General features: G+C 73.3%; 56 protein-coding genes, 1 tRNA gene and 1 pseudogene (1 of these 58 running past the window's edge). 29 read left to right on the top strand and 29 right to left on the bottom strand.

Going from position 1 to position 53,795, the window contains the following annotated elements; translation table 11 throughout:
- The 6 genes from ACIQVZ_RS09720 to ACIQVZ_RS09695 form a co-directional block, all read left to right on the top strand.
- Positions 1-63 carry the end of a UbiX family flavin prenyltransferase gene (locus tag ACIQVZ_RS09720; RefSeq protein ID WP_402448508.1) on the top strand. 612 nt of this gene lie to the left of the window's left edge, so only the last 63 of its 675 coding nucleotides appear in the window; the start codon falls outside the window, past its left edge; its stop codon occupies positions 61-63.
- Positions 64-182: 119 nt separating this feature from the next.
- Positions 183-641 carry an Lrp/AsnC family transcriptional regulator gene (locus ACIQVZ_RS09715; protein ID WP_063348891.1) on the top strand — a complete coding sequence of 153 codons (459 nt, stop codon included), beginning with the start codon at positions 183-185 and terminating at the stop codon, positions 639-641.
- A 3-nt stretch (positions 642-644) separates the two neighbouring features.
- Positions 645-1,652 (top strand): threonine/serine dehydratase, encoded by a 1,008-nt coding sequence (locus ACIQVZ_RS09710; RefSeq protein ID WP_402448504.1) that lies wholly within the window; start codon positions 645-647, stop codon positions 1,650-1,652.
- A 121-nt stretch (positions 1,653-1,773) separates the two neighbouring features.
- Positions 1,774-2,937 carry an aminofutalosine synthase MqnE gene (gene mqnE / locus ACIQVZ_RS09705; RefSeq protein WP_402448503.1) on the top strand — a complete coding sequence of 388 codons (1,164 nt, stop codon included), beginning with the start codon at positions 1,774-1,776 and terminating at the stop codon, positions 2,935-2,937.
- A gap of 111 nt (positions 2,938-3,048) precedes the next feature.
- Positions 3,049-4,278 carry a L,D-transpeptidase family protein gene (locus tag ACIQVZ_RS09700; protein WP_402448501.1) on the top strand — a complete coding sequence of 410 codons (1,230 nt, stop codon included), beginning with the start codon at positions 3,049-3,051 and terminating at the stop codon, positions 4,276-4,278.
- Positions 4,279-4,563: 285 nt separating this feature from the next.
- Complete coding sequence (locus ACIQVZ_RS09695) at positions 4,564-5,508, top strand: beta-ketoacyl-ACP synthase III (RefSeq protein WP_350878485.1); 945 nt, start codon at positions 4,564-4,566, stop codon at positions 5,506-5,508.
- A gap of 214 nt (positions 5,509-5,722) precedes the next feature.
- On the opposite strand, the gene ACIQVZ_RS09690 is transcribed toward ACIQVZ_RS09695, so the two are convergent.
- Positions 5,723-6,370 carry a TetR family transcriptional regulator gene (locus tag ACIQVZ_RS09690; RefSeq protein ID WP_030055725.1) on the bottom strand — a complete coding sequence of 216 codons (648 nt, stop codon included), beginning with the start codon at positions 6,368-6,370 and terminating at the stop codon, positions 5,723-5,725.
- Positions 6,371-6,806: 436 nt separating this feature from the next.
- On the opposite strand from ACIQVZ_RS09690, the gene ACIQVZ_RS09685 reads away from it, so the two are divergent.
- A complete protein-coding gene (locus tag ACIQVZ_RS09685) occupies positions 6,807-9,218 on the top strand; it encodes a PQQ-binding-like beta-propeller repeat protein (protein ID WP_402448498.1) in 2,412 nt (803 codons plus the stop codon).
- Between the two features lie 49 nt (positions 9,219-9,267).
- Here the strand turns inward: ACIQVZ_RS09685 and galE are convergent, their stop codons facing one another.
- A complete protein-coding gene (gene galE, locus ACIQVZ_RS09680; RefSeq protein ID WP_350876964.1) occupies positions 9,268-10,254 on the bottom strand; it encodes a UDP-glucose 4-epimerase GalE in 987 nt (328 codons plus the stop codon).
- A gap of 225 nt (positions 10,255-10,479) precedes the next feature.
- Between galE and ACIQVZ_RS09675 the strand changes: the two genes are divergently transcribed.
- Positions 10,480-11,550, top strand: a complete 1,071-nt coding sequence (locus tag ACIQVZ_RS09675; RefSeq protein WP_402448743.1) for a S1C family serine protease — start codon at positions 10,480-10,482, stop codon at positions 11,548-11,550.
- A 123-nt stretch (positions 11,551-11,673) separates the two neighbouring features.
- Here the strand turns inward: ACIQVZ_RS09675 and ACIQVZ_RS09670 are convergent, their stop codons facing one another.
- Entirely contained in the window at positions 11,674-12,843 is a 1,170-nt protein-coding gene (locus ACIQVZ_RS09670; protein WP_350877387.1) for a sensor domain-containing protein, read from the bottom strand.
- A 429-nt stretch (positions 12,844-13,272) separates the two neighbouring features.
- Here ACIQVZ_RS09670 and ACIQVZ_RS09665 point away from each other — a divergent pair, with 429 nt between their 5' ends.
- From ACIQVZ_RS09665 to htpX, 11 genes are all read left to right on the top strand, one after another.
- Complete coding sequence (locus ACIQVZ_RS09665; protein WP_402448742.1) at positions 13,273-13,614, top strand: NADH-quinone oxidoreductase subunit A; 342 nt, start codon at positions 13,273-13,275, stop codon at positions 13,612-13,614.
- On the top strand, positions 13,605-14,240 hold the full coding sequence (locus tag ACIQVZ_RS09660) for an NADH-quinone oxidoreductase subunit B family protein (protein WP_350876968.1): 636 nt from the start codon (positions 13,605-13,607) through the stop codon (positions 14,238-14,240). The genes ACIQVZ_RS09665 and ACIQVZ_RS09660 overlap by 10 nt, the downstream gene beginning before the upstream one ends.
- The gene (locus tag ACIQVZ_RS09655; protein WP_402448496.1) at positions 14,237-15,457 is read left to right on the top strand and encodes an NADH-quinone oxidoreductase subunit C; all 1,221 of its coding nucleotides are present in this window, start codon (positions 14,237-14,239) and stop codon (positions 15,455-15,457) included. The genes ACIQVZ_RS09660 and ACIQVZ_RS09655 overlap by 4 nt, the downstream gene beginning before the upstream one ends.
- On the top strand, positions 15,454-16,413 hold the full coding sequence (gene nuoH, locus ACIQVZ_RS09650; protein ID WP_371518357.1) for an NADH-quinone oxidoreductase subunit NuoH: 960 nt from the start codon (positions 15,454-15,456) through the stop codon (positions 16,411-16,413). Before ACIQVZ_RS09655 ends, nuoH begins: the two co-directional genes overlap by 4 nt.
- The gene (locus ACIQVZ_RS09645) at positions 16,410-16,979 is read left to right on the top strand and encodes an NADH-quinone oxidoreductase subunit I (RefSeq protein ID WP_350876972.1); all 570 of its coding nucleotides are present in this window, start codon (positions 16,410-16,412) and stop codon (positions 16,977-16,979) included. Before nuoH ends, ACIQVZ_RS09645 begins: the two co-directional genes overlap by 4 nt.
- On the top strand, positions 16,976-17,704 hold the full coding sequence (locus ACIQVZ_RS09640; RefSeq protein ID WP_402448493.1) for an NADH-quinone oxidoreductase subunit J: 729 nt from the start codon (positions 16,976-16,978) through the stop codon (positions 17,702-17,704). The genes ACIQVZ_RS09645 and ACIQVZ_RS09640 overlap by 4 nt, the downstream gene beginning before the upstream one ends.
- Complete coding sequence (gene nuoK / locus ACIQVZ_RS09635; protein ID WP_350876976.1) at positions 17,704-18,075, top strand: NADH-quinone oxidoreductase subunit NuoK; 372 nt, start codon at positions 17,704-17,706, stop codon at positions 18,073-18,075. The genes ACIQVZ_RS09640 and nuoK overlap by 1 nt, the downstream gene beginning before the upstream one ends.
- Complete coding sequence (locus ACIQVZ_RS09630; protein WP_402448490.1) at positions 18,072-20,168, top strand: NADH-quinone oxidoreductase subunit L; 2,097 nt, start codon at positions 18,072-18,074, stop codon at positions 20,166-20,168. Before nuoK ends, ACIQVZ_RS09630 begins: the two co-directional genes overlap by 4 nt.
- Positions 20,169-20,230: 62 nt before the next feature.
- Positions 20,231-21,787 (top strand): NuoM family protein, encoded by a 1,557-nt coding sequence (locus ACIQVZ_RS09625; RefSeq protein WP_402448488.1) that lies wholly within the window; start codon positions 20,231-20,233, stop codon positions 21,785-21,787.
- 56 nt (positions 21,788-21,843) lie between these two features.
- A complete protein-coding gene (locus tag ACIQVZ_RS09620) occupies positions 21,844-23,415 on the top strand; it encodes an NADH-quinone oxidoreductase subunit N (RefSeq protein WP_402448486.1) in 1,572 nt (523 codons plus the stop codon).
- Between the two features lie 160 nt (positions 23,416-23,575).
- A complete protein-coding gene (htpX, locus tag ACIQVZ_RS09615; RefSeq protein ID WP_350876984.1) occupies positions 23,576-24,439 on the top strand; it encodes a zinc metalloprotease HtpX in 864 nt (287 codons plus the stop codon).
- A gap of 85 nt (positions 24,440-24,524) precedes the next feature.
- Here htpX and ACIQVZ_RS09610 read toward each other — a convergent pair whose 3' ends face one another.
- Complete coding sequence (locus ACIQVZ_RS09610; RefSeq protein ID WP_350876986.1) at positions 24,525-25,979, bottom strand: PLP-dependent aminotransferase family protein; 1,455 nt, start codon at positions 25,977-25,979, stop codon at positions 24,525-24,527.
- Between ACIQVZ_RS09610 and ACIQVZ_RS09605 the strand changes: the two genes are divergently transcribed.
- Positions 25,978-26,883 carry a DMT family transporter gene (locus ACIQVZ_RS09605; RefSeq protein ID WP_402448483.1) on the top strand — a complete coding sequence of 302 codons (906 nt, stop codon included), beginning with the start codon at positions 25,978-25,980 and terminating at the stop codon, positions 26,881-26,883. The genes ACIQVZ_RS09610 and ACIQVZ_RS09605 overlap by 2 nt on opposite strands.
- Positions 26,884-26,914: 31 nt before the next feature.
- Here ACIQVZ_RS09605 and ACIQVZ_RS09600 read toward each other — a convergent pair whose 3' ends face one another.
- A complete protein-coding gene (locus tag ACIQVZ_RS09600; protein WP_402448480.1) occupies positions 26,915-27,487 on the bottom strand; it encodes a hypothetical protein in 573 nt (190 codons plus the stop codon).
- 216 nt (positions 27,488-27,703) lie between these two features.
- Here ACIQVZ_RS09600 and ACIQVZ_RS09595 point away from each other — a divergent pair, with 216 nt between their 5' ends.
- Both ACIQVZ_RS09595 and ACIQVZ_RS09590 read left to right on the top strand, forming a co-directional pair.
- Entirely contained in the window at positions 27,704-28,129 is a 426-nt protein-coding gene (locus tag ACIQVZ_RS09595; RefSeq protein WP_350876992.1) for a BlaI/MecI/CopY family transcriptional regulator, read from the top strand.
- Between the two features lie 3 nt (positions 28,130-28,132).
- On the top strand, positions 28,133-29,089 hold the full coding sequence (locus ACIQVZ_RS09590) for a M48 family metalloprotease (RefSeq protein ID WP_350876994.1): 957 nt from the start codon (positions 28,133-28,135) through the stop codon (positions 29,087-29,089).
- Positions 29,090-29,117: 28 nt separating this feature from the next.
- On the opposite strand, the gene ACIQVZ_RS09585 is transcribed toward ACIQVZ_RS09590, so the two are convergent.
- Positions 29,118-29,804, bottom strand: a complete 687-nt coding sequence (locus ACIQVZ_RS09585) for an NAD(P)H-dependent oxidoreductase (protein WP_350876996.1) — start codon at positions 29,802-29,804, stop codon at positions 29,118-29,120.
- A gap of 73 nt (positions 29,805-29,877) precedes the next feature.
- Between ACIQVZ_RS09585 and ACIQVZ_RS09580 the strand changes: the two genes are divergently transcribed.
- Positions 29,878-30,777, top strand: coding sequence for a sigma-70 family RNA polymerase sigma factor (locus ACIQVZ_RS09580; protein ID WP_402448477.1), 900 nt, complete (start codon positions 29,878-29,880; stop codon positions 30,775-30,777).
- Between the two features lie 74 nt (positions 30,778-30,851).
- On the opposite strand, the gene ACIQVZ_RS09575 is transcribed toward ACIQVZ_RS09580, so the two are convergent.
- Complete coding sequence (locus ACIQVZ_RS09575; RefSeq protein ID WP_402448475.1) at positions 30,852-31,856, bottom strand: NADP-dependent oxidoreductase; 1,005 nt, start codon at positions 31,854-31,856, stop codon at positions 30,852-30,854.
- A gap of 135 nt (positions 31,857-31,991) precedes the next feature.
- Between ACIQVZ_RS09575 and ACIQVZ_RS09570 the strand changes: the two genes are divergently transcribed.
- A complete protein-coding gene (locus tag ACIQVZ_RS09570) occupies positions 31,992-32,888 on the top strand; it encodes a LysR family transcriptional regulator (protein ID WP_402448473.1) in 897 nt (298 codons plus the stop codon).
- A 126-nt stretch (positions 32,889-33,014) separates the two neighbouring features.
- Here the strand turns inward: ACIQVZ_RS09570 and mug are convergent, their stop codons facing one another.
- The 5 genes and pseudogenes from mug to ACIQVZ_RS09545 all read right to left on the bottom strand — a co-directional run bounded on the left by mug (position 33,015) and on the right by ACIQVZ_RS09545 (position 38,073).
- Positions 33,015-33,581 (bottom strand): G/U mismatch-specific DNA glycosylase, encoded by a 567-nt coding sequence (gene mug, locus ACIQVZ_RS09565; RefSeq protein ID WP_402448470.1) that lies wholly within the window; start codon positions 33,579-33,581, stop codon positions 33,015-33,017.
- On the bottom strand, positions 33,554-34,576 hold the full coding sequence (locus tag ACIQVZ_RS09560) for a phosphatase PAP2 family protein (protein ID WP_402448467.1): 1,023 nt from the start codon (positions 34,574-34,576) through the stop codon (positions 33,554-33,556). Before ACIQVZ_RS09560 ends, mug begins: the two co-directional genes overlap by 28 nt.
- A gap of 118 nt (positions 34,577-34,694) precedes the next feature.
- Complete coding sequence (locus ACIQVZ_RS09555) at positions 34,695-35,813, bottom strand: aminopeptidase P family protein (protein WP_402448465.1); 1,119 nt, start codon at positions 35,811-35,813, stop codon at positions 34,695-34,697.
- A gap of 137 nt (positions 35,814-35,950) precedes the next feature.
- Positions 35,951-36,223: pseudogene (locus tag ACIQVZ_RS09550) on the bottom strand (amino acid permease); the annotation flags it as partial.
- A 398-nt stretch (positions 36,224-36,621) separates the two neighbouring features.
- A complete protein-coding gene (locus tag ACIQVZ_RS09545; RefSeq protein WP_402448464.1) occupies positions 36,622-38,073 on the bottom strand; it encodes an MFS transporter in 1,452 nt (483 codons plus the stop codon).
- Positions 38,074-38,211: 138 nt separating this feature from the next.
- On the opposite strand from ACIQVZ_RS09545, the gene ACIQVZ_RS09540 reads away from it, so the two are divergent.
- Both ACIQVZ_RS09540 and ACIQVZ_RS09535 read left to right on the top strand, forming a co-directional pair.
- Positions 38,212-38,865, top strand: a complete 654-nt coding sequence (locus tag ACIQVZ_RS09540) for a helix-turn-helix domain-containing protein (protein WP_350877016.1) — start codon at positions 38,212-38,214, stop codon at positions 38,863-38,865.
- Positions 38,866-38,907: 42 nt separating this feature from the next.
- Entirely contained in the window at positions 38,908-39,399 is a 492-nt protein-coding gene (locus ACIQVZ_RS09535; protein ID WP_350877018.1) for a hypothetical protein, read from the top strand.
- 78 nt (positions 39,400-39,477) lie between these two features.
- On the opposite strand, the gene ACIQVZ_RS09530 is transcribed toward ACIQVZ_RS09535, so the two are convergent.
- Positions 39,478-39,966: a YajQ family cyclic di-GMP-binding protein gene (locus ACIQVZ_RS09530; RefSeq protein WP_063348915.1), complete on the bottom strand. Its 489-nt coding sequence runs from the start codon at positions 39,964-39,966 to the stop codon at positions 39,478-39,480.
- A gap of 216 nt (positions 39,967-40,182) precedes the next feature.
- On the opposite strand from ACIQVZ_RS09530, the gene ACIQVZ_RS09525 reads away from it, so the two are divergent.
- Positions 40,183-40,263: transfer RNA gene (locus tag ACIQVZ_RS09525), tRNA-Tyr, on the top strand.
- Between the two features lie 165 nt (positions 40,264-40,428).
- On the opposite strand, the gene ACIQVZ_RS09520 is transcribed toward ACIQVZ_RS09525, so the two are convergent.
- From ACIQVZ_RS09520 to ACIQVZ_RS09445, 16 genes are all read right to left on the bottom strand, one after another.
- Positions 40,429-41,829 carry a tyrosine-type recombinase/integrase gene (locus tag ACIQVZ_RS09520; protein ID WP_402448461.1) on the bottom strand — a complete coding sequence of 467 codons (1,401 nt, stop codon included), beginning with the start codon at positions 41,827-41,829 and terminating at the stop codon, positions 40,429-40,431.
- Positions 41,829-42,014, bottom strand: coding sequence for a helix-turn-helix transcriptional regulator (locus ACIQVZ_RS09515; RefSeq protein WP_402448460.1), 186 nt, complete (start codon positions 42,012-42,014; stop codon positions 41,829-41,831). The genes ACIQVZ_RS09520 and ACIQVZ_RS09515 overlap by 1 nt, the downstream gene beginning before the upstream one ends.
- 255 nt (positions 42,015-42,269) lie before the next feature.
- Complete coding sequence (locus tag ACIQVZ_RS09510) at positions 42,270-44,243, bottom strand: DUF3987 domain-containing protein (protein WP_402448458.1); 1,974 nt, start codon at positions 44,241-44,243, stop codon at positions 42,270-42,272.
- A gap of 86 nt (positions 44,244-44,329) precedes the next feature.
- On the bottom strand, positions 44,330-44,656 hold the full coding sequence (locus tag ACIQVZ_RS09505; RefSeq protein ID WP_402448456.1) for a hypothetical protein: 327 nt from the start codon (positions 44,654-44,656) through the stop codon (positions 44,330-44,332).
- Positions 44,653-44,940 carry a hypothetical protein gene (locus ACIQVZ_RS09500; protein ID WP_402448454.1) on the bottom strand — a complete coding sequence of 96 codons (288 nt, stop codon included), beginning with the start codon at positions 44,938-44,940 and terminating at the stop codon, positions 44,653-44,655. The genes ACIQVZ_RS09505 and ACIQVZ_RS09500 overlap by 4 nt, the downstream gene beginning before the upstream one ends.
- A 110-nt stretch (positions 44,941-45,050) precedes the next feature.
- Positions 45,051-45,410, bottom strand: a complete 360-nt coding sequence (locus ACIQVZ_RS09495; protein ID WP_402448453.1) for a hypothetical protein — start codon at positions 45,408-45,410, stop codon at positions 45,051-45,053.
- 113 nt (positions 45,411-45,523) lie between these two features.
- A complete protein-coding gene (locus ACIQVZ_RS09490) occupies positions 45,524-45,838 on the bottom strand; it encodes a hypothetical protein (RefSeq protein WP_402448450.1) in 315 nt (104 codons plus the stop codon).
- A gap of 10 nt (positions 45,839-45,848) precedes the next feature.
- Positions 45,849-46,031, bottom strand: coding sequence for a hypothetical protein (locus ACIQVZ_RS09485; RefSeq protein ID WP_402448448.1), 183 nt, complete (start codon positions 46,029-46,031; stop codon positions 45,849-45,851).
- Between the two features lie 205 nt (positions 46,032-46,236).
- Complete coding sequence (locus ACIQVZ_RS09480; RefSeq protein WP_402448446.1) at positions 46,237-46,605, bottom strand: hypothetical protein; 369 nt, start codon at positions 46,603-46,605, stop codon at positions 46,237-46,239.
- Positions 46,606-46,802: 197 nt separating this feature from the next.
- Positions 46,803-47,495 carry a hypothetical protein gene (locus tag ACIQVZ_RS09475; RefSeq protein ID WP_402448444.1) on the bottom strand — a complete coding sequence of 231 codons (693 nt, stop codon included), beginning with the start codon at positions 47,493-47,495 and terminating at the stop codon, positions 46,803-46,805.
- A complete protein-coding gene (locus tag ACIQVZ_RS09470; protein ID WP_402448442.1) occupies positions 47,495-47,929 on the bottom strand; it encodes a hypothetical protein in 435 nt (144 codons plus the stop codon). The genes ACIQVZ_RS09475 and ACIQVZ_RS09470 overlap by 1 nt, the downstream gene beginning before the upstream one ends.
- Before the next feature lie 16 nt (positions 47,930-47,945).
- Positions 47,946-48,668 (bottom strand): hypothetical protein, encoded by a 723-nt coding sequence (locus ACIQVZ_RS09465; protein ID WP_402448439.1) that lies wholly within the window; start codon positions 48,666-48,668, stop codon positions 47,946-47,948.
- A gap of 152 nt (positions 48,669-48,820) precedes the next feature.
- Positions 48,821-48,994, bottom strand: a complete 174-nt coding sequence (locus tag ACIQVZ_RS09460) for a hypothetical protein (protein WP_402448436.1) — start codon at positions 48,992-48,994, stop codon at positions 48,821-48,823.
- Between the two features lie 11 nt (positions 48,995-49,005).
- A complete protein-coding gene (locus ACIQVZ_RS09455; protein WP_402448434.1) occupies positions 49,006-49,392 on the bottom strand; it encodes an ATPase in 387 nt (128 codons plus the stop codon).
- A gap of 20 nt (positions 49,393-49,412) precedes the next feature.
- The gene (locus ACIQVZ_RS09450) at positions 49,413-51,005 is read right to left on the bottom strand and encodes a DUF2637 domain-containing protein (RefSeq protein WP_402448741.1); all 1,593 of its coding nucleotides are present in this window, start codon (positions 51,003-51,005) and stop codon (positions 49,413-49,415) included.
- Positions 51,006-51,010: 5 nt separating this feature from the next.
- Positions 51,011-51,304 (bottom strand): hypothetical protein, encoded by a 294-nt coding sequence (locus ACIQVZ_RS09445; RefSeq protein ID WP_402448431.1) that lies wholly within the window; start codon positions 51,302-51,304, stop codon positions 51,011-51,013.
- A gap of 496 nt (positions 51,305-51,800) precedes the next feature.
- Between ACIQVZ_RS09445 and ACIQVZ_RS09440 the strand changes: the two genes are divergently transcribed.
- Positions 51,801-52,649 carry a GntR family transcriptional regulator gene (locus ACIQVZ_RS09440; protein ID WP_402448430.1) on the top strand — a complete coding sequence of 283 codons (849 nt, stop codon included), beginning with the start codon at positions 51,801-51,803 and terminating at the stop codon, positions 52,647-52,649.
- Positions 52,646-53,332: an HAD family hydrolase gene (locus tag ACIQVZ_RS09435; RefSeq protein WP_402448427.1), complete on the top strand. Its 687-nt coding sequence runs from the start codon at positions 52,646-52,648 to the stop codon at positions 53,330-53,332. Before ACIQVZ_RS09440 ends, ACIQVZ_RS09435 begins: the two co-directional genes overlap by 4 nt.
- Positions 53,333-53,795: the final 463 nt, after the last annotated feature.

Raw genomic sequence — 53,795 nt, 5'->3', positions numbered from 1 at the left:
GAGTTGGGGGCGGCGGCCCGCCGGGCCGACGAGAACGGCAGCGTGTCGGCTGAGGGGGAGTGAGGAGGCCGTGGGCGGGAGAGTATCTTCTCTGCGATATCCGGGTTGTTCCGCGCATGGCGCCTTGGAATCCGGATAATGATCTGTGGGTCTGGTGAGGTTCGGAAGGACGCGGACGGTATATGGACACGGTGGACAGACAGCTCATCCAGGCGCTCCGGGAGAACGGCCGCGCGTCCTACGCCGAGCTGGGCCGGCTGGTCGGACTCTCCGGGCCGAGCGTCACGGACCGGATCAACCGACTGGAGCAGGCCGGCGTCATCACCGGCTACCGCGCGACGGTCAATCCGGCCTCGCTCGGCTTCGGCGTCACGGCCCTGATCGGCCTTCAGCTGACCGACGCCGCCGATCACGAGGACGTCGCGCACCGGCTCAAGGACCTCAACGAGGTCGAGGACTGCTGGTTCATCGCGGGTGACGACTCCTACATGCTCAAGGTCCGGGTGGCCGACGTGGCGGGCCTGGAGTCGGTGGTCAAGCGGATCTCGGGCACGAAAGGCGTGGCCCGCACCCGCACCACCGTCGTACTCTCCACGAAGTGGGAGAACCGGGTGAGCGAACTCCCTCCCGAAGGAGAGTGACGGATGGCACTGGTCGGTCTGGAGGAGCTGCGCGCCGCTCGGCAGCGGATCGCGGGGGTGGCCGTGCGCACCCCGCTGGTTCCCGCCCCGTGGGCGGACGAGGGGGAGCGCCGGCTCTGGCTGAAGCCCGAGAACCTCCAGCCGACCGGGGCCTTCAAGACCCGCGGCGCGTACAACCGGCTGGCCGCGCTCACCGAGGCCGAGCGGGCCCGCGGCGTGGTCGCCCAGTCGAGCGGCAACCACGCGCAGGCCGTGGCGTACGCGGCGGCGCTGCTCGGCATCAAGGCCGTCATCGTGATGCCGGACACCTCTCCGGCGGTGAAGGTGGAGTCCACCCGGGGGTTCGGCGCCGAGGTGGTCCTGGTGTCGCCGGAGGAGCGGGACACCCTGCCCGCCGAGCTGGCCGAGCGGCACGGCTACGTCTGGGTACCGCCGTACGACGACCCGTTCATCATCGCGGGCCAGGGCACGGTCGGCCTGGAGATCGCCGAGGACGCCCCGGCCGGGCTGGACACCGTCCTGGTGCCGGTCAGCGGCGGCGGCCTGATCTCCGGGACGGCGGCCGCGCTCAAGCTCACCCGCCCGGGCATCCGGGTGATCGGCGTGGAACCGGAGCTGGCCGCCGACGCGCAGGCCAGCTTCCGGGCCGGCCGCCGGCTGGCCTGGCCGGTCGCCGACACCTACCGGACCATCGCGGACGGCCTGCGCACCCCGTCGGTCGGCGAGCTGCCCTTCGAGCACCTGACCGCGTACGTGGACGACATCGTCACCGTCACCGAGGACGAGATCCGCGCCACCGTCGCCCTGCTGGCCCGTCGCGGCCGGCTGGTCGCCGAGCCCTCCGGCGCGGTCGCCCCGGCGGCCTACTTCCACCGCGCCGCCGAGACCGGGGGCCGGACGGTCGCGGCCGTGGTCAGTGGTGGCAACATCGACCCCGCACTGCTCGCTGAGCTGCTGTCGGACCGTCCCGAGCCGAAGGGCGCGCCGGTGCCGAAAGCGACGAGCGACTAGCGACGCAGGAGCGCCGGAGCGAGGAGCGTCGGCACCGGGTCGGAGCGGCCCGGAGGCGAGCGGACGAGTGACGTAGTCTCGGTCCGGCAAGGAATCGAAGTCGGAGGAGGCGGGGCACCGCATGGACGCAGGGCTGAAGCGCGAGCTGGAGGCGAAGGTCTACGCGGGTGAGCGGCTGACCCGCGAGGACGGGATCGCGCTCTACGAGAGCGACGACCTGGCCTGGCTGGGCGGTCTGGCCCACCACGTGCGGACGCGGAAGAACGGCGACGTCGTCCACTTCAACGTCAACCGCCACCTCAACATGACCAACGTGTGCAGCGCGTCCTGCGCGTACTGCTCGTTCCAGCGCAAGCCGGGCGAGAAGGACGCCTACACAATGCGCATCGAGGAGGCCGTCCGGCTCGCCAAGGCGATGGAGGTCGAGTCCCTCACCGAGCTGCACATCGTCAACGGCCTGCACCCGACCCTGCCCTGGCGCTACTACCCGCGCTCGCTGCGGGAGCTGAAGGCGGCCCTGCCGAACGTCTCGCTGAAGGCCTTCACCGCCACCGAGATCCACTGGTTCGAGAAGATCAGCGGCCTGCCCGCCGACGAGATCCTGGACGAGCTGATCGACGCCGGCCTGGAGTCGCTGACCGGCGGCGGCGCGGAGATCTTCGACTGGGAGGTCCGCCAGCACATCGTCGACCACGACACCCACTGGGAGGACTGGTCGCGGATCCACCGCCTCGCCCACAGCAAGGGCCTCAAGACGCCGGCCACCATGCTGTACGGCCACATCGAGGAGCCCCGCCACCGGGTGGACCACGTGCTGCGGCTGCGCGAGCTGCAGGACGAGACCGGCGGCTTCCAGGTCTTCATCCCGCTGCGCTACCAGCACGACTTCCACGACTCCAAGGACGGCGTCGTGCGCAACAAGCTGATGGCCCGCACCGAGATGGCCACCGGCGCCGAGGCGCTGAAGACCTTCGCGGTCTCCCGGCTGCTCTTCGACAACGTCCCGCACGTCAAGGTCTTCTGGGTGATGCACGGCGTCACCACCGCCCAGCTGGCGCTCAGCCACGGCGCGGACGACATGGACGGCTCGGTGGTCGAGTACAAGATCACCCACGACGCGGACAACTTCGGCACCCCGAACAAGCTGGGCCGCGACGACCTGCTCGACCTGATCCGCGACGCCGGCTTCCGCCCGGTCGAGCGCAACACCCGCTACGAGATCATCCGCGAGTACGAGGGCCCGGACCTGGGGCGCCGCGAGGCCCCGCAGGCGATGCGCCTCTGACCGTCGACCTCCCCGCCGCCCGGGCCCCGGCCCGGGCGGCGTCGTTTCTTCACCGCCCCCGCACCTGCCCCGGGTTTACCAACCGGTACACCTTTTGGCAGGATCGGCGGTATGTCCGGTTCTCATCGCGCCACCACGTACCCGTCGTACGAGCCGATAGCGGAGCCGGTGTACGGGGTGCCGCAGCAGCCGTACGGGGCGGGTGAGCCGTACCGGCAGCCCGTCCGGCAGGACCACTACGGCGAGTACGGGCAGCTCCCGCAGGCCCCTGACGGGTACTTCGAGGCGTACGAGCAGCCGTTCCGGCCGTCCCAGCCGTACGCCGCCGGGCCCGACCCGCTCGTCGCCCCCGAGCCGGGGTACGCCCCCGAGCCGGGGTACGCCCCTGAGTCGGTGTACGACGCCGAACCGGTGTACGCGTTCGAGCCGGAGCCCGTCCGGCAGCCCACGCCCCCGCCCGCCGCGGTCCCCGTGGGCGCCAGGACGGCCGCCCGGGGGCACCGCCGGAAGGCGAAGAAGAAGCGCCACGGCAAGGCGGTGATGGCCGGCACCGCGCTGCTGGTCGCGGCCGCCACCGGCTGGTACACCGTCGGCCAGGACGACGCCAAGCCCGTCGCCGCGGCCGCCGACGGCCCCGGCCCGGAGGGCGTCAGCACGCCCGACCAGCCGGCTCCCGCCGCCCGGGCCGCCGCCGACCGGCAGGCCCGGACCCCGGCCGCAGACCGCAGCCAGGCCCGCTCGGACGGCTCGGTCGCCGCGATACCCGGCCTCGGCGCCGACTTCGTCGCGAAGATACCCGCCGAGACCACCCAGGTGGTGCTCGCCTCCGGCCAGGACAAGAACGGCAACAAGAACACCGTCACCCTCTGGACCCGCACCCCCGAGGGCCGCTGGCTGGCCGGTGAGACCTGGCAGGGCCACAACGGCAACAACGGCTGGACCGCCGACCACAACGAGGGCGACCTGCGCAGCCCGATCGGCGTCTTCTCGCTCACCGACGCGGGCGGCCGCAAGGCCGACCCGGGCAGCAAGCTCCCGTACGACAAGGACCCGAGCTTCGTGGTCTCCGGGACGGGCTTCTTCGGCGACCAGCTGGCCGGCTCCTTCGACTACGTGGTCGCGATCGACTACAACCGGGTGCCCGGAAACTCCCCGCTGGACCCGCGCCGCCCGATGGGCGCGAAGAAGGGCGGCGGGATCTGGATCCACGTCGACCACGACGGCCCCACCCACGGCTGCGTCTCGATCCCCGAGGACAAGATGGCCGAGCTGATCCGCACCCTGGATCCGGCGGCCCACCCGGTGATCGTGATGGGAGACGCCACCTCGCTGTCCGCCTGACCCCGGCGTTCCGGCCCCGGCCCCACCCTGGCCCCACCCTGGCCCGCCCCCGGCCCGCCCCCGGCCCGACACGGGCGTTCCGGCGGCGCCCGTACGGCGTTCCGGGCGGTGCCGGGCCCGTCACCGGCGGCGGTGCCCGGCCCCTCGTCCGCCTCGGCGTCGATCCCGGCGCGCCCGGAGGCCAGTCGCCGCAACGCCCCTTGTCGGGCTCCTACAGATCACGGGGGCGGATCCTGTAGCCGGGCGCGCCCCGCTGACCAGTGGGTAACCCGGTTCCATGGCAGTATGAGCGGTTCGCGCATTGTGGCACTCGGCCACTACCAGCCCCCCAAGGTCCTCTCCAACGACGACCTGGAGGCGCTCGTCGACACCAACGACGAGTGGATCCGTAGCCGGGTGGGCGTCAGAACCCGGCACATCGCCGAGGGCGAGACCCTGGTCGACCTCGCCACCGAGGCCGCGCAGAAGGCGCTCGCCAAGAGCGGCCGGACGGCCGACGAGATCGACCTGGTCGTGGTCGCCACCTGCACCGCGGTCGAGCGCAGCCCCAACACCGCCGCCGCCGTGGCCGCCCGGCTCGGCGTCCGGGCGCCCGCCGCGTACGACATCAACACGGTCTGCTCGGGCTTCTCGTACGCCCTGGCCACCGCCGACCACGCGATCCGGGCCGGCGCGGCCCGCCGCGCGCTGGTGATCGGCGCCGAGCGGATGTCCGACACGCTGGACTGGACCGACCGCACCACCTGCGTGATCTTCGGCGACGGCGCCGGCGCCGCGGTGGTCGAGGCCCAGGAGGACGGTGCCGAGCCCGGCATCGGCCCGGTGGTCTGGGGCTCCGAGCCGGAGAAGGGCGACGCCGTGGTGATCACCGGCTGGGACCCGGTGATCAGCCAGCAGGGCCAGTCGGTGTTCCGCTGGGCCACCACCCAGCTCGCCCCGCTGGCCCGCCGGGCCTGCGAGCAGGCCGGGATCGACCCGTCGGAGCTGAAGGGCTTCGTGCCGCACCAGGCCAACCTGCGGATCATCGACTCGATCGCCGCCAAGCTGGGCCTCACCGACGCGGTGGTGGCCCGGGACGTGGTCGACTCCGGCAACACCTCGGCCGCCTCGATCCCGCTGGCCTTCTCCAAGCTGGTCGAACGCGGCGAGCTGTCCCCGGGTGACCCGGTCCTGCTCTTCGGCTTCGGCGGCGGGCTCGCCTACGCCGGCCAGGTGGTCCGCTGCCCCTGACGGCGCGGAGCCGGGCTTCGGCGGGCCCCTGAGGGCCGGAACGCGAACATGCCGATGGGCGGGCACCCTGTGTGAGGGGTGCCCGCCCACCGGCATGTCTGGCGCGCGTGCGGTACGTCGGCGGACCTCCCCCGAGGACACGGCCGCCGTCCGTCGTACCCCGGACAGGAGGCCGGGGCTGCGCGCGGAGCGGATGGTCGGTTGAGCGGACGGTCTACTTGGGCGGCTTCTTGCCGGTGACGCCCAGGTACACCAGGGGAGCGAGGTTGGGCTTGAGGTCCTTGACCTTGACGCCCCAGGAGGTGAAGGCCTTCTGGTGCTCGGCCGCCGAGGCGAGCAGCGAGACCAGGGCCCCGGCGACGGCGTTCGGGTCGAGCGACTTGTCGGCCTGGCCCTTCGCCTGGAGTTCCTTGACGGCCTCCGCGAGCGGCTTGGCGACCGCGTTGAGGACCGTCATGCGGATCTTGAAGAACCGCTTGTCCCCTTCGGCGGCACCGAGCGTGACCACTCGGAGAATGGCGTCGTTCTTGCGCCAGAAGGCGAGGAATCCGTCGACCAGTTCTTCCGAAGTGGTCGGACCGGACTTCCCTGCCCAGGACTTTCCGGCCACCAGCTCTTTGAGGGTGTCGGCGTCCTTGGCCATTTCCTCGGCGATTTCGAGGACAGCGCCCTCGACATCCGGGAAGTACTGGTAGAAGGTCGCGGGGGAGGTACCCGCCATACGGGCGACGTCGATGACCTTGACGTCCCGGTACGGCGACGTGCTGAGCATCTCGCGGAGGCAGTCGAGCAGCTTCTGCCGCGTTTCCTGTCCGCGTCGCCCGGCGACGCGACCGTCGACGGTGCGAACTTGTCCTGTCATGCCGTCAGCTTACCGTGGCACGATCTTGGCGCGATTCGGTGATGCGACTATTACTCCGCACGGGGGGTTGCTATAGGGGCATGAACCACTTCGGACGGATATTCACCGCGCTCCGCGAGCGCTGTTGAAGCCCCCCCGTGTGCTTTTGACCCCACAGCGTGACGGCGAGTCCGCTGAGGGGTGGTCGAGTGACAGAGCGTGACGACGGGCGGCGCCGAAAGATCGACGCCGAAGTGGAGAGTCCGGGCGTCCGGACGCAAACCGCGGCCGGAACGGGCGTCAGAATCCGGCCGTTCCGTCATCACCGGCCGGACGGCGGCGCTCCCGGGGCGGCCATCGGCTCCGGGAGGGGGAGGTTGGAGATGGGCGGGGCGGCATTGGAGAATCGGGTCCGGCACCACGCGGCGGGTGCGGAAAACGGGGAGGTGGCAGCGGAGTGGACCAGCTGACGGCGCACGATCCGAGGCGGATCGGGCCCTTCGAGGTGCTGGGGCGGCTCGGCGCGGGTGGGATGGGGCTGGTCTACCTGGCGCGCTCCGCCTCCGGCCGGCGGGTGGCCATCAAGACCGTCCGGGCGGAACTGGCCGAGGACGAGCTGTTCCGCGTCCGCTTCGCCCGCGAGATCGAGGCGGCCAAGACGGTCGGCGGTTTCTACACCGCGGCCGTGGTGGACGCCGACGCGGACGCCCGGGTGCCCTGGCTGGCCACCGCGTACATCCCGGCCCCCTCGTTGGAGGACCTGGTCGAGGAGTGCGGTCCGCTGCCGGTGGACGCCACCCGCTGGCTGATCGCGGGCATCGCCGAGGCGCTGCAGTCCATCCACGCGGCCGGGCTGATCCACCGGGACCTCAAGCCCTCCAACGTGCTGGTGGTCGAGGACGGCCCGAAGGTGATCGACTTCGGCATCGCCTCCGGCGTCTCCAGCACCCGGCTCACCATGACCAACGTCGCGGTCGGCACCCCCGCCTACATGTCCCCCGAACAGGCCAAGGACAGCCGTAACGTCCGGGGCGCCAGCGACGTCTTCTCGCTCGGCTCGCTGATGGTGTTCTGCGCGACCGGGCACCCGCCCTTCGGCGGCTCCAACCCGGTCGAGACGGTGTTCCAGCTGCTGCGCGAGGAGCCGGACCTGTCCGGGATGCCGCGCGAGCTGATGGACCTGGTCCGCGCCTGCATGCGGCCCTCGCCCGAGCACCGGCCCACCCCGGCGCAGATCCAGGCCGAACTGGCCCCGCACCTGTTCTCCCGGGACGACGCCGCCGGCGAGGTCGGCGACTGGCTCCCGGTGAACGCGCTGGAGCTGATCGAGCGCAAGCGCGGCCGCCGCCCGAGCGCGCCGCCCCGGGCCGTCCAGCTGCCGGGCGGCGCGCCGCCGCCCCCGGCCGGGCCGCCGCAGGCCGGCCCGCTCCAGCCCCACCAGCCGCCGCAGCCCCACCAGCCGGTCCCGGTGCAGCGCCCCGGCCTGGACGACCCGCGCACCCACCCGGGCGGGGGGCACGCGCCGCCACCGTCCGGGCCGGTGCACACGGGGCCGCGGCGGGGCCCGGTGTCCGACGGCGAGATCCCGACCGCGAAGATCGCCTCCCCCAACAAGCACCGCGCGCCGGGCGGCGGCGGGGCCGTCGAGGTGCGGCTGTCCGGCGCCTCGGTGCGGATAGGCCCCGGGCCGCGGGCCGAGCACGAGCAGCCCGGCCCGGGCACCGCCCCGGCCGAGACCGACTGGGTCCGCCGGGTCACCCCGCCGCCGGTGCCGGCCGCCCGCTGGCGCCCCTGGCGGTTCCGGATGTCCAACGACGTCTGGGGCACCCCCGTGGTCGCCGACGGCACGCTCTTCGTCTCCAGCTTCGAGGTGCACGCGCTGGACATCGCCTCCGGCGAGCGGCGCTACAAGACCCGGGACGTCGCCTGGGCGCTCGCGGTGGACGCCGGCCGGGTGCACGCGGCCGACGGCCCGCACCTGTACACCGTGGACGTCGCGGACGGCACCGAGCAATGGCGCACCTCGCTGGACGGCTGGGTCTACTCGCTCTCCGCCGCCGACGGGGTGCTGTGCTGCGGCGTCCGCGGCGGCGGCGTCCAGCTGCGCTTGGCCGCCAACGGCGCCGAGCTGTGGCGGGCCGACGACGCCCAGCAGGACTACGAGAACCCGCAGTCCGGGCCGGTCCTGGTGGCCGGCGCGGCCTACTACTACGGGGCCGGGCGGCTGCGCTGCATCGACCCGCACGGCGCCGGCCTGCGCTGGTCCTTCCCGGTCGGCGAGGACGTGCCCTCGCACCCGGTCGAGCGCGGCGGCGTGCTGTACGTGACGGCCGGCTCCCGGGTGTACGCGCTGGACGCGGCCAGCGGGGCCGAGCGCTGGCGCTTCGAGGCCCCGGTGGTGCTGTTCACCCCGCCCGCGCTGGACGCCGACGCGGTCTACGTGGCCGACTACCTCGGGACGGTGTACGCGCTGGACGCGGCCACCGGCCGGGACCGCTGGCGCGGGGTCACCGGCAACCGCCAGGGCGCCGAGCCGGTGGTGGTCGGGGACGGCATGGTGCTGGTCGGCAGCGGCGGGGTGCTGTACGCCTTCGAGGCGGCGAGCGGCCGGGAGCGCTGGCGCTACACGGCGCGCGGCGAGATCGTCGGCTCCCCGGCGGTGGCCGACGGCCTGGTGCACCTGGGCAGCCGGGACCACTCGCTGCACACCCTGGACCTGGCGAGCGGTCAGCTGCGCTGGGAGCTCGGCACCAAGGGCGAGCTGACCGGCTCGCCGGTCGCGGTCGGCGGCCGGGTCTTCGTCGGCTCCAAGGACCGCTGCGTGTACGCGCTGGACGCCTTCTACGGCACGGCCGTCCCGGCGCGCTGAAGCGGCGCGGCGGCGGGGCGGGCGCCCCGCCGCCGCGCGACGCGTCCGATCAGGCCTTGCGGGCCCCGGGGTGGCGGCTGCACCAGCCGTCCCACGCGGAGGCCACCATCTCCGCCACGTCGTGGCGGGCGCCCCAGCCCAGCTCGCGGCGGATCAGGTCGGCCGAGGCCACCACCCGCGCGGGGTCGCCGGCGCGGCGCGGGGTCACCTCGGGGGTGGTGTCGTAACCGGTGACCTTGCCGATCACCTCCAGCATCTCCTTGACGCTGACACCCTCGCCGCGGCCGATGTTGAGCACCAGCGAGGTCTCGCCGGCCGGGTCGGCGGCCAGCCGCTTGGCGGCGGCGACGTGGGCCGAGGCGATGTCGGAGACGTGGATGAAGTCGCGGACGCAGCTGCCGTCCTGGGTGGGGTAGTCGTCGCCGAAGACCCGCGGGGCCTCGCCGGCGGTGAGCCGCTCGAACACCATCGGGATCAGGTTGAAGACCCCGGTGTCGGACAGCTCGGGGGAGGCCGCGCCGGCCACGTTGAAGTAGCGCAGAGCCACGGTGGAGATGCCGTGGGCCTTCCCGGCCGCGGCGACCAGCCACTCGCCGGCCAGCTTGGTCTCGCCGTACGGGCTCATCGGGGCGCACGGGGTCGACTCGGTGACCAGGTCGACGTCCGGCATGCCGTAGACGGCGGCCGAGGAGGAGAAGAGGAAGCGCTTGACCCCGCCCTCGGCGGCGGCCTCCAGGACGGTCTGCAGGCCGATCATGTTCTCCCGGTAGTAGAAGAACGGCTGCTCGACGGACTCGCCGACCTGCTTCTTGGCGGCGAAGTGCAGGATGCCCTCGATCGCGTGCTCGCGGATGGCGGCGTCCAGGACGGCCCGGTCCAGGGTGGAGCCCTCGACCAGGGCGACGCCCTCCGGCAGGCGGGAGGCGTCGCCGGTGCTGAGGTCGTCCAGGACGGCGACGCGCTCACCGGCGTCGAGCAGCTGGCGGACGACGTGCCCGCCGATGTATCCGGCACCGCCGGTGATCAACCAAGTCATGGGCCGATTCTAGGGTGTTCGGGTTCCCGGGGTGAGTGCCGGGCGAGTCGAGACGTCAAATCGGACAAATCGGTGAAATGCTGACAAAGATTTCCGTGCTCCCAGCGTGGTGACGAATCGGAGGCAGCCAAGGTGAGCCGAAAGAAGGAACACGCCCGCCCCCTGCCGGCCGGGCCCCGGCCGACCGGACCCAGGACGGTCCACGGCCGTCTGCTCGTGCCCGGCGTGGTGGCCGTACTGACCGCGCTGGCGCTGGCGGGGTGCAGCAGCGGCTCCTCCTCGTCCGCCTCGCAGGCCGCGGGATCGCCGTCGGGCTCCGGCTCGGCCAGGCCGGCCTCGTCGGCCCCCGCGCGGTCGGCCGACGGGAACCAGTTGCAGGACGACTACCAGCGGGTCATCGCCGACGTGCTGCCCTCGGTGGTGCAGATCACCACCGGCGACAGCCTCGGCTCCGGGATCGTCTACGACGACAAGGGCGACATCGTCACCAACGCCCACGTGGTGGGCACCGCGACCACCTTCACCGTCACCCTCGCCAACAGCACCAGGTCGCTGGACGCCACCCTGGTCGGCAGCTACCCCGACACCGACCTCGCGGTGATCAAGCTGAGCAGCCCGCCGAGCGGCCTCAAGCCGGCCGCCTTCGGGGACTCCGGCAAGGTCCAGCTCGGCCAGATCACCCTCGCCATGGGCAGCCCGCTCGGCCTCTCCAGCAGCGTCACCCAGGGCATCGTCTCGGCCACCGGACGGACCGTCTCCGAACCCAGGGGCGGCGGCTCGCCCGGCGCCACCATCGGCAACATGGTGCAGACCTCGGCCGCGATCAACCCGGGCAACAGCGGCGGCGCGCTGGTCAACCTGGACAGCCAGGTGATCGGTATCAACACGCTCGCGGCGACGGAACCCGAGGCCAGCGGCGCGGCCGCGCCCGGCATCGGCTTCGCCATCCCGGCGTCCACCATCACCAGCATCACCGACCAGCTGATCAAGCAGGGCAAGGTCACCAACTCCGGCCGGGCCGCACTCGGCATCACCGCCCGGACCAGCTTCAACCAGCAGTTCAAGCCCGCCGGCGCCGTCATCGTGGCGGTCACCCCGGGCGGCCCGGCCGCCTCGGCGGGGATGCAGGCCGGCGACGTGATCACCAAGATCGGGGACGCCGCGGTCGACTCGCTGAACGCGCTCACCACCGCGCTCGCCTCGCTCACCCCGGGCGACAAGGCCACCGTCGCCTACACCAGGGACGGCACCAGCCAGACCGCCACCGTCACCCTCGGCACCCTGGAGAGCCCGTAGGGCCCGGCTCCGGCCCCGGCTCCGGCCCCGCGCAAGGGTTCCGCGGACCGGCCGCCGTACCGGCACGGCGCCGGGACCTCGTCACCGCCTCGACGAGGTCCCGGCGCCGTGTCGTGCCCCGGTTCAGCGGCGGGCGGTGCGGGTGCGCCAGGGCAGTTCGACGGTGATGCTGCTCGGGCCGCCCTCCGGGCTCTGCACCAGGAGCACCCCGTCCACCGCGCGGATCCGCTCGGTCAGCCCGGCCAGGCCGCTGCCCGGGTAGGGGGCGGCGCCGCCCTTGCCGTCGTCCTGGACCAGCACCATCAGCTGGTTGTCGGAGCGCCAGACGTCGACCGAGGCGGTGCGGGCGCCGGAGTGCTTGGAGACGTTGGTCAGCAGCTCGCTGACGGTGAAGTACGCGATGCCCTCGACCGCCGAGTCCGGGCGCTCGGCCCGGCCGTCCGGCCCCTTCAGGTCGACGTTCACCTTGACCCCGCCGGGGACGGTGCACCGGGCGGCGACCGAGGACAGGGCCGCGTCCAGGCCGCGGTCGGTGAGCACCGCCGGGTGGATGCCCCGGGCCAGGTCGCGCAGCTCCTGGAGGGCCAGCTTCACCTCGCCGTGCGCGTTGTCGACCATCTTCGTGGCGGCCGCCACGTCGTCCTCGGTCTCGACCTCGCGCAGCCGCTCCTTGGCCATGCCCAGGTCCATGGCCAGCGCGACCAGGCGGGCCTGGGCGCCGTCGTGCAGGTCGCGCTCGATCCGGCGCAGGTCGGCGGCGGCGGTGTCGACCACCGTGCCGCGGTCGTCCTCCAGCTCGCGCACCCGCTCGGCCAGGGCGCCCGGGAAGAGCAGCGACTCGACCAGGATCCGGTCGATCGCCGCCAGCGCCCGGATCACCCAGGGCAGCACCGGCCACATCACGGTGACCGCGACCAGGGTCACCGTGAAGCTCAGGATGCCCCAGGGCAGCATCAGCACGTTGTAGAGCGCCGAGCGCCAGTTCAGCAGGTCGGTCAGGTGGGCGATGGTGAAGCCCACCACCCCCGGCCGGCGCCGCTGCACCGGCTCCGGCTCGTGGATCTCGGAGCCGTACGCCGCCCGGGCCCGCCGGCGGCCCAGCCCGCCCAGGGCGCGGGAGACGGCCAGCCCACCGGCCAGCAGCGGCAGGCCGACCACGGTGATCGACATCCCCAGGCCGGCCGAGAGCGTGATCGCGGTGAGCGAGAAGCCGGCGACGCCGAGCGGCAGGTTGAGCAGCAGCTGGCCGACCTGCCGCCACATCTGCGCGCCGTACAGCGGCGAGCGGACCATCCGAGCGTCCTGCTCCTTGATGGCGTCCACGGTGCGGCGGTGCAGCGGCTTCATCTGGATCTACCGTCCCTCTTGGTCGAGCTGGTGAAGCAAGCTTCCCGAACGCGGGGCGGGAGATGCCATGGGGGTGATACATCTTCCGGGACGGGGGTTATCCCTACCCCCGGCGGGGTCGTCGGGCCACTGCCCGGTGCTCGCGGGAGTGTCCACCGGACGTCTTGCGGAGCGGGCAGGGTTCGGGCGGAGCGGAGCCGTCCCCTTAGACTCACGCATTGGCCATGGTTATGACCGTGCGAGGAAACGTCGTAGAACTGCCTTGAGGGGTTGTTCACGGCCGAGGTGGAGGGCGAAGGCATGGAGGGGCAGCATGCGGCTGCCGTCGCGGCCGACCCGGCGGTCGGCGGCGGCTACTTCGACGCGTACGCCGCGATGGGCCTGCTGGCCGTCGTCGGGGTGCTCTTCGTCGCCGTGGCGTTCACGGCCAACCGGCTGCTGCGGCCGGTGGTCCACTCGCCCGAGAAACTCCTCGCCTACGAGTGCGGGGTGGACCCGGTGGGCGAGGACTGGGCGCACACCCAGATCCGCTACTACGTGTACGCCTTCCTGTACGTGATCTTCGCGGTCGACGCGATCTACCTGTTCCCGTGGGCGACGGTCTTCGCCACCGCCGGGTACGGCGCCGGAACGCTGATCGAGATGTTCCTCTTCATCGGCTTCCTCGCGGTCGGCCTGCTCTACGCCTGGAAGAAGGGCGTTCTGGAATGGACGTGACGCACACCCACTCGCACGGCGCCCAGGGCGGGCCGGTCCCGCTCGGCCTCCCGGACCCGTCGCGCCCCGGCGCCGTCGAGCGCCGTGGCATCGGCCCGCTGGCCCGGCTCGCGCCCGACCCGGTCAAGGTCGTGCTCAACTGGGGCCGCCGCTACAGCCTCTGGTGCTTCAACTTCGGCCTGGCCTGCTGCGCGATCGAGTTCATCGCCGCGTCCATGGCCAAACACGACTTCATCCGGATGGGTGTCATTCCGTTCGCGCCCGGACCCCGTCAGGCCGACCTGATGATCGTCTCGGGGACGGTGACCGACAAGATGGCGCCCGCCGTCAAGCGCCTCTACGAGCAGATGCCCGAGCCGAAGTACGTCATCTCCTTCGGCGCCTGCTCCAACTCCGGCGGCCCGTACTGGGACTCCTACTCGGTGACCAAGGGCGTGGACCAGATCATCCCGGTCGACGTCTACGTGCCCGGCTGCCCGCCCCGGCCCGAGGCGCTGCTCCAGGGCATCCTCAAGCTCCAGGAGAAGATCGCCGCCGAGTCGCTGCCCGACCGCTACACCGCGCCCGCGGCGGCGCTGCGCCGCCCGCTGGTGGCGGGACCTTCGACCGAGGGAGGGGTCTCATGACTTCCGCCGAGCAGTACGCGGCGTCGGTCGGGGAGTGGGCGACCGGCGCCGAGGCTTACGGGCTGGTCACCGTCGACGTCCCCGCCGAGCACTGGATCGAGGCGCTCACCAGTGCCCGCGACACGCTCGGCCTGGGCTACTTCGACTGGCTGAGCGCCGTCGACGAACTGGCCGAGGGCTTCTCCGTGGTCGCCCACCTCGCCTCCGCCGACGCCCCGGGCGTGCGCCACCTGGCGCTGCGTACCCGGGTGCCGCGGGACAAGGCCGCGCTGCCGACCGCCGTCCCGGTCTACGCGGGCGCCGCCTGGCACGAGCGCGAGACCCACGAGATGTTCGGCATCGACTTTCCCGGACACCCCTACCTCGCCACCCTGCTGCTGCCGGACGGCTTCGAGGGGTACCCGCTGCGCAAGGAGTTCGTGCTCGCGGCCCGGGTCGCCAAGGCCTGGCCGGGCGCCAAGGAGCCGGGCGAGTCGGACCACGGCGACGGGCCCGCCCGGCGCAAGATGCAGCCGGCCGGCGTGCCGGACCCGAACGAGTGGGGGCCGCTGAAGGGCACCCTGCCGCCGGTCGCCGAGCGGCCCGCGCGCGGTGCGCGGGCGGCGGGCGCGGCCGGGCGGACGCCCCGGGCTGCCGGTGCTGCTGCCGCTGGGGCCGGTGCTGCCGCCGGTGCCGAGGGTGCGGCGGTGCGGGCGGACCGGCCGCGGCGGACCAGGACGGTGGCGGAGGGGTCGGCGAGTCAGGCGGGGGCCGAGGCTGCTGGTGCCGGTGCTCCGGACGCTGCTCCGGCTGTTGCTCCGACTGCTGGTGAGGCCGCTGCTCCGGCCGCTGGTGAGGCGGCGCCCGTGGTGCGGGCGGACCGGCCGCGCCGGGTCAGGTCGGTGTCCGACGGATCGGTCAGCCAGGCTGCGGAGCCGGCGCCGGCCGAGGCCGCCGAGGCCGCCGCGCCTGCCGAACCGAAGGCCGAGGGCTCGGCGTCGCCGCGGACCCGGTCCTCGGACGCGCCCTGGCACAACCCGGTGCCCGCGCACGACGAGCCCGCGAAGCCCGCCGAGGCGGCACAGGCACCGGCCGAGCCCGCGAAGCCTGTGGACAAGCCCGCGCAGGAGTCTGCCGAGGAGCAGCCGCCCGCCGAGCCGGCGAAGCCCGCCGCGCCTGAGGGTGAGCGGGACGAGACGTCGGCCGGACCGGCCGGCCAGGACGGAGACGGCGCGTGAACCTGCTCGACACGGTGCTGCGCTGCGTCGCCACCCTGGTCGTCTTCCTCACCTTCCCGCTGGTCATCGGCCAGACCGAGCACAAGGTCATGGCGCACATGCAGGGCCGGCTCGGCCCGATGTACGCGGGCGGCTTCCACGGCTGGGCACAGCTCGTCGCGGACGGCGTGAAGTTCGCGCAGAAGGAGGACATCGTCCCGGCCGGGGCGGACCGCCGGATCTTCCAGCTGGCGCCCGCCGTCTCGCTGCTGCCGTACCTCTTCGTGCTGCTGGCGATCCCGGTCGGCCCGAACGGCTTCGTCGGCCAGGCGATCGACGCCGGCCTGTTCTTCGTGCTGGCCGTGATGGGCGTCGGCGTGATCGGCAAGCTGATGGCCGGCTGGGCCTCGGCAAACAAGTTCTCGCTGCTCGGCGGCCTGCGCACGGCCGCGCAGCTGATGTCGTACGAGCTGCCGATGGTGCTGGCGGCGGCCTCGGTGGCGATGGCCGCCGGCACGCTCTCGCTGCCCGGGATCGTGGACGCCTGGGAGTGGTACTGGCTGCCCTGGCAGCTCATCGGCGCGTTCGTGTTCTTCACGGCCGGTCTGGCCGAGCTCCAGCGCCCGCCGTTCGACATGCCGGTCGCCGACTCGGAGATCATCTTCGGCGCGTACACCGAGTACACGGGCCTGCGCTTCGCGCTGTTCCTGCTGTCCGAGTACGTGGGCATCCTGGTGGTGTCGGCGCTGACCGCGGTGCTCTTCCTGGGCGGCTGGCACGGCCCGCTGGCGGACCAGCTCGGCTGGCTCTGGATGATCCTGAAGACCTTCGCGCTGGCCTTCGTGGTCATCTGGCTGCGGGTCACCTACCCGCGTCTGCGCGAGGACCAGCTGATGCGCTTCGCGTGGACCGTGCTGATCCCGCTCGCCCTCGTCCAGCTGGCCCTGACCGGCGTCATCAAGGTGGCGATCTCATGAGTTTTCCCGGTGCCGGCCTGGCCAAGGGCCTGGCCGTGACCCTGCGGACGATGACGAAGAAGACCGTCACCGCGCAGTACCCCGACGTGCAGCCGGTGCTGCCGCCGCGTTCGCGCGGCGTCATCGCGCTGCTGGAGGAGAACTGCACGGTGTGCATGCTCTGCGCGCGCGAGTGCCCGGACTGGTGCATCTACATCGACTCGCACAAGGAGACGCTGCCGGCCGCCGAGCCGAACGCGCGGGCCCGCACCCGCAACGTGCTGGACCGGTTCGCCATCGACTTCTCGCTCTGCATGTACTGCGGGATCTGCATCGAGGTGTGCCCCTTCGACGCGCTGTTCTGGTCGCCCGAGTTCGAGTACGCCGAGACCGACATCCTGGAGCTGACCCACGAGCGGGACAAGCTCCGCGAGTGGATGTGGACCGTCCCGGCGCCGCCGGCGCTGGACCCGGCGGCCGAGGATCCCAAGGAGATCACCACCGCGCGCAAGGCGGCGGACAAGCTGGCGGCCGCCGCGGCCGCCGCAGCCGCCTCGGCGGCCTCGGATGAGGGGGAGGCCCGGTGAGCGCCGCCACCCTGCTCGCGGCGACCGGCTCGCTGGAGCCGGCCGCCCGTTCGTTCCTGTCCCCGACCGGGGTGGAGATCGTCTTCCTGCTGGTCGGCATCGCCGTGCTCGGCTCGGCCGTGATCGCCGTCAGCACCAGGCAACTGGTGCACGCCGCGCTCTGGCTGGTGGTCGCGCTGGGCGGGCTGGCGGTGGAGTTCCTGCTGCTCACCGCCGAGTTCATCGCCTGGGTGCAGGTGCTGATCTACCTCGGCTCGGTGATCGTCCTGGTGCTGTTCGGACTGATGCTCACCAAGGCGCCGATCGGGCGCTCGCCGGACGCCGACTCCAAGAACCGCTGGGTGGCCCTGGCCGTGGCGCTCGCCTCGGCCGGGACGCTGGTGACGCTGGTCGTCGACGCCTTCCGGACCTCCTGGATCGACCTCGGCGCGGGGGGCGGCTCGGCCGCCGTCACCGGGGCGAGCCTGTTCCGCCACTGGGTGCTGCCCTTCGAAGCCCTCTCCGTGCTGCTGCTGGCGGCGCTGGTCGGCGCGATCGTGCTGTCGCGCGGGTCGAAGCGGCGGGTGCCGCCGCCCCGGGCGGGCCGGCTGCGCGCCGGCCGGCCGGTGGGCTCGAACGGGACCGTCGCCGCGACCGTGCCCCGGCCGGCGCCGCCGGAGAGCCCGGCGGCCGCAGAGGCCGTAGAGGCCGCGCCCGCTGCGCCGTCCGCGTCGGAGGAGAGCTGATGCACCTCGCCTACCCCGTCGTCCTCGCCGCGCTGCTGTTCAGCGTCGGCGTGTACGGCGTGCTCGCCCGGCGCAACGCCGTCCTGGTCCTGATGTCCGTCGAGCTGATGCTCAACGCCGTCAACCTCAACCTGGTCGCCTTCGACACCTGGCTGCGCGACTCGCTGCACGCCGGCCAGGCGCTCACCCTGTTCACCATCACCGTCGCCGCCGCCGAGATCGGGCTGGGGCTCGCCATCGTCCTGCTGCTGTTCCGGGCCCGGGGCACCGCGGACATCGACCGGGCCACCGCGCTCGGCGATCCGGCGGAGCCGCTCGCCGAGGAGACGCCGGCCGGAGCCGAGGCGCTGAAGGGCCAGGCCGCCGCATGAACCTCGCCCTGCCCGCCCTCGTCCCCGCGCTGCCCGCCCTCGGGGCCGCCGCGACCCTGGCCGTCGGAAAGAAGGCGCCCGGCCTGGCCCGGCCGCTGGCCATCGTGCCGGTCGCCGTCTCGGCCGTGCTCGCCCTGGTCGTCGCCCTCCAGCTCGGCACCGGTCAGGCGCTGGACGCCGCCACCCGGCTCACCCCGACCGGTGGCCCGGACATCGCGCTCGCCCTCCACCTGGACGGCTTCAGCTCGCTGATCTCCGTGCTGGTCGGCCTGGTCGCCACCTGTGTGCAGGTCTACTCGACCGCGTACCTCAGGAAGGACCCGCGCTACCCGTCGTACGCCGCGCTGGTCTCGCTGTTCACCGCGGCGATGTTCCTGGTGGTCTACTCGGGCGACCTGATCGTGCTGCTGGTCGGCTGGGAGGTCATGGGCATCTGCTCGTACTTCCTGATCGGCCACCACTGGGAGACCGAGGACGCCCGCTCGGCCTCGCTCAAGGCCTTCCTGGTCACCAAGCTCGGCGACGTGCCGTTCCTGTTCGGGATCTTCCTGCTCGGCGCGGACGCCGGCAGCTTCCGGATCCCCGACGTGCTGGCCGCCGCGACCGACGGGCGGCTCGGCCACCCGACGCTGATCGCCCTGCTGCTGCTCGCCGGGGTGGCCGGCAAGAGCGCGCAGTTCCCGCTGCACACCTGGCTCCCGGACGCCATGGCCGGCCCGACGCCGGTCTCCGCGCTGATCCACGCCGCCACCATGGTCGCGGCCGGCATCTACCTGGTCGCCCGGCTGCTGCCGGTGTTCCTGCTGTCGGGTGCGGCGCTGGTCGTGCTGGCCGTGATGGCCGCCGTGACGATGATCGGCTCGGCGCTCTGCGCGCTCGCCCAGGACGACCTCAAACGGGTGCTCGCCTACTCCACCGTCGGCCAGCTCGGCTACATGGCCGGGGCACTCGCCACCGGCGACCGCGAGGCCTCCGTCTTCCACCTGGTCAGCCACGGCGCCTTCAAGGCGCTGCTGTTCCTGGCCGCCGGCGTGGTGATCCACGCCGCGCACACCAACTCGATCTCCGCGATGTCCCGGATCCCCGGGCTGCGCAAGCGCGTCCCGGACGCCTACTGGACGATGGGCATCGCGCTCGTCGCCCTGGTCGGACTGCCGCCGTTCTCCGGCTTCTTCAGCAAGGAGGCGGTGCTGACCGCCGCCGAGCACGCCGCCAACGGCGAGGCGCTCACCAACGGGCTCGGCCCGGCCTCGGCCGTGCCGGAGGCCGCCGGGTGGATCGTGCTGATCTCCGCCGGACTCACCGCGCTGCTCACCGCCGCGTACGCGACCCGGCTCTTCCTGGTCAGCTTCCACAGCCCGCAGGCTGAAGGGGCGCAGGCGGCTGCGGCGTCGCAGGCCGGGACGCAAGCTGCCGCAGCGTCTCAGGTCGCGGCGTCTCAGGCCGTGGCGCCCGCGGCCGGGCACGAGGCGGACGCGCCGTACTCGCCCGAGCTCGACGAGGCCGACCCGGCCACCGCCGAGCCGCCCGCGATGCGCTGGCCGCTCTGGGTGCTGGCGATCCCGACCATGGGCTTCGGCGTCGCGGGGCTGCGCTCGGACTGGCTGCCCGCGCTGCTGGACGGCGGCTCGCTGCGCCCCTCGGCCGTCACCGCCGTCATCGGCACCGGGCTCGCCGTGGTCGGCGTGCTCGCGGCGTACGGCGCCTGGCGCTCGGCGACCGCGCGGCTGGCTACCGGCCGCCCGGCTCCGGCCGACGCCGGCCGGGTGCCCGAGCAGGCCGGTGCCCCGGCCGCCGAGGTGATCGTCGCCGACCCCGGGCGCACGCTGCTCGGCCCGCTGTTCGGCCCGGCCCGGCACGGCTTCGGCGTCGACCGGCTGTACCACGCGCTGTTCGTCCGCCCGGTGACCGCCGCCGCCCGGCTGGTCCGCTTCCTGGACCGCGAGGTCGTCGAGACCTACGTGCGCGGCAGCGGGGTCGGCGCCAACCTGCTCGGCCGGGCCGTCCGGCTCGCGCAGACCGGCAACGCGCAGACCTACCTCAGCGCGCTGCTCGCCGGCGTCGTCCTGCTGGCCGTCCTGGTGGCGGTGTAGCGGATGCCGTACCCCCTCTCTCCGGTTCCCCCGATTCCGACCGCCGCCCGTAGGAGCCCCCGATGAACGCAGTCCTCATCGCCCTCCTGGTGCTGCCGCTGCTCGGCGCCGCGCTCACCCTGGCGCCGGTGTTCGGCCGGGAGCCGGCCGCCGCCGACCGGCGGGCGCTGCGGCTGAACACCGTCGTCACCGGCGCGGTGCTGCTGCTCACCGTCGCCCTGGCGGCCGGTTTCGACCACGACGAGCCCGCCCGGATGCAGGCCACCACCGACGTGTCCTGGATCCCGGCCCTCAACGTGCGCCTCCACCTCGGCGTGGACGGCATCTCGCTGCCGCTGATCGTGCTGACCGCACTGCTCACCTTCCTCTGCGCGCTGTACTCGGAGAAGCGGCTGCCGGGCGGGGAGGGCGTGCCGTCGGCGAAGGCCTTCGTCGGGCTGTTCCTCCTCCTCGAGGTCGGCATGCTCGCCACCTTCGCGGTGCTGGACCTCCTGCTCTTCTTCCTGGCCTTCGAGATCGTGCTGATCCCGATGTACTTCCTGATCGCCCGCTGGGGGAGCGGCGCGAAGGCCCCGGCCGCCAACCGGTTCATCCTGTACACGCTGCTCGGCTCGGCCGTGATGCTGCTCGGCTTCCTGCTGATCGGCAGCAAGGCCGGGACCTTCGACATGCAGGCCCTGGCCGCCGCGCACGGCAACGGCCTGAGCCACACCACCCAGGTGATCGCCGCCCTGGCGATCATGGTCGGGCTCGCGGTCAAGGCCCCCGCCTGGCCGCTGCACAGCTGGCTCCCGGACGCGCACACCGCCGCTCCGACGGTCGGCTCGGTGCTGCTCGCCGGCGTGCTGCTGAAGATGGGCACGTACGGTCTGGTCCGCGTCCTCCTCCCGGTCGTGCCCGACGGCACCGCGACGCTCGCCCCCTACCTGGGCGCGTTCGCCGCCGTCGGCATCGTCTACGGATCGCTGGCCTGTCTGGCGCTGGCCCGCCCCGGCGCCAAGGGCGACCTCAAGCGCCTGATCGCGTACTCCTCCGTCGGCCACATGGGCTTCGTGCTGCTGGGCATCGCCTCCCTCACTCCGGTGGGCGTCAACGGCGCGCTGTTCGCCAACATCGCCCACGGTCTGATCACCGGTCTGCTGTTCTTCCTCGTCGGCGCCCTCAAGGACCGCTACGGCACGGCGGACCTCGACACCCTCTCCGGCGCCACCGGCGCCGCCCTGTACGGCCGCGCCCCGCGGATCGGCGCGCTGCTCGCCTTCGCCGCCGTCGCCAGCCTCGGCCTGCCCGGTCTGGCCGGCTTCTGGGGCGAGCTGCTCGCCATGTTCGGCGCGTTCGACCCGGCCGACGGCCTGTCGCGCCCCGCGTTCGTCACCTACATGGTCCTGGCCGGTCTCGGCACCCTCCTCACCGCCGCCTACCTGCTGATCGTGGTCAAGCGCGTCTGCATGGGCGACCCCAAGCAGCCCGCCCCGGTGGACCAGGTCGCCGACCTGCGCCCGTACGAGGCCGTCAGCTGGACGCCGCTGGCCGCCCTCACCCTGCTCGCCGGCCTCTGGCCCGCGCTCCTGCTCGGCCTCTCCGACCCCGCCGTCAAGCACCTCCTCGGGGGTGGCTGACCGTGCTCGGAGCCCAGATCGCCGCACTCGGACCTCACTCCACGGGGCAGCACACTGTGACCTCCCTCGCCGTAGCCAACCCGGGCAGCCTGATCCAGTCCGTGGACTGGGTGGCGATCGCGCCCCCGCTGATCGCCGCGGTGGCCGCCCTCGCCGTCCTGCTCACCGACCTGTTCCTGCCCGAGCGGCACCGGAAGTGGCTCGGCCGCCTCGCCGCGGCCGGACTCGCCCTCGCCCTCATCGCACTCCTCCCCCTCATCGGGGGATCACCCCGGGCGACCTTCTGTGTGCAGAACGTAGCAGGGGGGTCTGACAACGCGGGTTGCTCGTACGTCGCCGACCACTTCGCCCTGGTGTTCCAGCTGCTCGCCCTCGGCGGTGCGCTGATCGCCGCGCTGCTCTCCGCGCACACCGTCGAGGAGGAGAAGCTGCCCGGCGGCGAGTACTGGTTCCTGCTGCTCTCCAGCGCCACCGGCGCCGCGCTGCTGCCCGCCTCCCGCGACCTCGCCACCATGGTGATCGCGCTGGAGGTCGCCTCGCTGCCCGCCTTCGCCCTGGTCGCGCTGCGCCGGGACGGCCGGGGCGCCGAGGCCGCGCTCAAGTTCTTCGTCTCCTCCGTCACCGCCACGGCCGTGATGCTGCTCGGCGTCGGCTTCGTCTACGCAGCCAGCGGCAGCCTGCACCTCGGGGCCGTCGCCCAGGGCCTGGAACACGCCCCCGGGCAGCTCAAGCCGCTGGCCGAGGCGGGCGCCGTGCTGACCCTGGTCGGCTTCGCCTTCAAGGTCGCCGCCGTCCCGTTCCACTTCTGGGTGCCCGACACCTACATCGGCGCCCCGCTGCCGGTGGCCGGCTACCTCTCGGTGGTCGGCAAGGCGGCCGGCCTGTCCGGCCTCGCGCTCGCCACCACCATCGCCTTCCGCCCGTACGCGCACACCTGGGGCCTGGTGCTCGCCGTGCTGGCCGCCGTCACCATGACGGTGGGCAACGTCGGCGCGCTGCGCCAGCGCTTCGACACCCGCCACAGCGCGGTGCGGCTGCTCGCCTGGTCGTCCGTCGGCCAGGCCGGCTACCTGCTGGTGCCGCTCGCCGCCGCCGGCTACGCGCCCACCGGGGTCGACCCGCTCGGCGCCACCGCCGCGTACGCGCTGATCTACGGCGTGGTGAACCTCGGCGCGTTCGGCGTGGTCGCGGCGGTCGGCCGCCGGGCCGGGACCAGCGTGGACGACTTCCGCGGCCTGTTCGCCCGGCGCCGCTGGACGGCCCTCGCGCTCGCCTTCTTCCTGCTCTGCCTGGCCGGGCTGCCGCCGGGCGTGATCGGCCTGTTCGGCAAGGTCGTGGTGTTCCGCGCGGCCGTCGACGCCGGGCTGGGCTGGCTGGCCGTCGTGATGGCCGCCAACGTGGTCGTCGCGCTGTACTACTACCTGCTCTGGACGACCCGGCTGTTCGCCCCGGCGCCGGGTGCCGAGGAAGGCGCCGAACCGGGCGCCGCACCCGTCGGCGAGGCCGGGGCCGAAGGCCGGCTGCCGGCCACCCTGACCGCCACGCTGGGGCTCACCGCCTCGGTGGCCGTGGTCCTCTCCTTCGCCCCGCAGCTGGTCCTCCAGGTCGCCGGCGGAAGCCTGTTCTGAGCGCGCACCCGCCCGGCCGGCCGCCGCGGTCCGGCCCGGCGGGGTGCCGCGGCGGTGTCACGCCGGTCACAAGGGAACAAGGCCCAGGCCCCCACCCGTTGACCGGGCAAGAGGGACGAGGCAGAAAGGGCTTCCCCACCGCACCATTGGAGGGCCTGACGTGCACCGCCGGCACAACGGACTGAGGACCGCCGTCCTGCTCGGCGGCCTCTCGGCGCTCATCTTGGTGATCGGCGGATTCTTCGGCCGAACCGGCTTGGTGATCGCCCTGCTGGTCGCCCTCGGCACCAACGCCTACGCCTACTGGAACAGCGACAAGCTCGCGCTGCGGGCCATGCGGGCCCGGCCGGTCAGCGAGATCGAGGCGCCGCGGCTCTACCGGATCGTCCGCGAGCTCTCCACCGCGGCCCGCCAGCCGATGCCGCGCCTCTACATCTCCCCGACCCCCGCGCCGAACGCCTTCGCCACCGGCCGCAACCCGCGCAACGCGGCCGTCTGCTGCACCGACGGCATCCTGCAACTGCTGGACGAACGCGAGCTGCGGGGCGTACTCGGGCACGAGCTGAGCCACGTCTACAACCGGGACATCCTGATCTCCTCGGTCGCCGGGGCGCTCGCCTCGGTGGTGATGTTCCTGGTGAACTTCGCCTGGCTGATCCCCTTCGGCCGCAGCGACGACGACGACGGGCCCGGCCTCTTCGGCATGCTCGCCATCATGATCCTCGGCCCGCTGGCGGCCGGGCTCATCCAGCTGGCCGTCAGCCGCTCCCGCGAGTACCAGGCCGACGCCGACGGCGCCCGGATCACCGGAGACCCGCTCGCCCTGGCCGGCGCCCTGCGCAAGCTCGACGCCGGCACCCGCCGGCTGCCCCTCCCGCCGGAGCCGCAGATCCAGACCGCCAGCCACATGATGATCGCCAGCCCCTTCCGCCCCGGCGAGGCCGGCGCCCGGCTCTTCTCCACCCACCCGCCGATGGCGGAGCGCATCGCCCGGCTGGAGCGGATGGCGGGCTACGGGCGCTGAGCCCCGCTCCGCGCGGGCCGGGGGGGCAGGGCGTCCGGTCTCGGCACGATCCGTCGCGGTCGGCCCGCTCCGCGCGGGCCGGAGGTCAGGCCGGCAGGTCCTCGTAGGCCCGGCGGAGGCGGTGGATCCCCTCGGCGGTGTGCGCGGAGCTCTCGGCGGCCGCGTAGCTGAGGCGCAGGTGCGGGGCCGGGGGTTCGGCGGCGTGGTACGGGCGGCCGGGGGTGACCTGGACGCCGGCGCGCAGGGCGGCGGCGGTGAGGGCACCGTCGTCGACGCCGTCCGGGAGCCGCAGCCACAGGTGGTAGCCGCCGGGCCGGTAGGTGCCGAGCAGACCGGGCAGTTCGCGGTGCAGGGCGGCGACGGTGGCGGTGCGGCGGGTCCGCAGTTCCGCCCCGAGGGCGCGCAGGTGGCGGGCCCAGCCGGGGTCGGCGACCAGTTCCAACGTCGCCTCCTGGAGCGGCCGGGGCACGAAGAAGCTGTCCACCACCTGGGTGGCCCGCAGCCGGGCCAGGGCCGGGCCGCGCGCGGTGAGTGCGCCGACCCGCAGGTTGGGCGAGGCGGCCTTGGTCAGCGACCGCAGGTGCACCACGACCCCGTCCTGGTCGTCGGCGGCGAGCGGTCGCGGCAGCGCGGGGGCGTCCGCGTGGACGAGCAGGCGGGCGAAGTCGTCCTCGACGACGAACGCGCCGGCCGCCCGGGCGATCCGCAGCACCTCGGAGCGCCGGGTGGGTGAGAGCACCGCGCCGGTCGGGTTCTGGAACAGCGGCTGGCAGACGAAGACCCGCGCCCGGGTGGCCTCGAAGGCGTCGGCCAGCAGGTCGGTGCGCACGCCGTCGGCGTCGACCGGGACGGGGACGGGCCGCAGCCCGGCCGCGCGGACGACCGCCAGGATGCCCGAGTAGGTCGGCGACTCCACCAGGACGGGCGCGCCGGGCGCGGCGAGCGAGCGCATGGCCACGGTGAGCCCGCCCTGGCCGCCGGACGTGATCAGGACGTCCCCGGCGCCGATCGGCCCGCCGGTGCCGCCGATGTCGCGGGCGAACCAGCCGCGCAGCTCGGTGAGGCCGTCGGTGGGCGGCCGGTCCCAGGCGCCCGGGCGCCGTCCGGCCCGGGCGAGGGCGGTGGCCAGCAGGCGTTCGGGCAGCAGCGAGGCGTGCGGGTAGCCGCTGTTGAGGTCGATGACGTCGGGCGGGGGCACGCGGAGGGTGGCGAACACCGGGGCGGCCAGCAGGTCGCGGGGGTCGGAGTCGGCGCTGAGCGCGACCTCCTGCCAGGAGAGGTCGCCGGGACGGGCGGCGGGCGCGGTGGTGCCGGCCGGTCGCCCGGCGAAGGCCGCTGCCCGGAACACCCCGGCGCCCGGCCGGGAGACCACCAGGCCCTCGGCCGCGAGGACCGCGATGGCCCGGGAGACCGTCACCGGGCTGACCTGGTGGCGCTCCACCAGCACCCGGCTGGACGGCAGCTTTCGCCCCTCCGGGTAGCGCTCGACCTCCCTCCGCAGCCTGTCGGCGAGTTCGGTCACACTGCTACGCTCGTTCATGACGGCACAAGATAGCGCTACCCACCTCTCGGCGGTAGCACCGCGAAGCCCCGCCTCCGGCACCGCCCTGGCCGCCCTCGGCGTGGCCTCCTTCTCCCTCAGCTTCCCCGCCACCGCGTGGGCCCTGACCGGCTTCGGGCCGTGGACCGCGACCGGGCTGCGCGGCGTCGTGGCCGGCCTGCTCGCCGCGCTCTACCTGGCCGCCGTCCGCGCCCCGCTGCCGCCCCGGCGGTACTGGCCCGCGCTGCTGGTGGTGTCGGGGGGCTGCGTGCTGGGTTTCCCGCTGCTGACCACGCTCGCCCTGCGGACCTCCTCCACGGCCCACTCGGCGGTGGTCATCGGTGTGCTGCCGCTGGCCACCGCGGTGTGCGCGGCGCTGCGCACCGGGCGCCGGCCGTCCCGGGCGTTCTGGGCGGCGGCGCTGGCCGGGGCGGCGGCGGTGCTCGCCTTCACCCTGCTGCAGAGCCACGGCCGGCCGACCGCCGCCGACCTCTACCTGTTCGCGGGGCTGCTGGTGTGCGCGGCCGGGTACGCGGAGGGCGGGCGGCTCTCCCGGGACCTGCCGGGCGCCCGGGTGATCGCCTGGGCGGTGGTGGCCGCGCTGCCGGTGACGCTGCTGACCACGGCTCTCGCACTGCCCGCCGAGCCCGTCCACCTCGGGGCGAGGGCGCTGACCGGGCTGGCGTACACGGCGGCGGTGTCGCAGTTCGGCGGGTTCGTGCTCTGGTACCGGGGGATGGCGGAGATCGGGGTGCCGCGGGCGAGCCAACTGCAGCTCGCGCAGCCGCTGTTGACGCTGCTCTGGTCGGTGCTGCTGCTGGGCGAGGACCTGCCGGCGGCCGCACCCGTCACGGCGGTGGTGGTGCTGGTCTGCATCGCGGTCACCCAGCGGGCCCGGACCTGAGACGGGTCCGGGCGCGCGGACCACCGGGTCGTCAGAGCGTGGTGCCCTCCTGGGGGCGGTAGACGCAGAGCGCGCAGATGATGAAGACGTCCAGTGCGATCACCACGAGCGACCAGAGCGGGAAGTACGGCAGGACCAGGAAGCTGTCGAGGGCACTCAGCGAGGTGAAGAGGATACCGGCGTAGCGGGCCCAGGCGGCGCCCTTGAGCAGGAACGCGCCGGTCACCGCGACCAGCACGCCGACGACGATGTGGACCCAGCCCCAGCCGGTGAGGTCGAACCGGAAGACGTAGCGGGGGGTGTGGACGAAGAGGTCGTCGTTGGAGACCGCCATGATGCCCCGGAGGGCCTCCATGATGCCGTTGATCAGCATCAGCACACCGGCGAACATCACCAGGCCGGGCGCCCAGTCGCGGAACTCGTTGCCCGGCGTCGGCTGCCGCGTGCCGGAGGTGGTGCGCCAGGTCTGCCCGGGCTGCTCGGGGTCGGTGCGCCGGGGCTGCCCGGGCTGCTCGGGGTCGGTGCGCCGGGGCTGCCCGGGCTGCTCGGGGCCGGTGCGCGGGGGCTGCTCCGGCTGCGCGGGGTCGGGCGACGGGCTGCTCATGGACTCCTCCAGGGGCCGAACAGGCCTACGGGCGGACCGTACGGACTTCGACCGTCCGCCGGGCCGGGGCGCCGGGCAACCGGGCCGGGGCCGTTCGGGCGACGCGTCGCGCGCGGGAAGCCCGGCGCGAACCGGTTCGCGCCGGGCCCGCGCTCGTTAGGATGAGCGGGTGCCCCGCCGGCTCCGGGGCGCGGCATCCGGAGGGAGTGGGCCGTCATGGCAGACGAGAGGCACGCTCCGGCGGCCGCGGAAGCGCCCGTCCGAAGGCGCGGCCAGGGCGAGTTGGAGGCACAGGTACTCGCGGTGCTCCAGCGGGCGCCCGGACCGGCCACCGCGGGGTGGGTCCAGGAACGCCTGGAGGGCGACCTGGCGTACACCACCGTGATGACCATCCTGTCCCGGCTGCACGCCAAGAGCGCCGTCTCGCGGTCCCGTTCGGGCCGCTCCTACCTGTGGCAGGCCTCCTCCGACGCGGCCGGGCTGGCGGCCCTGCGGATGCGCCGGATGCTCGACGGAGAAGCGGACCGGGACGCCGTCCTGGCCAGCTTCGTGAGCGCGCTGCTCCCGCACGACGAGGACCTGCTGCGGGCGCTGCTGGACGCCGCGTCCGTCGATCCGGCAGCGGCCGACCGTGAGAGCTGACCCGTGGGCTTCTTCGTCTTCCTCCCGCTCATCCTGCCGCTGACCGCGGTACCGATCGCGCGTCTCACCGAGCAGCACCTGCACCCGCGCGGTGCGGCCCGGCTGATGACCGTGATCAGCGCGGTGATGGCGGTGTGCAGTGTGCTCTGCCTCGGCCTGATCGGCGTGGTGGGCACCGCGCAGATCCCCGGCAACCCGCTGCCGGACAGCTGGTCCGACCCGGAGGTGCGGGCCGCGCTGCCGTACCACGAGACGTTCGGGACGGCCGCGATGTGGCTGCTGGTCCTGGTGGCCGCGGCCTGTGCCCGGACGGTCGGCCGGCACCTGCGGGTGCGCTCCCGGGCCCGGCGGGCGCTGACCGGGCTGCCGGCGGGGCCGGAGTCGGCCGGCGATCTCGCGGTGCTGCCGGACCGCAGCCCGTACGCGTACGCGCTGCCCGGTTCGCCGGGGCGGGTGGTGGTCTCCACCGGGATGCTGGCCGGGCTGCCCGAGGACGAGCGGGAGGCGCTGCTCGCGCACGAGCGGGCGCACCTGCGCCACCGCCACCACCGGTACCTGCTGACCACCCAACTGGCCGCCTGCGTCAACCCGTTCCTGCGGCCGCTGCAGTACGCGGTGGCGTTCAGCGCGGAGCGCTGGGCGGACGAGGAGTCGGCACAGGAGGTGGGGGACCGCCGGATCACCGCGCGGGCGGTGGCCCGGGCGGCCCTGGTGTCGCACGCGGCGCCGGCGCCCGGCTTCGCGGCCTTCGCCGCCCCGGCGCCCGCGCCCGGCCCGGTGCCGCGCCGGGTCGCCGCACTGCTCGGCCCGGTGCCGACGTCCCGCAACTGGCCTCCGGCGAAGACCCGGGCGGGCCTGGCCGCGATGGTCGCCGCGGCCGGTACGGCGGCGTCGGCGCTGTGCGCACTCAACGCCGCCGTGGCCCTGCTGGTGGTGCTGAAGGCCGTCACCCCGCTGTAGACCGGGTGGATCAGGCAGATCAGGCCGATCAGGCAGTGGCGAGCGCGTCCAGGGCGGCCTCGGCGTCGGCCAGGGACTTGGCGGCGATCGGCTGCAGCCCGGCCAGGGCGGGGACGTCGTCGGCGCGGGTGAGTTCGGCCGGGACGATGTGCAGGTGCTCGGCCGGGACGCCGAGCCTGGCGAAGTAGGCCCGCAGGTACGGGGTCTGGAAGTCGAAGGCCTCGCGCGGGGTGCCGGGGCCGTAGCCGCCGCCGCGGGCGGCCGCGACGACGACCCGGGTGCGGCGCAGCAGGCTCTCGCCGGTGTCCGGGTCGGTGTAGACGCCGGGGAAGCTGATCCGGTCGATCCAGGCCTTGAACACGGCCGGGACGGTGAGGTTGTACATCGGCACGCCGAGCAGCACGGTGTCGGCGGCGAGCAGCCGGTCGACCAGCGGGTGGGTGAGGGACCACTCGTGTTCCTCGTCCGGGCCTTCGGCGAGGGCGGCGACGTCGGAGGCCGGGATGGTCCCCTTGCGTTCGACGCGGCGGCCGAGCATGGCGTACCCGGCGCCGATCGCGGCGACCGGCTCGGCGGCGAGGTCCCGGTAGACGTACCGGCCGGCGGAGCCGTGCCGGGCGCGCCAGGCGGCGGCGAACCGGGCGGTCAGCGCGCGGCTGACCGAGTCGCCGAGGCTGATGCTGGAGTCCAGGTGCAGCAGGGTGGTGGTGGTCACAGCGTTCTCCCGTCACTTCGGTGGTGGGTGGATCGTCATCGGTGTGACGGGCGGGGCCGAGGAAAGGTGACCGATGGACCGGGACGAGGTGCTGGCGGCGCGGTTCGAGGCCGAGCGGGGGCGGCTGCGGGCGGTCGCCCAGCGGATGCTCGGGTCGACGGGCGAGGCTGAGGAGGCCGTCCAGGAGGCGTGGCTGCGGCTGGACCGGGCCGGCCCGGACGAGGTGGACAACCTGCCGGGCTGGCTGACCACGGTGGTGTCGCGGATCTGCCTGGACGTGCTGCGGGCCCGCGCGGTGCGCCGTGAGCAGGCGGTCGGCGACGCGCTGCCGGACGGCCTGCCGGACCCGGCGGCCGGCGAGGGGGCCGAGGGCGCGGACCCGGAGCGGCAGGCGCTGCTGGTCGACTCGGTGGGCCGGGCGCTGCTGGTGGTGCTGGACCGGCTGGGGCCGGCCGAGCGGGTCGCCTTCGTGCTGCACGACGGTTTCGCGGTGCCGTTCGAGCAGATCGCGCCGATCGTCGGCCGGACCCCGGTGGCCGCCAAGAAGCTGGCCAGCCGGGCCCGGCAGCGGGTGCGCGGGGCGGCCGCGCTGCCGCCGGAGCGGCTGGCCGGGCACCGGCGGGTGGTGGAGGCGTTCCTGTCCGCCGCCCGGGGCGGGGACCTGGCCGCGCTGCTGGCGGTGCTGGCGCCGGACGTGGTGCGCCGGGCCGATCCGGCCGCGCTGCCGGCCGGGCGTTCCCTGGTGGCCCGGGGCGCGGAGACGGTGGCCCGGGAGACCACGGTGTTCGGCCGGCGGGCCCGGTTCGGCGCGGTGGCGCTGGTGGACGGGGTGCCGGGGATCGTGATCGCCCCGGGCGGTCGGTTGCGGCTGGTGCTGCGGGTGGCGGTGGCGGACGGCCTGGTGGCCGGCTACGAGGTGGTCGCCGACCCGGTGCGGCTGGCCGCCCTGGAGCTGGCCGTGCTGCCGGAGTGACCGGGTCGTGCCACTGGATCCCGGACGCGTTTCGGTGGATGCCGTCGGGCCTGGCGGCATCCACCGGGCGTGGCCTACTCGGCGAGCCGGACGATCATCTTGCCGGTGTTGGTGCCGCGCAGCATGCCGAGGAAGGCGTCCACCACGTGCTCGAAGCCGTCCACGATCGTCTCGTCCGGGACCACCGCGCCGGAGCGCAGGTGCGGGACGAGGAACTCGTACAGCTCGGGGTGGGCGTCGCGGTGGTCGCGGACCAGGAAGCCCTCCAGCCGCAGGCTCCTGCCGACCACGTCGAAGAAGTTGCGCGGGGCGGCGGGCGGGTTCCCGAGGTGGTTGTACTGGGCGACGGCGCCGCACCAGGCGATCCGGCCGTGGTCGCGCATGGCGCTGATGGCGCCCTCCAGGTGGTCGCCGCCGACGTTGTCCAGGTAGACGTGCAGCCCTTCGGGGGCGGCCTCGCGGAGCCGGTCGGCGATCGGCCCGTCGTGGTAGTCGAAGGCGGCGTCGAAGCCGAGGTGCCCGGTGAGGTGGGCGGCCTTGGCGGCGGAGCCGGTGCTGCCGATGATCCGACCGGCGCCGAGCAGTCGGGCGAACTGGCCGGCGGCGGTGCCGACCCCGCCGGCCGCCGCCGAGATGAAGACCGTCTCGCCGGGTTGCAGCCGGGCGATCCGGGTGAGGCCGACCCAGGCGGACAGGCCGGTGCCGCCGAGCACCGACAGGTGGGCGCTGAGCGGGACGCCGTCGAGGTCGGGCAGCGGGCTCGCGCTCCCGGCGGTGACCACCGAGTGGGTGCGCCAGGCCTGGCGGTGGAAGACCAGCGCGCCGACCGGCAGGGTGCCGGCGCGGGACTCGACCACCCGGCCGAGGGTGCGGCCCTCCAGCGGGGCGTGCAACTCCCAGCCGCCCTCCTCCATCTCCTCGCGCATGTACGGGTCGACGGACTGGTGGGTGTTCTCGACCAGGGCCTCGCCGGCGGCGAGCGCCGGGACGCGTTCCTCGACGAAGGCGAAGTTCCCGGCGGTCGGGGCGCCGTCGGGACGGGACACCAGGTGGACGGCGTGCGCGGTGGGGCGGGGCATCGGGCTGCTCCGAACGGGAGGCGACGGGCGGACGCGCCCACCGTAGGAAGCGGGTGAGCGGCCGGGGAGGGGTCCGCGTCGATGGAACGGCGGCTTCCATGAGGGGGATCGATGGATGCCGGTAGATTCGGACGCATGACCGATCTCGCCCCGCACGAGCTGCGGATCCTGGTCGCGGTCGAGGAGGAGGGCAGCTTCACGGCGGCCGCCGCGCGCCTGGACACCACCCAGTCCGCCGTATCGCACGCCGTGCGCGCCTGCGAGCGGAAGCTCGGCGCGGTGCTCTTCGACCGTGGGCGCCACGGCGCACGCCCCACCGACGCCGGCGCGCGTGCGGTGGCGTACGCCCGCCGGATCCTGCGGCTGCTGGCCGCGATGGGCGCCGAGGTGCGGGGCGCGGGCACGGCGGGGCCGCTGACCGGCACGCTGCGGATCGCCGCCTTCCGCAGCGCGGCCGCCCACCTGCTGCCACCCGTGCTGGCCGGGCTGGCCGCCCGCCACCCGGGGCTGACGGCGCAGGTCCGGATCGTCCGGGAACTCGGCTGCGGCACCGCCGGAGAGGTCGCCGACGGCCGGGCCGACCTCGGGCTGGCAACCCTGGACGCCGACGGCCCGCCGCCCGTCCCGGGCCTGGTCGCGGTGCGCCTGTACGAGGAGTCGTACGCGCTCGCGCACCAGCGGGGCCATCCGGCGCCGCGCGGGCTGCCGCTGGTCGACTGGGACGAGAACTGCGATTCGTACACCCGGGACTGGTGGCGGCGGCAGGACTGGATCCCGCCCGCGACCATCGACGTCGAGGACGACACGGTGGCCGTCTCGCTCGTCTCGCAGGGCCTCGGCATGGCGATCATGCCCCGGACCGCGCTGCTCGGTGCCCCGGCCGGCCTCGCCGTCGCCGACCTCGGGCCGCACCCGCCCAGCCGGTTCGTCGGGTACGTCACCACGCCCGAGCTGGCCGGGACGGCCGCCGTCCGGGCGCTGATCCGCGAGCTGCGCCGGCTCCCGCTGCCGGCGGGGCTGACGGCGGCCTGACGAGTCGCCTGACGAGTCGCCTGACGAGCCGTCCGGCGGGCCACCTGGCGGGCCGCCTGTCCGGCTCCGGCGGCCGTCAGCCGGTCAGCCCTCAGCCGTCAGCCGTCAGCCCTCAGCCCCCAGCCCTCAGCCGTCCAGCGCGTCCCGGAGCCGGCGGAACTCGGCGGCCAGCGCGTCCAGCGTGTAGTGCGCGTTGAGCCCGCTCGGGTTGGGCAGCACCCACACCGCGGTGTCGCCGATGCCCTCCGGCTGGCGGCCGATCGCGGCCCGCCGCTGCCCGAAGGCCGTCCGGTAGGCGCCGATGCCGAGCACGGCCAGGACGCGCGGGCGCAGCCGCAGCACGCGTTCGGTGAGCGCGGCGCCGCCCTCGCGCAGTTCCTCGGCGGTCAGCTCGTCGGCCTTGGCGGTGGTGCGCGGGGTGACGTTGGTGATGCCCAGGCCGAGCGCGGGCAGTTCGCCCTGCTCGTCCGGGCGGAACTGGCGCGCGGTGAAGCCGGAGCGGTGCAGGGCGGGCCAGAAGCGGTTGCCGGGGCGGGCGAAGTGGTGCCCGGTGGCGCCGGACCACAGGCCCGGGTTGATGCCGCAGAACAGCACCCGCAGTCCGGGCCCGGTCACGTCGGGGATGGTGGTGTTCTTGGCCGCCTGGAGCTGTTCGGCGGTGGGCTTCACGGGAGGGAGGGGCTGGTTCGGCACTCGGCCAAGTCTGCCCGCTCCCTGATGAGCCGGGTACGCCGGTTCCGCAGCCAGCGCAGGCCGAACACCACCAGTGCCGCGTACGCCCAGCCCGCGAAGATGTCCACGATGAAGTGCTCGGCGCCGTACACCAGGGTGAACGCCATCGCGAGCGGGTAGGCGACCAGCAGCGCCCGCAGCCAGGGGCGGGCCGTCGGCCAGAAGAAGAACAGCAGCATCGCCGGGTAGGCGGAGTGCAGCGAGGGCATCGCGGCGACGTCGTTGGCGAACTGGCTGCCGTTCTCGACCAGCGAGTTGGCCTGCGGCACCCCGCTGGTGGAGATCACGTCCCACACGACCCGGACGAGCCCCGGCAGGTGGCCCTCCTGGGCGACCAGCCACGGCGGGTCGGCCGGGTAGAGCAGGTACGTGGCGAAGCCGGCGAAGGTGAGCAGCAGGTAGCAGGCGAGCAGTTGCCGGAACCGGTCGTGCCGGCGCCGCCAGAGCACCGCGAGCAGGGCGAAGACCAGGAAGAAGTGCGAGAGGTAGACGAGGGCCGCCGCGTAGTCGTACCAGTGCGGCGAGCCGGGCGTCCACAGCGCGTGCTGGAGCCGGACGGTCCAGGTCTCGCCGAAGCCGAGCACCTCGTCGGCGCGCAGTTGCGGCAGCCAGTGCGGGGCCCACGGGGTGTGCGCGCCGTAGCCGCGCAGCAGGGAGTACGTCCAGACCGCGGCCATCACCGGCACCCAGTCGCGCAGCACCAGCAGGAAGCCGCGGCGGCCGTGCCCGCTGTGCACGGCCGCCGTCAGCAGGGCGCCGATCAGCCACAGGAACACCACGTCGTTGGCGAAGGCCATGCCCTGGGTGCGCAGGTACCAGACGAGCGCGGTCAGGTAGACCGGCCAGGCCAGCAGCCGGAGTCTCGACAGACCGGTACGGCGGGGGCGGGCGGTCACGGGTCGCAGTCGCCCGGCCCGCGCCGGGTTGGGCGGGGCCGGGCTGAGCAGCTTCGTCATGCTCACCGAAACTACCAACGCAAACTTGGAGGACTCTGGGTGAACCATGACCGCCTCGTAAGAAAACCGCATAGTCGGGCCGCCGTTCTGACGGCGGAGCAGCGGGGTGACGGCCCCGTCATGAGACGAAGCCCAGCTCGTGCGGAGTGTTGTTGAGCCGGCGCCCACCGGTGGGGGTGACGGTGACGATGTCCTCGATCCGCACCCCGAAGCGGCCGGGCAGGTAGACGCCGGGCTCGATGGAGAAGCACATGCCGGGCACCAGCGGCCGTTCCTCGCCCTCGACCAGGTACGGCGGTTCGTGCGTGGTGAGGCCGATGCCGTGCCCGGTGCGGTGGATGAAGTACTCGCCGAAGCCGGCCTCGGTGATCACCCGGCGGGCGATCCGGTCGATCTCCTGGCAGCTGACCCCGGGTCGGACCGCCTCGAACGCGGCCTGCTGGGCGAGCCGGACCGCGTCGTGCACCTTCCGGACCTCCGCCGGCACCTCGGTGCCGACGTGCACGGTGCGGGTGGTGTCGGAGCCGTAGCCGTCCTTGAGCCCGCCGAAGTCCAGCACCACGGTGTCGCCGGGCCGGATCACCCGGTCGCCGGCCTCGTGGTGCGGGTCGGCGCCGTTCGGGCCGGAGCCGACCACGGTGAAGTCGACCTGGCTGTGCCCGTACTTGATGAGCAGTGCGCCGAGGTCGGCGGCGACGTCGGTCTCCCGGCGGCCGGCGAACTCGACCTCCAGGATGCCCCGGTAGGCGGCGTCCGCGGCGCCGCCGGCCGCGGCCAGCCGCTCCAACTCCTCGGTGCCCTTGACCGCGCGCAGCATCGGCAGGGTCTCGGTGAGCGAGGTGAAGCCGGTGCCGGGCAGCGCGGCCTGGAGGCCGAGCAGGTGCATCGCCCAGGCGTTGTCGGAGATGCCGTACCGGCCGGCCGGGTCGAGCAGCGGGCGGACGGTGGCGTACGGGTCCTCGCCGTCGGTCCAGTCGAGCAGCCGCAGGGCCGGGGCGCCGACCGCCCTCTCGGCGTCCGGGCGCTCCAATTCGGGGACGATCAGCGTGGGTTGGCGTCCGGCGGTGAGCACCAGGGCGGTGAGCCGCTCGGTGACCGCGGTGGGCTGGTAGCCGCACAGGTAGACCAGGTCGGGGCCGGGGGCGACGACCAGACCGGACAGCCCGGCGGCGGTCGCCTCGGCGGTGGCCCGGGCCGTCCGGGCGGTGTAGTCCTCGGTGGTGAAGGGTCGAGGCACGGTCGGGTCCTCCTCGAAGGCCGGGTGGGCTACTTGCGGACGGTGTCCTGCACGTTGAGGTCGTCGATCTCGTCCTGGATCCCGGCGAGCCGGCCCGGGCAGTACACCGAGAGCACGATCGCCTCGGCCCGCACCGCCAGCGACGGGTAGTAGAAGATCGTCATCGCGAACTGGCACCAGACGGCGAGGAAGCCCAGCGGCTTCGACAGGCCCTCCGACACCCAGCGGTAGACGCCGCCCTCCCAGCCGGACGCCAGCTCGGCGGAGACCAGCGCGGTCGGCAGCAGGAACACCAGCGCCGGGACGAGGTAGAGGAAGACGCAGGCCAGGCCGTAGACGGCCATGGTCGGGGCGGAGCGCAGGCTGGCCACCGAACTCGTGGTCATCAGGGCGAGCGTCAGCCAGGACATCCGGGGTGCGGTGACCACCCGGGCGGCCACCGAGCCGGTCCGCTCGCGGGTGGTCGGGCCGTCGGGGCTCCTCGGGCCGCCGGGGCGTCCCCGGCCGCCGGGGTCGCTCTGGTCACCGGGGTCGCTCTGGTCACCGGGGCTGCTCGGGTCACCGGACCTGCTGGGACCGTCGGGGGCGGCGGCCTCGCCGGAGCCGCCCCGGCCGGGCGAGGGCGCGTCCGTGGAACCCATCTGTCCTCCTCCGGTACGGCCCCGGTCGGCTGCGCGGCGTCCGGGCGCGAGGCGCCCCGGGCGCGGACGCCGCCCCGGGAAGGACCCCGGGGCGGACCGTACCCGGCCAGTTCACCCGGTTGCCGAGGCCGCCGCATGCGGCGTGCACCCGCGCGGGTGAGCGACTGTCAGGGGCGGGCCGCCGGATCCTGCGCGGCTGGCCAGGCGGCGCGGCGCAGCGTACGGCTCACGGTCGCGGGCAGCAGGGCGGCCGCGAGCAGGATGCCGATCGAGGCCAGCGCGACGGCGGGGGAGAGGTGGTCCAGCAGCAGGCCGCTGCCGAGCGTCCCGGCCGGCATGCCCGCGGTCAGCAGCGTCATGGTCGCCGCGATCACCCGGCCCCGGAGCTCGTCCGGCACCTGCCGGAACACCAGCAGGTCCAGCATCACCCGCAGGGCCGGAACGCCGATCCCCACCACGAACAGCGCGGCGAACACGGTGGCCACCCCGCCCGGCAGCAGCGGCGCCAGCGTCACCGGCACGGCGGTCCAGGCCACCACCAGCAGCAGGACGCCCGGCCCGGCCAACCGGTGCAGCCGGGACACCAGGACCGTTCCGGCCAGCGCCCCCACCGCCTCGCCGGCCAGCGCCAGGCCGATCCCGGCGCTGCCCGTGCCCCCGTTCCGCAGCAGCACCATCACCGGCAGCATCAGGGCCGTCCCGGCGAGGTTGACCACCAGCAGGACGGCCAGGGCGGAGCGCAGCAGGGGGGAGGCGGCGAGCAGGCGGAACCCGGCCAGGGCGCCGCCGGACTCGGGGGCCGGCTTCGCGCCGCCCGGTTCGCGGTCCGGGCGGGCGTCGGTTTCGCCGCTCGGCTGCGCGTCGGTGGGGCGGTTCGGTGGGGTGGCGGTCTCGCGGTCCGGCTGTGTGTCGGTGGGGCGGTTCGGTGGGGTGGCGGTTTCGCGGTCCGGCTGCGCGTCGGCGGGGCGGCCGGGGAAGCGCACCACGAGCGCGGCGACCAGCGCGAGCAGGGAGGCGAGCGCGGTGCCGAGGAACGGCACCGCGCTGCCGAGCCCGTACAGGAAGCCGGCCAGCGGCGGACCGGCCAGCGCGGCCCCGGTCATCCGGGCCTCGTCCTGGGCGAGCGCCTGCGGCAGCTGCTCCGGCGCCACCACCGAGCGCAGCGCCAGCAGCCGGATCGGGCCGCTGTACGCGATGGTCGCCCCGACGGCGGCGGCGACGATCAGCAGGTGGGCCAGGGTCAGCCGGTCGAAGGCCATGGCCAGCGGGACGGTCGCCGTGACGACCAGCCGGGCGGCGTCGGAGGCGATCAGCACCCGGCGGCGGTCGAGGCGGTCGGCGACCACGCCGCCGTGGACGCCGAGCAGCAGGGTCGCGACCATCTGCACGGCCCCGAAGGCCCCGGCGGCGGTGGAGGAACCGGTGAGCGCGAGGACCAGCAGGGGGAAGGCGGTGTCGCCGACCCGCATGCCGAGCGTCGCGGCGGCCTGGCCGGCCCAGAGGGCCTGGAAGCGCAGGTTCCGTCGCAGCGGAACGAGCGGCGTGGATTCCGCCGCCTCCTCCGCTGTCGCCTCCTCCGCCGTCCTCGACTCGTCAGCCGCCGTTCTGCTCCCCGCCATGGCCCACCCCGCCGTTCGCGCTTCCGACATCATTCACGTTGTCGTGAATGATGTCGGAAGCGTGATTGATTGCGCAAGGGTGAGCGCTCACCGGAGCGTGATTGCGTGCGGCGCGGCCGATCTGCCAAGGTGGTGCCCGTGGCCGAGCACGATCTGGAACCCGCCGACGGCGGCGAGCAACCCACCACCTGGGTCAAGGAACGCCAGGTGGCCGACGTCGCCGTGCTCAAGGCACTGGCCGACCCGTTGCGGCTGGCCATCCTCGGCGCCCTGAAGTCCGGCGAGGAGCGCCCGCTCACCGCCAAGGAGATCGCCGCCGCGCTCGGCGAACCGCAGACCAAGCTCTACCGCCACATCAAGCAGTTGGAGAAGGCCGGGCTGGTCATCGTGGCCGGCACCCGGCTGGTCTCCGGCATCGTCGAGAGCCGCTACGCCGCCGCCCAGGAGTCGATCCGGCTCGCCCCGGAGATGTTCACCGCCGACTCCCCGGGCCGCTCCGAGGCGTACGACGCCATCCTGGCCGCCATCGACCGGGTCCGCGGCGACTTCCGGGCCCATGTCCTCGGCGGGCGGCTGGACTTCAGCTCGCCCCGGGACGGATCGGTCGGGCCGCCCGGACTGTTCGCGCACTCGACGCTGCGGCTCAGCCCGGACCGGCTGATCCGGCTGCGGACCCAACTCGCCGCAGTCATCGACGAGCTGAACGGGGAAGCGCCCAGCACGGCCGAGGACGCGGTGGACGTGACGGTCTTGACCCTGCTCTACGGACTCCAGCCGGGCACGGAATCATAAACTCCGCGCCGACTGTCGGTGCGGTGGGACACGATGACCGGCATGTCCTATGAACTCCAGGCCCTGATAGGAACATTCGAGCTGTTGGCGGTGGCCGCGGCGGAAACCTCGACGGCCCGGGTGGTGCCACTGGCACAGGGTCTGGCCCTGATACCGGTCACCCCCGCGGTGCTCTCCGCCCTCCAGACCGACGGCGGCTCGACGAAGCCCGCCGAGGCGGCCGGCTTCGGCTGGCACCCGGGCGGCTTCGAACTCCGGCTGGCCGCCTGGTCCAAGGCCGGCCCGATCGCCTGCGTCGAGGCCGAGTACTTCGGCGGCAGCGGCACCCAGCGCGCCGCCGTCTGGGAGAACGGCCGGATCGTCCTCGGCCCGCTCACCAAGGGCGAGTTCGAACCCTTCCCGCCCGAGGGCTCCCCGATCTCCCGCGCCCTGCGGCGGATCGGCGCCCGCACCGAGGCCGGCCGGGTGGACGAGTTCGAGTCCGTCGGCCTGTCCGCCCACCGCGGCACCAGCGGCTGGGCCGCCGCCGACTGACCCCACCCACGCGAAAGGCCCCGCCCCCCGGAGCTCGAACTCCCGGGAACGGGGCCCTGCCGCACAGCCCCCGCAGGGTCAGCGGTAGTTCACGTACTGGATCGCGAAGTCCAGGTCCTTGCCCTTGAGCAGTGCCTGTACGGTCTGCAGGTCGTCGCGGCTCTTCGAGCTGACCCGCAGCTCGTCGCCCTGGACCTGCGCCTTGACGCCCTTCGGGCCCTCGTCGCGGATGATCTTCGCGACCTTCTTGGCATCCTCCGTGGAGATGCCCTCCTTGATGTCCGCGAAGATCTTGTACTCCTTGCCGGACAGCTGCGGCTCGCCGGCGTCCAGGGCCTTGAGCGACAGTCCGCGCTTGATGAACTTGCCCTGTAGGACGTCCAGGATGGCCTTCACGCGCTCCTCGCCGTTGGCCTTCATCTCGATCTTCTCGCCGGAGCGGCTGATCTCGCCGCCGACGCCCTTGAAGTCGAAACGGGTGGCGATCTCACGGGAGGTCTGGTTGATCGCGTTGTCGACCTCCTGCCACTCGACCTTCGAGACGATGTCGAAACTGGAGTCGGCCATGGGTGTTGGTCTCCTTGATGTTCTGGCTTCACTGGCACGGCCTGCCCCACCGGGCGTCCGCCTCCCCAGCCTATCCAGCGCCACCCCGCCCCCGCCCCCGACAGCCACGCCGTGGCCCTTGATCATCACGTGACCTATCGAGTGGCGGAGCACCCCCCGGCATCAGGTATTGTTTACGAAGTCGAACGGGGCGAACGCCCCGGGGGACGAGATCCTGGCTGGTTGCCCGAGCGGCCAAAGGGAGCAGACTGTAAATCTGCCGCGCAAGCTACGCAGGTTCGAACCCTGCACCAGCCACAGGATATGGAGACAGCCCCTGATCTGCGGAAACGCAGATCAGGGGCTGTTTCGTTGTGATCGAACACCGGTTATGCCGGATGGTCGTTTTGCGTGGTTTGTCTCACCTCGTTTCGCCCGAATCCCAGTCCTGACCAGCGGTTCCGGACCAGGGGCGGACCAGGATCAGGAGTCTTCGGCCGTCGGCGGCGGCGTTGCCCGCAGCTGGAGCCGCTCGGTGATGAGCCGGTTGGCGTGGTCCTCGTCACCGTGGATGCACTTGGCGTAGACCCGGAGCAGGACGGCGATGCTGTGCCCCGCCCGCCGGGCGCACTCGGCCACCGGCACGCCGGAGGCCAGCCAGAGCGAGATGCCGGCGTGCCGGGCGTCGTACGGGCGCTTGGCGAGCGGGGTGGCCCGTTCCTCCTCGCTGAACACCTCGGCCCGCCCTGCGGCCCAGACGACGCCGTACCCGCTCTCCTGCACCATGCCGTTCCGGAAGGTCCGGAACAGGCGGCCGTCCGGAGCGGTGCCGTACTGCTCGATGTGCTCCCGCAGCAGCTGCACCAGCTCGGGCGGGATCGGGACCGGCCGGGTGGCCGACTCCGACCGGTGCTTCAGGCCCCGCGGGTCGTGGGACGCCCCACTGTCAGTCCAGGACGACCCGACGCGTGGGCTGTTGCCGTTGAGGTTGAGTTTCCCCCAGCCCTCTGCCGGCAGAACGCACCGGTCCTTGCGCAGGTGGACCACCTCGCCCGGGCGCATGCCCGCGTAGTACATGCACCCGAAGAACGCCACCAGCCGCGGCCCGCGCCGCCCCTGCTGACCGACCGCCTCCAGCATCGCGGCCGCCTGCTCCGGGCTCATGACGTATTCCGGATCGACCTCCTCCTCGGTTCGGGGAGGCTGCCACTGCACCGACGGCAGCGGGTTGGCGGCCAGCAGGCCGTCCTCGACGGCGCGGCCCAGGATGTGGTTCAGGATCCGGCGCTTCCGGAGCGTGGTCGAGGCAGCGGCCTTGGTGCCGTCCAACTTCACCGAGAGGGCGGCGAGTAGGCGGCGGACCATCTTCGGGTCCGCCAGCTCGGACACGTCCACGGAGTTCCGCGCCACCCAGGCCAAGGACTTGGCGACATCGGCCGGCGGCTCGTCGGCCCAGCGGTTCACGTTGAAGGCCCAGCCGTACAGCGCGCGCCGCACGAGCAGCTTGTCCGGCATCCCGGTCTTGCTGTTGACCAGCTCGAACGTCACGCTGGCCAGGGCGTCGGCCCACGTCGTCCGGGTCTTGGCCGGGGCACCGTCCCATCGGGCCTCGACGTAGTTCCGTCCGTGCTGGTACCAGGTGACGGAGTTCTGCTCCTCCTGGCGCTTGCGAAGCTCCGCGAGCGGGAGGCCCGTCTCTGTGTCGAAGGGCTGGTGAGAGGCCGCCGCGACGAGCAGTTCGGCTTTTCGGCCGTCCGCCTGGGTCTTGGTGAGGTAGGACTCGGAGAACTCCCGGCTGTTCACCGTCCACCGGACCATCCACGGCTTGCGGCGGTCAGGACGGTGGCGGTGGTCCCAGAACGTGACCTTGTAGGAGGTGGGCATCAGGCGGCCACCTGGCAGGAGTCGATCCACGTGTCCAGGTCGGCCCGGTCGATCCGGACCTGACCGTTGGGGAGCTTGATGAGGCGCGGGCCCCTGCCCCGGGCGCGCATCCGATAGAAGGCGGCACGGGACATGCCGAGTTCGGCGAGCACGACGGGGAGCTTGAGCAGTTCGCGCTTGGGCATGGCGAAGTCTCCTGCTGTGGGTGCGGAGGATGGCTGCGGGGTGTTACGAGCCCTCTCGCGGGTGGTGGCGGAGAGCGGAAGGCGTCAGGTATGTCAGGGGAACTCGCTGACCTGCTGATACGGGCCCCGGTCGGACGTCAGGAGTTGTCAGGGCTGTCAGGGATAGCCGAGATCTCCTGACAGCCCTGACATGCCCTGACTGCTCGTCCGGCGGCGTATCGCCACGTCAGGGCTTTGTCCTGACGTTCCTGACGGTTACGTGGCCGGGTTCGTGTCTGCAGGGGCGCTCAGGACCGGGTGGACACGGTAGGTGACGGCCTGAGGCCGGCCGCGCTGGCCGCTGGCAGGGAGCTGGCCGGTGCGAAGCCAGCCGTGCTGTTCGAGGAGAGCGAGCGCGGGCTCGACGTCGGCGACTTTCTTGAACCGCCGGGACGACGCCACGGCGTCGTGGGCCTTGATGTGGGTCCGGTGGGTGCCGTCCTTCTTCGGCCGCTGGAGCCACTGGAGGAGGGCGTGAGCGTCCTCGGTGGCGGGGTCGGCTGCGATGAGGTCGAAGACGGCGAGGGTGTGGGCGGTGTAGTACTCGGCGATCTCGGCGGCGCGGTCGACGGTGGCGGCCTCGACGGGCGCACGCCAGTCGCCGCTGACGTGGTCGCCGAGGTGGAGCAGGGTCGCGATGCGGGCGATGTGGCCGACGAGTTTGCCGGCCCAGTCCTTGATGTGGGCGAGCGGCTCGTCCGGGCGGAGCTGGACTTCGAACTTCTCCTGGAGCTTCTCGACGGCGAGGTCGGCGGCCTCGGTCATCCTCACGGTGACCGGTTCCTCCAAGGAGGTGAGGGCCCGCAGGAGCGCGGAGAGGCGGACGTCGTAGGCGGTCGCGACCGGCTCGGGGATGGGCGTGGTGCGGATCTTGCGGTATCCGAGGTTGGAGGGCGGGAGGGAGTAGAGGAAGCGGGCGAGCAGGCCGCGGTCGCGGGCGCCGGGGGCGGCGCCGAGCTCTTGGAGGACGGCGGGCTGCGGGGTGACCCCGATGGTGAGCGCAGGCTTGTCGACGGTGGGCTGCTCGCGGGTGATCCGGTCGGCCTGGAGCCGCTCGCCCTTGTGGGCCTGGAGGAAGACCCCGAGGTTGGGCTTGCTGCTGTAACGGCCGACGATGCTGTCGAAGAGGTCGCCCTCGGGCGAGAGCGCGGCCAGGCAGCGGTGGACGCCGAGTTGGTGGGTGACGGTCTCGGGGGTGATGTCCCCGGACAGAGTCAGCCGCGGGCTCGGCGGCACGACGATCTCGTCAGCGAGCATCCGGGCGCCGGAGATCTCGGCCACCAGGTGGGCGCGGTCGAGGTCGGGGTTCTTGCGGGCCTTGGCCATGAGCGCATCGACCTCAGCGAGCGCGGTCTCCTTGGCGGTCTCGGCCTCGATGATCCGGCACTTGGCCTCGGCGCGCAGTTCGTCCTCGATCCGGTAGATGGGACCGGTCATGAACGCGAAGACGTCGGACTTGCGGCTGGCGGGCGGCATCGCGCACACCAGGTAGAGGTTGGACTGCTCGCGCCAGCCGGGCCGGATCTCCGCGTTCACCCGGCCGCCGGCGGCGGTGGACAGAGCGGCCAGGGACATGGTGGCGGCCATGTCGGCCGGGGTCTGGGTGAACTCCGCCACCGCCTCCACGTACGCGCCCACCCAGCCGGGCAGGGCGCGGACAGGGAACGTGGGCAGCGTGCCGTGCGATCCGAGCGGGACGGGGTCGAGCCAGGTCTCGCCGGAGGCCAGGTCCGCGAGGGCGGCTAGCGCGGCCGTGCGGACGGCGTCGAGGTCGGCCTGGTCGTCGCCGGCCATGTGGGCGAGGCGGCTGGTGGCGGTGTTGATGCGGCGCCGCTCGGCGGCCACGCGCACGATTTCTGCGTAGTAGCCGCCGTTCGCGGCGGTGGGCGTGGCCTCGATGCAGGTGTGCAGGTAGCCGGGCCCGCCGATGCGGACCAGGTCGCCTTGGGCGCGCAGGACACCGGCCAGCAGCACCGGGTCGACCGGTCGCTCGCCGTCGGCCATGCGGATGATGGCGCGCCAGATCGTCTCGTGTGCGGGGTGGTAGAAGGCGCTGGGGTCGCCGAGCTGGGCGGCCAGCGCCGGGATCTGGGCGGGGTCGAGCAGGGCGGCGCCGATGACGGCCTGTTCGGCGGCTTTGACCTCGGCGGGTTCGGGCCGGAAGGGGATGACGGCCGCGTGCTGGCTCAACGGGGGCTCCTTTCGTGCGGAGCGGGGTGGGGCGGTCCGATCCCGGGGGAGACCATCGGGCGCGGACCGCCCGATGGAAGGGGAGGTCAGAGGTCGAACAGGCGATCCGGCTCGGCGGCCTGGCGGGCCTTGTTGGCGGTGCGGCGGGTGGCGTCGTGGCAGGCCGGGCACCAGGCGGCCAGCGCCTGCTTGGGCAGGGCGGCGGCCTTGTGCGCCGGGAGGAGCAGGTGGTCCGGCTCGGCGGGGGCGGCGAGCAGGTACACGGGGCCGGCGCCGTGGGCGGCGGGGCAGCGCCCGCCGTCCTTGGCGTGGGACTTGCCGCAGGTGCCACGGCACTGGCAGCGGCCGGAGGCGGCGGCCATGACGGCCTGCCACAGTCCGCGCTGGTCGCCGAGGGGCGGGGTCCGGCTCACGACTCGTCCTCGCCGGGGAGCTGGTGGTGGTCGAGCCAGGCGAACGCGGACGTGGTCTGGGCGCGGTAGTAGACCTCAATGGCGGCGTCGGGGACGCTGCCGGGGTGGACGCGCGGGTCGATGAGGCTGGCGTACAGGCGGGTGCCGTGGTGGACGCAGGCCTTGGCGGCGTCACCGTGGCGGTCGAGGACGGTCACGGCGTCGCGCAGGCCCTGGCAGGGGCTGGCGTCGCCGAGGTGGGCGGCTTCGCAGCGGGGCTGCGGGGCGGTGGTGTTTCCGGGCATGCTGGAGTCCTCTGATCTCTGAAAGGGGATCGGAACTGCCCCGCAGCAACCGCTGTCACCCGGCAAGGTCGACGGTTGCTGCGGGGCTTCGTGCTGCGTGGACGGTGAGGTCAGTCCTCGGCGGGGCCGGTGCGGTGGGCGCCGGTGAGGAGGTCGTTCAGGGGGCGGGTGGTGCCGTCGGTGTGGCGCCAGATCTCCCCGTCGGGCGTGGACGGGGTGCCGAGGTGCCAGGTCCAGCCCTCCAGGACGAGCAGGGTGAGGTGCTGGGCGTGGTCGAGGCGGGTGCCGAGGGTGGCGATGGCGGGCTCCAGCAGGCCGGCGATCGGCCAGGGGTGCAGGTGCCAGGCCATCCGGCCGGGGCGGCCGGTGTCGTAGGGGCGGCCGGGGTGCTTGGTCAGGAGGTAGCTGGCGCCGTCGTGCGTGACCTCGTAGGTCTCGTGGTCGGTGCGCTTGAAGGTGATCTCGGGCATGCGGCCCTCCGGGGCGATCGGTGGGATCGGTCTGTCCGGTCCCCCGCGCCGTCCGGGCCTCGGCCGCTGGCTGCGGCGGTGGTCCGGGCGGCACGGCGGTTGGTGCAGGCCGGTCAGGCCTCGTCGGGGTCCTGGGCGAACTCGCAGGTGCCGTCGCAGTCGTAGTAGCCGCAGCCGCCGCACTCGGGGCAGTTCTCGTAGTCGATGGGGACGTAGTCCTGGGCCTCGTCGTCCCAGGCCTCGTCCTCGTAGCCGCCGCCGGTGCCGTGGCAGCCCTCGCACGTCTCGGTGTGGCCGGGCAGAGGGTTGGCCTGCTCCTCCTCTGCGCGGCGCTGTTCGTCGGCGAGGTCGAGGGCGATCTCGTGCGCCTTCTCCTCCTCGCGGGTCGGCGGGTCGGTGTAGTCGTACGGGTCGAAGTCGTCGTCCATGGAGCGCCTTTCAGGCGTTGGGCGTGGTGGGCTTGAGCTGGTCGGGGAGGGCGCGGATGGCGTCGGCGATGGCGAGCAGGGCGAGCTGACGTGCGTGGTCGGCGGGCGGGAGAGAGCCGAACGTCACGTAGACCTGGGCGAGTTCGTAGTGGCTGGTGCTGGGCAGGCCGGGGCCGTCGAGGGGCTGGTTCATGGGTCCGTTCGGGTGTGGTGGGGACGCGCCGGCGATGTTCACGGCGCTTCGTCCGTCCGAGCCGCCGAGGGCGGCGGGAAGGGATAGGGGAGCGTGCCAGGCGGCCTTCACACCGACTGCCGAGGGCGGTGGGCGTGGGCGAAAAAGGGGCGGCGGCCGGGCAGTGCCCGGCCGCTGCTTCGGCGTAGGAGGTGGAGGGGGTTGGTCAGGGTCCGGGGTGGGCTGGGGTGGTGGGGTCGGTGCTGGCGAATAGGGACGCCCACGGCTGGGGGGTGGGCAGGGAGGGCGGCGGGGGATGTGGGGAGGCGGGCGGGTCCAGATAGAGGGCCCAGGCGACGAGCACGGCGAGGACGACGGCGACGAGGGCGAGCCCCTGGGACATGCCGAACTGGTGGAGCGGGCTGGCCGGGATGGGCGGTCCGGGTACTGGCGGGAGGGCCTGGAGGCGCTCGCGGTCGGGGCGCCGGCCGTGGTGCACGGTGGCGATGTGGGTGTGGCGCTCGGCCTCGGCCTCAGCCTTGCTGGAGTGCTCGCTGACGGTGCGGCAGGCCCCGCACCAGTACTCGTACGGCATCCGCCGAGCATGGCAGAGCGCCAGTTGGGCTGTGGGCCGAACGGGGGCTTCTGGGGGTGATGGAGGGTCAGATCTGCAGGAGGTAGGGCGGTAGGTAGGGGCTCGGTAGGGCGGGCGGTAGGCGTGCGCTGACCTGCGGTTCCTACCGTCCTACCGTCCCCCAGGGAAGGGCGTCTGGAGGGGCCGGGGGAGAGGGGTCAGGCGGCCTTCTGGACGACCACCGGGACGGTGCCCGGGTCGCTCTCGGGCAGGCCCTCCAACAGCACCGCCTGGCGGTTGCGCTGGCGCCCGCCGAAAGTGAGCTTCTTGCCCTCCACGAGGGGGGCTCCGAGGGCGGCGAGGTGGGCCTTCAGGTCGGTCTGCTCCCAGCCCTCGAACATGCCCCGCTGTTGGCCCTCGGCCAGGAGGTCCGGGAGGTGCGCGGCGGTGCCCTGGTCGGACTGCGCGGCGACGTGCCGGACGAGGGCGTAGAGGTCGGCATCGGCGGGGGCGTCCTGGAGGTCGTCATCCTGGTCGTCGGCCTCGTCCTGCTCGGTCTCGGGGGAGACCTCCTTCCGGCCGTCGGCCTTGGCTTCATTCTTGGCGGCCTTCTCCTTGGCCGCCTTCTCTCGGGCCTCTTTGTCGGCCTCAGCCAGTTTGGTGGCGGCCTTGGTGTTGCCGACCGCGACGGCCACGACCACCCACAGGACGAGCACGACGGTGAACGTGGTCGGCGCGTACCGGGCGATGGGCCGGGCCAGGACGGGGGAGAAGAACAGGCCGAGACCGATGGATCCCCCGACCTGCTGCCGGGTGATCTTCACGTGGGGCTTGAGGGCGCGGATGATCAGACGGTTGCCCAGGCCGAGCGCGGTGACCGACACACCTGTGAGGTACTGGTGGGGCTTCATCAGGCGCCGACCAGGCTCTTGAGGACGGAGCCGATCACGGTGAGGGGCAGGGCCCAGATCCCGCCGGCGGCGGCGTAGACGGACGGCACGGTGGCGCCGAGTGCCGAGTCCTTCCACGGGCCGGGCTTGGTGCCGAACAGCACGATGGTGAGGATCGCGGCGACCGCGCCGGCGCCGACGTTGCCGAACGCGGCGTTCTGCGAGGTGAAGGCGCGGGTCAGGGCCTCGCCGACGGTGCCCGGCGCGCTGAAGGCCTGCCCGGCCCCGGCGGCGAAGATCCCGAAGACGATCATCAGCCAGGCGGTGTGCTCGTCCTTGTGCTTCTTGGCGAGCTTGCCCTGTTTGTCGGCCTTGCGGCTGCCGAGGATGATCCACACGGCGATGGCGAGGCAGAGGCCGCCGGAGCCGAACGAGCCGAGCAGCTGGGTGTCCATGTCGATCTCCTGACGGTCAGTGGTGGGTGGTGGAGAGGAGGGTGATCAGGGGGGCCAGGCCGAGGGCGCCGACCAGGGCGGAGGCGAACGGCACCCGCACGAGGACCAAGATGGTGAGGCCGGGGAAGCCGCGGACCTCGGAGACCCGGACGTGGCCCCACCCGCGCATGCGCAGGTCGATGAGCCAGGCGCCGGCCGCGGCGAGCGCGGCGACGGTCAGGGGTACGTGGGCGGCCAGTTGGACGGCCCCCGTCTGGTAGCCGAGCACGGCGGAGGTGGTGGTGAGGATGCACCAGCGGCGGAACCGGCGGGCACGCTCGGACTGGGGCTGACGCCACAGCACGGAGGCCCGACGCTCCCGGACGAGCTGCTCGGCGCGGTGGCGGTCCTCGCGCTCCTCGGCGGTTTCCCCCTGTTCCCGGTACGTGTCCTCGTGGCGCCTGCGGGCGAGTTCGGCCTGCTCCTCGGGCGTCTGGCTGATCAGCAGGCGCAGGCTCTCGGCCACGGTCCGCAGGTCGTACTGCTCCTGGTCGTCGCCGGCGGCGGCCTCTTCCTCGACAACCTGGTCGTCGTCCTGGACCGCGTCGTCAGTACCGGCGTCGGCGCCGGCCTTCGTGAGGTCGATGGGCTCGGGGGCGCGCTGGGCGGGGACGGGCGGCCAGCTCTTGCGCCACCACTCGACAACGGGCTCGGGCATGGCGGCGGTGGGCGGCTGGTTTGGGGGCGGGGGGACGGTCATCGACGCCACCCCCGGTTCCGGCGGGCGAGCAGGCGGGTGGCCCAGCAGGCCAGGGCGAAGTCACCGAGCCAGAATGCCCAGCACAGCATGTCGATCATGGTCTGTACTCCTCGGTCAAGAGGGGGCCCGGCCGGAGCCGGGCCCGAGGCGGGTCAGGAGGAGCGCCACCAGGCGCGGGGGGCCGGGGCGCGGTGCCAGGCGGTGATGCTCTGGCTGGTGCGGTGGGAGTCGATCTCGCGCCGGCCGTCGCGGTCGGCGCGGCGATTGGCGTCGGCCCGGCGCTGCTGGCCGGACTGCGGCTGCTGGTTGCGGCGGAAGAGCGGCATCGCGGGCTCCTTCAGCGGTCGATGACGGGCTTGGCCAGGTCGCGGTGGCCCAGGTGGACAGTGATGCCGGTCTTGGCGAGGCGCTGGGCGAGGGTCATGGCGACGGTGGGGGCGCGGTGGCGTCCGCCCACGCAGCCGACCGCGATGGTCAGCGGCGCTGTGGTCGGCCCGGCGTCGTAGGCGTCGGCCAGCAGCGCGGCGCTGACGATCAGGTCCCGGATGCCCGGGGTGGCCATGACGGCCTGGCGGACGGGCATGTCGTGGGCGCTCTGGTGGCGCAGGGCGGGGTCGACGTGCGGGTCGCGGAAGTGGCGGCGCAGGTCGAGGGTGATGTCCGCAGCCGGCGGGGTGTCGTGCAGGTAGCCGAACGAGAGGACGTTGATCTCGGTGATGGCCATGGTGGCCGTCCCTTCGCAGGTCAGGCGGCGTGGGGGGTGTAGCCGGAGGCGATCAGCTCGGCGGCTTCGGTGCGGCGCCCGGAGGCGGTGGCGATGGACACGCCGAGGGCTTCCGCGATGGCCTTGAGGCTGACGGCCTCCGGGTCGCCCTTGCCGTCGGTGAGGATCATCCGGGCGACGCGGCGGGTGGCGCGGGCGGCGGGAGTCAGCCCTGCCTCGTCCTCCGCTTCAACCGCACGCAGCTCGACTTCAGCCGCGCGGTTCCGGGCTTCAGCGGCACGCAGCCGGGCCGCCGCGGTGGCCTCTTCGGTGTCGGCCTGAGCGCGCTTGGCGGCGGCAGCGTCGCGCCCGGCTTCAGCCGTGCGGCGGCCCGCTTCAGCGGCGCCCTCTTCGGTTTCAGCAGCGCGCTTGGCCGTTTCAGCCGCGCTCAGACGGGCCGTCTGGGCGGCCTGCTCGGCCTCGGCCCGGGCGCGCTCGACGGCGGCCGCATCGCGCTCGGTTTCAGCGGCACGGCGGCGCGTTTCAGCGGCAGTGTGCTCGGTTTCAGCGGCGGTGCGGTAGGTTTCAGCGGCGCGGCGGCGGGCGTCGGCGGCGTCCTGCTCGGCTGTGGCGGCGGCCAGTTCCTCCTCGGCCTGGTCGAGCCGTTCGGCGACCTCGGCCTCGCGGCCGGCGGCCACGGTTCGGGCGTGGGCGTGGGCCTTGGCGGTGGCGGTCTCGGCGCCGACCTCGTACCCGGCGGCCTCCACCCGGCCGGCCGTGCGGAGCTTGGAGATCTCCAGCTCAGCGGCGCGAGCCTCGGCCTGGGCGGTGACCTCGGCCTCGAAAGCGGCCGTGCGCTCGTCCCGCAGCCGGGCGCTCTCCTCGGCCTGCGCGGGCAGGGCCAGGGCCTCGTCCACGCCCAGCCCGAACCGCTCCATCGTGAGGGGAAGCCGCAGGTCGGCGGGCGCCTTGCGCCAATCGCCGCCGTGGTCGCGCTCCAGCATCACCCGGTAGACCAGGCGCTCGCGCTCGAGCTCGACCGCCCGGCCGTAGGAGTCGATGCCGTACAGGCGCATCCGCCGGAACATGCGGAAGGACGGCCAGGGGGCGAGGATCCAGCGGTGCAGCGGCACGCCGTCGCGGCCGTGGCCGGCCTCGATCCGGGTGATCCGGATGACCAGACGCCGCCCGGCTTCCACGACCGCCACGAACATCACCGGGATCACGGCGTGCATCCCGGTGCCGGTCGGATTAGCCGTCAGCGACCCGGCCGAGGCGGCGTTGAAATAGATCGTCGCGGCGGTGAAGGTGTGGGCCAGCAGCCGCAGCCACGGCGCCGGGGCGCCCTTGCGGATCAGGTGCAGGTCCATGGCCAGCAGGGCCACGATCCCGGCGTCCACACCGACCGGGAAGAGGTAGCTGAAGTTCCCGAAGCTGTGCCTGAAGCCGAGGTCCTTCAGCGCGCTGTAGGAGCCAGAGAAGCCGATCCCGGCGAGGGCCGCGCCGCCGACCGCGGCGAGGATCGCCACACCCAGCATCAGCTTGTCCGAGGCCTCGGCCCGTACGGTTGAAGCGGCGGGCCGCGCGGTTGAAGCCGCAGCGGTCGGGGTTGAAACGGCCGTCAGCGCGGCCATGGTGGTCACGCGGCCACCCGCTCGACGCTGGCGGTGCGGCGGATGACGACCGGTCGCCGCAGCGGCACCGGCGCCATGCTCAGCAGCCGCTCGGCGTAGGCGGCCAGCTCCGGGCCCTCCCGGCGCAGGTCCGCCAGGACGTCGGCCGCGGCGTCCATCCGGGCCCGGCACTCCAGCGCCGACTCACCGGGCACCCCGGTGAACAGTCGGGTGAACTCCGAGTCCGCAGCGAGACCGAGCGCCAACTCGGCGAACTCGTCCGGCGTCAGGGCCATCTGCCCTGCAACAATCGACTTCATGGGTCTGCCTCGTCTCTGGTAGAGGGCGGGCCTGGGGCTGGCGCGCTCCGGCCAAGGAACGCGCGCCAGCCCAACTCATGTGGGCCCAGCTACTCGTGGCGCACGAGTAGCCATGGCCACGGCCCAACCGCGAGCGGAAGGGCCGGGCCAAAGTCACTCGTTCACAGGTCGGATCCGGCAGAGCAGGACCCGACGGGCCGTCCTTTCGGGATGTGCTCCCAGGCATGGACGGCGTTGACCTTTCGGTCTCTAGCCATCCGGACTGCCAAGGCGCCGGTTGCCTCGGCCCGATCTATCCCGGGCCCCTTCACCCCGGGTACGGCGGGCGCCGTCCATTCACGGGTGCGTTTGTGCAGCTCAGAGCAGCCCAAAGAAGGCCCCTCTGTGTCGCCCCTGTCTCACTTGGTGCGACACCCACAACATAGACAACCTGCTTAGGCAGGTCAAGAGAGTTGGGTTTCTCGCCCCTCTTGGGCACCTGCCCTAGCATGGGGAGATGGCCCTAGACCCGGATGACTCGCGCCCCCCGTATCAGCAGGTCGGCAGCTCTCTGCGGGCCTCGATCCTCACGAAGAAGCCAGGCTTCGAGACCGGCGACAAGCTGCCCTCCGGCCCCGAGCTGGCGAAGCACTTCGGCGTGGCGCGTGGCACGGTGGACAAGGCGCTCGACCTGCTCCGCAGCGAGGGGCTGATCGTGACCCGGCAGGGCAGCGGCTCCTTCGTGCGGGAGCGCACCTCTCGACCGGTCGGGCTGCGGCCGCACCTGGAGGCGGCCTTTGAGCAGCAGCAGGTGACCCTCGACTTCGCCGGGTTCTCCAGCGAGACGCTGCACAACGCGCTCCAGGAGCCGCTCGACAAGGTCCGCTCCGGCCGGCTGGCGCCGGAGTCCATCACGGTCCGCCTGCTACTGCCGGACACCACGGCGCCGATGGCCGTGCCGGTCCTGGTCGACGGGCTCCAGGACGAGGCCACCCTTCGGCAGCGCGCCCGCAACATCGCCCTGACGAACGCCGGCGGCATCGCTCACTCGGTGGAGATGCTGGCCGAGCTGGGCCTCGTCCAGAAGGCGAGCGTCCAGGTTAAGGTCCACCGGGCGTCCAGCTTGTTCAAGCTGTACATCCTGAACAGGTCGGAGGCGTTCTTCGGCTTCTACCCGCTCCGCGAGCGCACCGTGGCGATCGACGACACCGCCCACACCTTCTACGACGTCACCGGCAAGGACACCACACTCTTCCACCACGCCGCCGGCCCGGACGACGCCTCGCTCGGATCGCAGTACGTCCAGCAGGCCCAGATGTGGTTCGACAGCGTGTGGAGCACGATCGCCTACGAGCGGCAGCCATGATCGCCACCCCTCAGCAACTCGCCGACGTGCTGCGGCCGGTGAAGCACGTGCTCCTCGACTTCGACGGCCCGGTCTGCTCGGTCTTCGCCGGCCTTCCTGCGTCGGAGGTCGCGCGGCGACTCCGCGAGGGCCTGCTCGCCGGCGGCGAGCAGGCCCCGGCCGGGGCGGCCGAGGAGAACGATCCGCTCGCCCTGTTCCGGCTGGTCGCGGACGCCCGGCCCGATCTCACGGCGAGCACGGATGCGGCGCTGGTCGCGTTGGAGACTGAAGCCGTCCGAGTCGCCCGCCCGACCCCGGGCGGAGAATCTCTCCTGCGTGCTGCCGTCCGCTCTGGTCGGCTGGTCTCCGTGGTCAGCAACAACGCGGGCGCGGCCATCGAGGCCTACCTCGCCGAGCACGGCCTCAGCGACTATGTGACCGGCGTCTTCGGGCGCGCCCCGGGCGACCCCTCGTCCATGAAGCCGAACCCGCGCCTCCTGCTCGAAGCGATGGAAGCCGCGGGCACCAGACCGGAGCACTGCATTTTCATCGGCGACGCGGCCCGTGATGTCGAGGCCGGGAAGGCCGCCGGAGTCCCGACGATCGGCTACGCCAACAAGCCGGGGAAGGACGCCAAGCTGGCCACCGCCGGCGCTGTGGTGGTTGTGGACTCGATGCAACTCGTCTCAGATGCCCTCGCCTGACCTGCAACTACCGGGACAGCTGGCGAAGCTCCGCGTATGCCTGTGGTTCGACATACGCGACGACCAGCCGTTGACTCGCTCCAGCAGCATCAAGACTGGTCATCGGAATAGTCGGGACAGGCGATGCGCTTCCGGGAGCCACTCGCTGTGACAAGACAATGCCTACCATGAAGAAGACATCCTGGTATCGTCATTAGAGACTTAGTGCATTGAGGTGCGTGAGCATCATCGAATGCATGGAAGAGGGCCCGCCTCGCCTGGTGCGCTAACACCAGGGGTTCCGAGACGGACCCTCTGTACCTACGGTGTGGCTCTACAGTCGCACTGGCGATGGCCTGGCCGTTGGAGCGGCTGGGCCATCGTGCTAAGGGCTTGCAGATAATCAACACATCTCTTTGGTGTTGCTCTGAGGAGTCGCTGCGGGCTCGTATCTGGGCATGTGTACGGGCAGGAGTGGGGACGT

It is taken from the genome of Kitasatospora sp. NPDC098663 (assembly GCF_044760075.1).
In the GTDB taxonomy this organism is placed as follows: domain Bacteria; phylum Actinomycetota; class Actinomycetes; order Streptomycetales; family Streptomycetaceae; genus Kitasatospora.
This window is presented reverse-complemented; position numbering and strand designations above follow the sequence as displayed.

Excerpts from the sequence above, each read along its gene's own strand:
- ACIQVZ_RS09645 (WP_350876972.1), top strand. The coding sequence starts at position 16,410 with ATGAGTTTTCCCGGTGCCGGCCTGGCCAAGGGCCTGGCCGTGACCCTG.
- ACIQVZ_RS09665 (WP_402448742.1), top strand. The coding sequence starts at position 13,273 with ATGGGCCTGCTGGCCGTCGTCGGGGTGCTCTTCGTCGCCGTGGCGTTC.
- ACIQVZ_RS09500 (WP_402448454.1), bottom strand. The coding sequence starts at position 44,940 with ATGCCCGGAAACACCACCGCCCCGCAGCCCCGCTGCGAAGCCGCCCAC.
- ACIQVZ_RS09435 (WP_402448427.1), top strand. The coding sequence starts at position 52,646 with ATGATCGCCACCCCTCAGCAACTCGCCGACGTGCTGCGGCCGGTGAAG.
- ACIQVZ_RS09515 (WP_402448460.1), bottom strand. The coding sequence starts at position 42,014 with ATGCCCAAGCGCGAACTGCTCAAGCTCCCCGTCGTGCTCGCCGAACTC.
- galE (WP_350876964.1), bottom strand. The coding sequence starts at position 10,254 with ATGACTTGGTTGATCACCGGCGGTGCCGGATACATCGGCGGGCACGTC.
- ACIQVZ_RS09700 (WP_402448501.1), top strand. The coding sequence starts at position 3,049 with ATGTCCGGTTCTCATCGCGCCACCACGTACCCGTCGTACGAGCCGATA.
- ACIQVZ_RS09480 (WP_402448446.1), bottom strand. The coding sequence starts at position 46,605 with ATGCCGTACGAGTACTGGTGCGGGGCCTGCCGCACCGTCAGCGAGCAC.
- ACIQVZ_RS09520 (WP_402448461.1), bottom strand. The coding sequence starts at position 41,829 with ATGCCCACCTCCTACAAGGTCACGTTCTGGGACCACCGCCACCGTCCT.
- ACIQVZ_RS09570 (WP_402448473.1), top strand. The coding sequence starts at position 31,992 with ATGACCGATCTCGCCCCGCACGAGCTGCGGATCCTGGTCGCGGTCGAG.
- ACIQVZ_RS09660 (WP_350876968.1), top strand. The coding sequence starts at position 13,605 with ATGGACGTGACGCACACCCACTCGCACGGCGCCCAGGGCGGGCCGGTC.
- ACIQVZ_RS09575 (WP_402448475.1), bottom strand. The coding sequence starts at position 31,856 with ATGCCCCGCCCCACCGCGCACGCCGTCCACCTGGTGTCCCGTCCCGAC.
- ACIQVZ_RS09625 (WP_402448488.1), top strand. The coding sequence starts at position 20,231 with ATGAACGCAGTCCTCATCGCCCTCCTGGTGCTGCCGCTGCTCGGCGCC.
- ACIQVZ_RS09475 (WP_402448444.1), bottom strand. The coding sequence starts at position 47,495 with ATGAAGCCCCACCAGTACCTCACAGGTGTGTCGGTCACCGCGCTCGGC.
- ACIQVZ_RS09560 (WP_402448467.1), bottom strand. The coding sequence starts at position 34,576 with ATGACGAAGCTGCTCAGCCCGGCCCCGCCCAACCCGGCGCGGGCCGGG.
- ACIQVZ_RS09465 (WP_402448439.1), bottom strand. The coding sequence starts at position 48,668 with ATGACCGTCCCCCCGCCCCCAAACCAGCCGCCCACCGCCGCCATGCCC.
- nuoK (WP_350876976.1), top strand. The coding sequence starts at position 17,704 with ATGCACCTCGCCTACCCCGTCGTCCTCGCCGCGCTGCTGTTCAGCGTC.
- ACIQVZ_RS09445 (WP_402448431.1), bottom strand. The coding sequence starts at position 51,304 with ATGAAGTCGATTGTTGCAGGGCAGATGGCCCTGACGCCGGACGAGTTC.
- ACIQVZ_RS09655 (WP_402448496.1), top strand. The coding sequence starts at position 14,237 with ATGACTTCCGCCGAGCAGTACGCGGCGTCGGTCGGGGAGTGGGCGACC.
- ACIQVZ_RS09695 (WP_350878485.1), top strand. The coding sequence starts at position 4,564 with ATGAGCGGTTCGCGCATTGTGGCACTCGGCCACTACCAGCCCCCCAAG.
- ACIQVZ_RS09545 (WP_402448464.1), bottom strand. The coding sequence starts at position 38,073 with ATGGCGGGGAGCAGAACGGCGGCTGACGAGTCGAGGACGGCGGAGGAG.
- ACIQVZ_RS09670 (WP_350877387.1), bottom strand. The coding sequence starts at position 12,843 with ATGGTCCGCTCGCCGCTGTACGGCGCGCAGATGTGGCGGCAGGTCGGC.
- ACIQVZ_RS09535 (WP_350877018.1), top strand. The coding sequence starts at position 38,908 with ATGTCCTATGAACTCCAGGCCCTGATAGGAACATTCGAGCTGTTGGCG.
- ACIQVZ_RS09690 (WP_030055725.1), bottom strand. The coding sequence starts at position 6,370 with ATGACAGGACAAGTTCGCACCGTCGACGGTCGCGTCGCCGGGCGACGC.
- ACIQVZ_RS09580 (WP_402448477.1), top strand. The coding sequence starts at position 29,878 with ATGGACCGGGACGAGGTGCTGGCGGCGCGGTTCGAGGCCGAGCGGGGG.
- ACIQVZ_RS09530 (WP_063348915.1), bottom strand. The coding sequence starts at position 39,966 with ATGGCCGACTCCAGTTTCGACATCGTCTCGAAGGTCGAGTGGCAGGAG.
- ACIQVZ_RS09460 (WP_402448436.1), bottom strand. The coding sequence starts at position 48,994 with ATGCCGCTCTTCCGCCGCAACCAGCAGCCGCAGTCCGGCCAGCAGCGC.
- ACIQVZ_RS09455 (WP_402448434.1), bottom strand. The coding sequence starts at position 49,392 with ATGGCCATCACCGAGATCAACGTCCTCTCGTTCGGCTACCTGCACGAC.
- ACIQVZ_RS09440 (WP_402448430.1), top strand. The coding sequence starts at position 51,801 with ATGGCCCTAGACCCGGATGACTCGCGCCCCCCGTATCAGCAGGTCGGC.
- ACIQVZ_RS09605 (WP_402448483.1), top strand. The coding sequence starts at position 25,978 with ATGACGGCACAAGATAGCGCTACCCACCTCTCGGCGGTAGCACCGCGA.
- ACIQVZ_RS09630 (WP_402448490.1), top strand. The coding sequence starts at position 18,072 with ATGAACCTCGCCCTGCCCGCCCTCGTCCCCGCGCTGCCCGCCCTCGGG.
- ACIQVZ_RS09485 (WP_402448448.1), bottom strand. The coding sequence starts at position 46,031 with ATGAACCAGCCCCTCGACGGCCCCGGCCTGCCCAGCACCAGCCACTAC.
- ACIQVZ_RS09600 (WP_402448480.1), bottom strand. The coding sequence starts at position 27,487 with ATGAGCAGCCCGTCGCCCGACCCCGCGCAGCCGGAGCAGCCCCCGCGC.
- ACIQVZ_RS09490 (WP_402448450.1), bottom strand. The coding sequence starts at position 45,838 with ATGGACGACGACTTCGACCCGTACGACTACACCGACCCGCCGACCCGC.
- ACIQVZ_RS09495 (WP_402448453.1), bottom strand. The coding sequence starts at position 45,410 with ATGCCCGAGATCACCTTCAAGCGCACCGACCACGAGACCTACGAGGTC.
- mqnE (WP_402448503.1), top strand. The coding sequence starts at position 1,774 with ATGGACGCAGGGCTGAAGCGCGAGCTGGAGGCGAAGGTCTACGCGGGT.
- ACIQVZ_RS09595 (WP_350876992.1), top strand. The coding sequence starts at position 27,704 with ATGGCAGACGAGAGGCACGCTCCGGCGGCCGCGGAAGCGCCCGTCCGA.
- ACIQVZ_RS09715 (WP_063348891.1), top strand. The coding sequence starts at position 183 with ATGGACACGGTGGACAGACAGCTCATCCAGGCGCTCCGGGAGAACGGC.
- ACIQVZ_RS09610 (WP_350876986.1), bottom strand. The coding sequence starts at position 25,979 with ATGAACGAGCGTAGCAGTGTGACCGAACTCGCCGACAGGCTGCGGAGG.
- ACIQVZ_RS09470 (WP_402448442.1), bottom strand. The coding sequence starts at position 47,929 with ATGGACACCCAGCTGCTCGGCTCGTTCGGCTCCGGCGGCCTCTGCCTC.
- ACIQVZ_RS09710 (WP_402448504.1), top strand. The coding sequence starts at position 645 with ATGGCACTGGTCGGTCTGGAGGAGCTGCGCGCCGCTCGGCAGCGGATC.
- ACIQVZ_RS09450 (WP_402448741.1), bottom strand. The coding sequence starts at position 51,005 with ATGGCCGCGCTGACGGCCGTTTCAACCCCGACCGCTGCGGCTTCAACC.